Origin of the sequence: Roseovarius carneus, assembly GCF_020141465.1 — a bacterium.
In the GTDB taxonomy this organism is placed as follows: Bacteria; Pseudomonadota; Alphaproteobacteria; order Rhodobacterales; family Rhodobacteraceae; genus Roseovarius; species Roseovarius carneus.
Window position 1 is genome coordinate 278,603 of the sequence record NZ_JAHSPD010000001.1, and the last position, 55,415, is coordinate 334,017.

Sequence of the window (55,415 nt, forward strand, 5' to 3'; positions counted from 1 at the left end):
TGCTCTCGGCGGCGCCGACAAACCCCACCGGAAAGCCAAGGATCACGGCAGGTTTCGGCGCGCCTTGATCGATCAGTTCCAACAGATGAAAAAGCGCCGTGGGCGCGTTACCAATGGCCACCACAGCCCCCTCCAGATGATCCGCCCAAAGTTCCACCGCCGCCGCAGAGCGGGTGTTGTCGATGCCCGCCGCGATCCCCGGCGTGCGCGGGTCGTTGAGGGTCACGATCACCTCATTGCCTTTGAGATAGCGCCGGATGATGCCCGCGCCGACCATCTCGCAATCGCATAGGATCGTCGCCCCACCTGCGATGGCCGCATGCCCCGCCGCATAGGCCCCGTCGCTGAACGCGATCCGGTCCGCGATCTCGACCATACCGCAAGCGTGGATAAGGCGCACGGCCATCCTCTCCATCCCTGCATCGAACCGCTCCAGCCGCGCCTCGGCGCGCACGGTGGCGAAGCTCGCGGCATAGATCGCGGATGGATTTTTCTCATATGGGCGCACGGGCGGGCCTTCTTGGGTTAGGCGGTGTGGGTGGAGCGGATGTCGGCTTGGGGTATTTTTGCCAAGAAAAAGCCGGGGTCAGTCTTTGGCTTTTCCGGTGGCCTTTCGGGCGCTTTCGGGGCCGTGCGGGTGATTTGCGTGCGGGTAGACCGGATGGGCGTGGTCATGATCATGGTGGTGGTGATCATGGCTGTGGTCGTGCCCGTGACTGTGGCCGTGACTGTGCTCATGGCTGTGATCGTGATGATGATGGTGATGCGCTTGCTTGTCCTGCATCTCAAGCCGGCAAAGGCCTGTGCAGAACGTGTCGCAAAGCGTGCAATCCGCCACGTTGGAGCCGGGGGCGGACGCGCCCTGCCCTTCGACATGGTGGTGGTGGCTTTCCTGAATCGCGCCAACCTCATCCTCGAAGCCCAGAACCGCGCTGCGATATTTGCACATCACGCAAGTGGGTGGCGGGACCGCGCCGAAAGCCGGATGATCAGCCCCTTTGTCGCGGGCAATCGCCGCGCGCTCGGCGGGCGTGATTTTCTGCACCTCTTCGCCCTCGATGGCGAGGACTTGCGTGCGGTACTGGCACGTTCCGCAATTGGGCGGCGGGACGGCATAGGTCTGCTCGGTGATGCGCTCGGCGAACGTCTCGAGCACCTTTGGGTGATCTCCAAGATAGCCCGCCTTGACGAATTGCATCTCAGGGTGCTCGGCCGCGACACGGTCGGTGAAGCCATAAATTCGGTCGATCAGGATGCCGGAAAAGAGGAAATAGGGGAACACGATGACGCGCTTGTAGCCCAGCTTGGCCACATGTTGCAGGCATGGCTCCACCAATGGGAAAGTCACGCCGGAATAGCCCACCTCGCACCAACCAAAGCCGATACCCTCTTGCAGCATGCGCGCGATCTTGGCGACGTTACCATTGGCGTCCGGATCAGACGCGCCGCGCCCGATGACCACGAGGCATGTGTCGTGAATATCCACCTCGCCCAACTCGGCGTTGGCCGTCTCCAGCGCCGCGCGGATGCGGCCCCCGGCGGCGGCGATCATCTTGGGGTCCACGCCCAATTCGCGGCCATAGCTGACCTGCATACCGTGTTTCGCAGCATACGTATTGAGCACGGTGGGGATGTCGTTCTTGGAATGCATCGCGGCAAAGAGCATCCCCGGCACCGCCAGAATACGTTCGCATCCTGCCGCGCGCAGCTTGTCCAGACCATCGCGGATCACTGGGTTGGCAAACTCAAGGTAGCCATATTCCATCTCCCACCCATCGGGCAGAAGGGCCGGCAGCTTGTCCGCCAAGGTGGCGAACTCGTCCACCGCCGATTGGCTGCGCGAGCCATGTCCGCAGATCATCACACCTGTTTTGGTCATGGTGTCAGGCCTCTTGGCTGTCATCGGCGGGCGCATCGTCCGCCTCGGCCTCATCCTTGGCTTTGCGCCCCTTCAGCCCGGCCCAAAGCCCAATCGCAATCGCCGCACCGATCGCGGCCGCACCCAACCAATGGCCATGCCCCGCAACCTCGGCCAAATGGCCAGGATGGGCCTGCGCCATGGTGGCGGCGAAGAGCGCGGCGACGCCCAAAAAGGTGATTTTCATGGCAATCGGTTCCCTTGTATCTGGTATCATGTCTGGCAGCCTCACCGCGCGGTTGGAAAAAGAGCGCTGCATGAGAGGCCGGTGCCTGTCCATGTGATCAACGATGCGACAAGCGGGCCCCCGAGGGAGGTCGGCCCCATGTCGCGCCTCTTTTCGGCCCAAGCGGTGGGCATCGTCATCACGATCTATAGCTAAGGAGGGGGATGTGTGCAAACATGGAAACGGCGGCTTTAGTCCTCAGACAGGGCGTCCGTAATGCGCCACCATATTAGCCAGATCCTCGGGCGGGGTGTCTGATTGGACCATAGCGCGGGCGTTGGCGCTATGGGCAAAAATCGATCCGTCGGAGAAGAAAGAGGTGTTGGTGACAAAGATAATCGGCGAATCAGGGTGACGGTAGGAGATGAAATCCGCGACCACCAGCGCGCTGCCCTGAGCCAGAACGAGGTTCAGCACGATGATATCGAAAACTTGCGTCTGAAGCGCACCAATGGCCTTGGCCTGCCCGCCCACAAGACGCACATCCATATCCATACGCTCCATATGGCGTTGCCAGAGCGTCCCGAGCTCGGGATCGCTTTCGACGATCAGAACCTTCACTGCAATCTCCCGCACAAACGTATCACTCGGCGGTCTTTCAAAACGGACAACTCATCACAGACCCGTTTTCCGTCGGAGCCAAAGATAACACAAGCTGTGTCATAGGGGAAAAGAAGCAACATAATCCCCCATGATCGGCAAAGCCTCGCCGCCAAGGGCCTTGCAGCGCCGCGCGTTATCCGTTTGAACATGCACCAACCAAAAGGAGGCGGCCCAATGACCACATGGATCACGATCTGCGACACCTGCAAGCGCGACGATTGGAGCGAGGACACCCATGAGCGCCCGCACGGCGTTGATCTGGCCGAGCTGGTGGAGGCCGCCGCCGAAGGCCGCAATGTGCGCACCCGGCGCGTGTCTTGCCTCATGGGCTGCAAACAGGGGTGCAACATCGCCATTCAGGCCGAGGGCAAGCTGGCCTATACGCTAGGCCGGTTCGAGCCAATTGCAGAGGCCGCCGAGGGGATCGTCGCCTATGCCGAAATGCACAGCGCCAGTGCCTCCGGCCAAGTACCCTTCCGCGATTGGCCCCAAGCCATCAAGGGCCATTTCGTAACGCGCCACCCACCTTTGCCCGGCGCCGAAGACTGACCCGCGCACCGCGTGACCCCCTGAGTGCACCTGAGAGAGTCACATGAGCCTCGCCCTAATTCTCACCATTGCAATGATCCTTGACGCCGCCTTGGGCGAGCCACGCTGGCTTTGGTCTCGCGTGCCCCATCCTGCCGTGATCATGGGCAACCTGATCGGCGCGGCAGATGCGCGGTTCAACCACGGGCCGTTTCGCCAGATCAAGGGCGCCGCAACCCTCGCCGCACTGGTGCTGGGTGCGTGGAGCGCAGGTTGGCTCATTGCGCAACTGGGCGGGATCGTCACCGCCCTTGCCGCCGCAATCTTGTTGTCGCACCGGTCTTTGGTGGAGCATGTGGAGGCGGTTGCGCGCAGCCTGCGCCAATCGCTACCGGAAGGACGCCGCGCGGTAGCGCAAATCGTCGGGCGCGATACCGCAGGGATGGACACCGCAGATGTGAGCCGGGCCGCAATCGAATCAGCCGCCGAGAATGTGTCGGATGGGGTGATAGCACCGCTTTTCTGGTTCCTCATTGCAGGGCTGCCGGGGATGATGGTTTATAAGATGGTCAACACGGCCGACAGCATGATCGGCTACCGCACCCCGCGCCATGAGGCGTTTGGCTGGGCCGCCGCAAGGCTCGACGATCTGCTGAACCTCGCGCCAGCCCGGCTGACCGCGCTGATGATCTGGGCGCTTCATCCGCCACGCGCGGATTGGGCCGAGATTGCCACCGACGCGGCCAAGCACCGCTCGCCCAATGCAGGCTGGCCCGAAGCGGCCATGGCACGCGCCATCGACACCGCGCTCTCTGGCCCGCGCAGCTATCACGGCACGCGCGAGGACTTTCCATTCGTGCACCCACGCGGCACACAAGACGCAGGCCCCACCCAGATTTTCGCGGCGACATCCGTGCTCTGGCGCCTCTGGGCCGGGGTGCTGGCGGCGGTCCTCATCCTCGCCATGCTTTTCTAACAGCCTATTTCAGGACTGCACGCATTACGCAAATCGCGTTACCCTGTCCCAAAACATTGGGAGACTTGATATGCGCCGACTGACCTGCCTCACCGCCCTTTGCCTCACCCTCGCGGCCCCAATGACGGCCTCGGTGGCCCATGCGGCTTGCGGCGGCAGCTTCGACACTTTCGTCGCGGGCCTCAAATCCGAAGCGGTGCAGCGCGGCCATGCACAGGCCACTGTAGAGAGTTTCTTCGCCTCTGCGCGGCAGGACCCGTCGGTGATCAAAGCCGACCGCGCGCAAGGCGTGTTCCAAAAACCCTTCACCGAATTCGCAGACCGCCTGATCAGCTCGGGCCGCCTCAACACGGGCCGCGCCAAGGCCCGCGAGTTCGACGCGATCTTTGACCGGATCGAAGCGCAATACGGCCTCAACCGCGGCGTTCTCTTGGCCTTTTGGGCATTCGAGACGGATTACGGCGGGTTTCAGGGCAATTTCAACACGCTCAACGCGCTCGTCACGCTCAGCCATGATTGCCGCCGCCCCGACCTCTTCCGCCCGCAGGTTTTCGCGGCGCTGGAGCTGTTTGAGAAGGGCGATTTCGATCCGGTGCGCACCACAGGCGCTTGGGCGGGCGAGATCGGCATGGTCCAGATGCTGCCCCGCGACATCATTGAAAGCGGCGTGGACGGTGATGGCGACGGGCATGTCTACCTCAAAACCTCCGCCCCCGATGCGCTGATGTCCGCAGGCAAAATGCTCAGCGGGTTTGGCTGGCGTAAGGGCCAGCCATGGCTGCATGAGGTGGCCGTGCCTGCCGAGATGGACTGGTCCAAATCGGGCCTGCGCACGACGATGAAAGCGTCTGAGTGGGAGCGGCTTGGCGTGCGCGCGCGCCACGGGCAGCTTGCCGGTGGGTTGGAGGCAAGCCTTCTGCTGCCGCAAGGGCGCAAGGGCCCTGCCTTTCTCGCCTATCCCAATTTCCGGGTCTATTTCGATTGGAATCAGAGCTTTACCTACGTGCTAACCGCCGCCTATTTCGCAACACGTCTGGAAGGCGCACCCGTGATGACACGTGGCAACCCCGAGCCGGGGCTCAGCAGCAATCAGATGAAGCAGCTTCAGACCAAGCTCGCCGCACGCGGCTATGACGTGGGCAAAATCGACGGCATTTTGGGCGCAGGCACCCGTGCGGCGGTGCAGGGTGTGCAGCAAAAACTGGGACTGCCCGCCGATAAATGGCCGACCCCGGCCCTGCTGAATAAGCTCTGAGAGGTCTCAGGCCACCATCGCCTCGGCCTTCTTGAGGTCCACGGAGACAAGCTGCGACACCCCTTGCTCGGCCATGGTGACGCCGAAGAGACGGTCCATCCGGCTCATTGAGACGCCATTATGGGTGATGATCAGGAAACGTGTCTCGGTCCGGCGACACATCTCATCCAGAAGGTCACAGAAGCGCGCGACATTGGCATCATCCAAAGGCGCGTCTACCTCATCCAGCACGCAGATCGGCGCGGGGTTCGCGAGGAACACGGCAAAGATCAGCGCGAGCGCGGTCAGCGTCTGCTCACCCCCGCTCAGAAGGCTCAGCGTGGCCAGTTTCTTGCCCGGCGGTTGGCACATGATCTCCAGGCCTGCCTCCAGCGGATCATCGCTTTCCACCAGCACGAGATTGGCCTCGCCCCCGCCAAAGAGGTGCTTGAAGAGCATCGAGAAATTGCCGTTCACCTGCTCAAACGCAGTCAAAAGGCGCTCGCGCCCCTCGCGGTTGAGCGAGGCAATGCCGCTGCGCAGGGCCTTGATCGCTTCCTCCAGGTCGGTCTTTTCCGACAAGAGAACGTCATGCTCTTCCTGCACTTCTTTTGCGTCTTCCTCGGCGCGCAGATTGACCGCACCCAACGCGTCGCGCTGGCGTTTGAGGCGGTTCACATCGGCCTCGATCGCCTCCGCTCCGGGCATTTTATCGGGGTCCACCCCGAGGCTCTCCAGCAGGGCGGCGGGGGTGATTTGCTGATCGTCATGGATGCGCGCAGCGGCAGCACTGCGGGCCTCGGAAGCCGCGTCGGTGCGGGCCTCGGCACGGGCGCGAGCCTCGCGGGCATCCGACGCGGCCCGCTCGGCTTCGCGCTCGCCATCCGTGGCATGGCGCGCGGCCCCTTCCCCGGTGGATAGGGCATCGGCAGCGGTGGCGGCGCGGGCCTCGGCGGTGGTGATCTGGCCGCCCAATTCGGCGCGTGCCTCACTGATTTGCGCAGGCACGGCGGCGGCCTCGCCAAGCTCGGCTTCGGCGCTCACTTTGCGCTCGGCCAGCTCGGCACTGCGCGTCGTGGCCGTCTCCAGACGCAGGCGCCAACCGCTCAACTCCTTGGTCACTTCCTGGCTCCGGCGCGTGCGCGCCTCGCCTTCACGACGCAGCTCATCATGGGCCGAACGGCGTGACATCATCGTGATACGGGCAGCCTCCACCGTCAGCTTGGTATCCTCCGCGCGCGCCCGCTCGGCATCCAGATCACCAAGGCCTTGCAGCCCGGCCTCCGCCTCGCTCAACTGCCCGCGTGCGGACAGCGCCTCATCCTCGTGACGTGTCACGGCGAGGCTCAGCGATTCCAGTTTTGAGGCCGCAAGGTTGCGCTCCGCCTCTGCCCGGCTGAGCGCGCGGGCGGCGTCATTAACAGCGCGATCAGCGTCCCGGCGCGCCTCGCGGGCGGCTTTATCCGCCTCGCTCAGATCGCGCAGGGTTTGGGTCAACATCTCATGCGCACGGCGCGCACCATCGGCGCGGGCGCTGGCATGTTCGAGCAATTGTTTCAGCTCTTCCAGGCGATTAAGCTGTTGAAGCCGTAGCGCGGCTGCGGATGGCGCATCCTCGGCCCACGCGCGGTATCCGTCCCAACGCCAAAGATCCCCCTCAAGCGACACCAGCCGCTGACCGGGTTTAAGCGCCGCCTGAAGGCGCGGGCCGTCTTCGCTGTCCACCAGGCCGATCTGGCTCATCCGGCGGGTGAGCACATCCGGCACCGAGACGTTTTGCGTAAGCGGCACAGCCCCCTCGGGCAACGCCTCCACATGGCTGTAAGCGGGCAGAACGGCCCAGCCAGAGGGGCCGTCAGGGCCCACTTCGGGCGCGCGCAGATCGTCGGCGAGCGCGGCCCCAAGCGCCTTTTCATAGCCCTGCTGCACCTGAAGCCGGTCGAGGATCTGCCCGCCCTCGGCGGTGTCACGCTCCACCAAGCGCGCCAAGGCCGACACCTCGGCCGAGAGGGCGTTGACCTCGCCCTCGGCCTCGCTCCGCTCCCCGCGCGCTGTGGCCTCGCGGGCTTGCGCGTCGTTGCGCGCCTCATCCGCGGCGATGAGGGCGGCTTCCGCCGCCTCCGCCGCCGCGTGCGCGTCTTTCTCCGCAGACCCGGCGGTTGCGAAATCTTGAGCCGCCGTTTGCAATGCCGCGTTTGATGCCGCCACGGCAGAACGGGCCTTTTCGGCCTCCGCCTCGGAGCGCTGAAGCATGCTGCGGCTGTCGGAGACGAGCCGTTGTGCCGATTGGTGGCGCGCCGCGAGACGGGCCACATCCTCGGTCAGTGATGACAGATCCGCCTCGCGCTGGCTGAGGATATCCGACGCATCGCGCGCCTCGGCGGCGGCGGCCTCCAGCTTGCCCTCATGGCCGTCGGCGGCCTTGATCAGTTCGCGCTGCTCCCATTCCAGCCGGGCAATCGTCTCGCCCGCGTCGCGGTTCAACTCGCCCTCGCGCTCAATATCCTTGGCCAGTTGCCCGATGCGGGCCTCAAGCGTGGTGATACGGGCAAGGGCCGCCTCTTCTTGGGTGTTGAGCGTATCGCGCTGCACCGAAAGGCGTTGCAAAACCGCGCCAGCAATAGCGGCCTCTTCGCGCAGCTTAGGCAGGGCCTCATCGGCGGCGGCGCGGGCTTTGGCTGCCTCGCGCGCGGCGGCCTCGGCGCGGGCGGCGGCGGTGGTACGCTCTCGCAGGGCATCGCGGGCTTCGGCCAAGGCCGCATCCGCCTCTTTCCAGCGGCGATAGAGCAAAAGCCCCTCGGCTTGCCGCAACTCCTCCCCGATGGCGCGGTAGCGCGCGGCCTGCCGTGCCTGCCGAGCAAGCTGTCCCAGCTGTGCGGCCAATTGCTCAATCACATCATCCACGCGGGTGAGATTGCCTTCGGCTCCACGCAGCTTCAACTCCGCCTCATGGCGGCGTTGATAGAGGCCCGAGATACCCGCCGCCTCCTCCAAAATGCGCCGCCGCGCCTTGGGCTTGGCGTTGATCAACTCGGCGATCTGCCCCTGCCGGACCAAAGCGGGCGAATGCGCGCCCGTGGAGGCGTCGGCAAAGAGCATCTGCACATCGCGCGCCCGCACGTCCTTGCCGTTGACCTGATACGCGCTGCCCACATCGCGGGTGATGCGGCGGGTGATCTCAAGCGTATCGCTGTCATTGAACCCTGCGGGTGCGAGGCGGTCGGCATTGTCGATATGGATTGTCACCTCGGCAAAGTTGCGCGCGCCACGGCTTGCGGCACCGGCAAAGATCACATCCTCCATACCGCCGCCGCGCATGGCCGTCGGGCGATTCTCGCCCATCACCCAGCGTAGTGCCTCTAGAAGGTTAGATTTCCCGCAGCCATTGGGGCCAACCACGCCCGTTCGCCCGTCCCCGATGATGAGGTCGGTCGGATCCACAAAGCTTTTGAAGCCTGTGAGTCTGAGCTTGGAAAATCGCAAAAGGCCCGCCTCGCCATTGATTCTCGGAGTGGTGTGCAGTTTGCCGAGGGCGCGCGGCGCGAGTCAACGCCAAACCACTGGATATGGATGCATGGGGTGAGTTATCCACAAGATATCGGCCAGAGACGCGCGCAGACACGGCAGAGCGCCCGTATCTTGGCTGCACCGGCCCATTGCAATCAACCTTGACGCATTGCGAGGGGACGTTCATACCATACGGGCAAAGGTTCCCCCAAGGGCGTAGAAGAGCCCGGGGATCAATTGGGAATGGCGTGTCGGTGGACCCCTCTCGGGCATCAATTCGTCAGCCGCCCCCGCGACTGTAAGCGGAGAGCCCCTGCCACATGCCACTGGGATACGTCCTGGGAAGGCGGCAGTCAGGCCTCGACCCGTAAGCCAGGAGACCAGCCTTTGCAGGATCAACCCGCCTCGGGGTAGAGGCGCATAGGAGACGACACCATGACGACACTTGTTCAAAACACCGCGAAAACCACAGCAAAATCCGCCGTTCTGCCCGCAGTTATGGCGCTGGCGATCGGCCTTGGCATCATCTTCGTGGCGGGCCACGTGCAAGCCTCGGCCTTGCATGACGCCGCACATGATGTGCGCCACGCCACCGGCTTCCCCTGCCACTAAGGTATGTTTGCCAAAATATTGACCAGCGGGCTTTTCGCTGGGTTCTGTGCAGGGCTGATTGCCGCCCTGTTGCAGCTCATATTCGTGCAGCCTGTTCTGCTTCATGCGGAGCTTTATGAGGGCGGTGACCTTATCTACAACATGGCCGAGGGCGCACCCTCGCGGCCGGACATCCCAGGCTTTGACGCCATGCGTGACGGGCTTTCGGTGCTCTTTTCAGCGCTGATTTACGTGGGCTATGGCCTGATTTTGGTGGCGTTCATGAGCATCGCGAGCGCCCAAGGCGTCGCCATTTCCGCGCATCAGGGAATTGTCTGGGGCATCGCCGGCTTCGCCACGATCCACCTTGCGCCGGCGTTCTCATTGCCGCCCGAAGTGCCGGGCATGGCCTCGGCAGATCTTGCCGCGCGTCAAATCTGGTGGTGGAGCACGGCGACAGCCACGGGCGTGGGGCTTGCGCTTATCGCCTTTGGGCGCAGTGCGCTGCTCATGGCCGCCGGGGCGGCAGTGATCATAGCGCCGCATCTTATCGGTGCGCCCGAGCCTGCGGTCTTTACCGGGCCGCTGCCACCCGAGGTCGCATCGCTCTTTTCTGTGCGCGCACTTGGTGTCAGCATGGCAGCATGGGCCACGCTCGGCCTTTTTGCAGCCTATTTCTGGCAGCGCGAAACGCAAGACGCCTGACCCAATCCCCCGGCGCATGACATCACGCCCGCGCGCCGGGGCACCCTTAAGGAGATACCGGATCAATGCCCAAAACGCTCATTTTTCTCGTCATCGGCCTCTTTTTCGGCGCGGGCCTCGGGTTTCTCACCGCCGCCACCTCGGGCACGCAGCTTGAGGGGCACGACCATGGCAGCGCCGCCCATGATCACATGGCGCATGATCATGGCGACGGCGATCATTCGGGTCACGCAGGCCACGGCGCGATGATTGAGGCGGAGGCACCCGTGCCGACGCTTATGTTACACATCCTGCCCGATGGCGCGCAAAGCCGGAACCTGCACATCATGACGCAAAATTTCACCTTCTCGCCCACCGGTGTGAACGGCGACCATGTGCCGGGCGAGGGCCATGCGCATATCTATGTCAACGGTGTGAAACAGCCCCGCGCCTATAGTGAATATGTCCATCTCGATGCGCTGCCCAAAGGCACGCATGAAATCCGCGTCACGCTCAATGGCAACACCCATGGCGCGCTGGCGGTGAACGGCACACCCGTTGAGGCAACGACAACGGTGACGATAGAATGAGCCTTCAGGCAGGCACCCGCCCGATGAGACAATGGCGCAACCGCCCTATGGCGCGCGCATCGTCGATCCAGCCATCCGGGCTCGCGGCATATAGCTTGGCGAAGGCAACCACGTCGCCCGCATCCTCAAGCGTCACATCCCCAAAGAGATACGTGGCCTTCTGCGGCGCGCGAAAGGCAAGGCTCACGGGCCGCGCGCAGGCGTTCATGCACGGCCAGTCGCGGACCTGCACCCCCAGCCCCGCCTCAGCCAGAGCGGCGCGCAACGCGTCGGCAAACGCAGGCCCCTCGGCTCCCTCGCATGTCGAACAGACAGTCATCACATCCATCACGCCCGCCTCCCTTTACCCTTTGGGGCTAGCTCAGCGGCGCTTCCCACGCAACCCATCTCAGGAGGCCTGACCATGCCCATAAAAATCCCCGCCACCGTTGTCACAGGCTTTCTCGGTGCCGGTAAAACCACCCTGATCCGCCACATGCTGAAAAACGCGGACGGGCGGCGCATCGCGCTCATCATCAACGAATTCGGCGATCTGGGCGTGGATGGCGATATCCTCAAGGGCTGCGGCGACGCGACCTGCACCGAGGAGGATATCATGGAGCTGAGCAATGGCTGCATCTGCTGCACCGTGGCCGATGATTTCATCCCCACGCTCGAAAAGCTACTGAACCGCGAGAACGTGCCCGATCATATCGTGATCGAGACCTCCGGCCTCGCCCTGCCCCAACCGCTGGTCCGGGCCTTCAACTGGCCCGAGATTTCCACCCGCGTCACGGTTGATGGCGTGGTCACCGTGGTGGATGGCAAGGCCGTGACCGAGGGCCGTTTCGCCCACAACGTCGCCGCCGTGGACGCCCAGCGCAAGATGGACGAGAACCTCGACCATGAGACACCTCTATCGGAGCTTTTCGAGGATCAGGTCGCTTGCGCCGATATGATCGTGGTGAACAAATCCGATCTGCTGGAGGAGGGCGAGGCAGACGCGCTGGTCGCCCGCCTGCGCGGTGAAAGCCGGAAGGGCGTACAGGTTGTGAAATCCACGATGGGCGCGCTGCCCGTCGATGTTCTGTTGGGGCAAGGCATCGGGGCCGAGGCCGATCTGGAGGCGCGCGGCGAGGTGCATCACCATCACCACGATGACGACGATCATGATGATGACCACCATGACGATCATCACGCGCATGATGATGAGCACCACCACGACCATCACCATGCACACGAGCATGAGCACGGCCACGACGCGTTTGAAAGCTTCATCGTCCTACGCGACGAGATCAGCGACCCCGCCGCCTTTTCCGCCCAAGTGGCCGATGTGATCCGCAAACACGACATTTTGCGCCTCAAGGGCTTCGCCGCCGTCACGGGCAAGCCGATGCGCCTGACGCTTCAGGCGGTAGGCCCCCGTGTGGACACCTATTTCGATCAGCCCTTCGGCACGGCCCCGCGTCAGACCCGCCTTGTGGTCATCGGCCAAACCGGGCTTGACCGCGCGGCGATCACAGCCGCCCTCGCTGCCTGATGCTGATTGTTGAGCCTGGATACCCGCTCGATCCCGGCCCCAAGGCGCTGTTGGAGCAAAGCCATACATTGATGACCACCCTTTTTGAGCCCGAGGAAAACTACTTCCTCGGGTTCGAGGCGCTTTGCACACCGGACGTGCATTTCTTCATCGCGCGGGAGGGCGATACCGTGCTGGGCACTGGCGCGGTTGTCGACAAAGAAAGCTACGGCGAGGTGAAATCCATGTTCACCGCCAACGCCGCGCGCGGCAAGGGCGTGGGTGCGGCCCTTCTGCGTGCGCTGGAGGATCACGCCCGCACGCTGAAGCTGCCCGTGCTCAAGCTTGAGACGGCCCTGCGTCTGCCCGAGGCGGTCCGCCTCTACGCCCGCCACGGCTTTACCGAATGTGGCCGCTTCGGCGATTACCGCCCCAATGACACCAGCTATTTCATGGAAAAACCTCTCGTCTGACGACGCTGGCTTACGCCGCGCTCGACCGCACGCACAACCCACCCCATCCGAAAGGCCCCAAACCCCATGCACCTGCTCGCCGCCACCCCCGGCTCCATCGACGATGGAAAAGAGCCGGTCGATCTGGGCCAGACACCCGCCGATATCATCTTCATCTCCGCCGCCGATACCGAGCTGAGCGCGCTCAGCGCCGCCCGCGCCGAGATGGAGACGCCCCCCGGCTTGCGGCTGGCCAACCTTACCCATCTCGCGCATCCCATGTCGGTCGACCTGCATCTCGACAATTGCGCGGCCAAATCCCGCCTCGTGATCGCCCGCGTGCTGGGGGGCACCGGCTACTGGAAATATGGGGCCGAGCAATATGCGGCACGCCTGCATGAGGCCGGCGTGCCGCTGGCCCTTCTGCCCGGCGATGACAAACCCGACCCGGAATTGCGCAGCCTCTCAACCATCAGCGACGCCGATTACGACGCGCTCTGGTCCTATCTGGTGGAGGGCGGGCCGGAGAACGCGGCCAATTTCCTGACCTACGGACAGGCCATGCTGAGCGGGGCCGCGCGCCCCGACCCCGCCCGGCCCCTGTTGCGCGCCGGGGTCTATTGGCCTGGCAGCGGGCTGGCTGATCTGGGCGCGGCCAAGGCCGCATGGACAGATGGCGCGCCCATCGTGCCGATCATTTTCTACCGGGCATTGGTGCAGGGCGCAGGGCTTCACCCCATCAATCGCCTCACAAAATCCCTGCTGCGCCGGGGGCTGAACCCACTGCCCATCTTCGTGGCCTCGCTCAAGGACCCCGTATCCGTGGGCGCTCTGGAGCAGCTTTTCGCAGCAGCCCCTCCGTCGGTCATTCTCAACTGCACCAGCTTTGCCGTAGGATCGCCGCATGCGGGCGACACAAGCGTGCAGAATCCTTTGACGATGGAGGCCGCACAGACCGCGCCAATCTTTCAGGTCGTCCTCGCAGCCTCGTCCGAGGAGGCATGGGCGGAGGGCCTCACCGGGCTCAGCGCGCGCGACATCGCGATGAACGTGGCCCTACCGGAGGTTGATGGACGCATCCTCAGCCGCGCGATCAGCTTCAAGGGTGAGGCGTTTTTCGACGACGCGACTGAATGCCCAATCGCCACCTACCGCGCCAATGGGGGCCGGGTGGATTTCGTGGCCGATCTCGCCAAACACTGGGCCCGGCTGCGCACCAAGAAGGAGAACGCGCGCAAGGTCGCCCTCGTGCTGGCCAACTATCCTAACAAGGACGGGCGGCTGGCCAATGGTGTCGGTCTCGACACGCCTGCCGCCACCGTGCATGTGCTGCGCCTTTTGGCCGAGGCGGGGTATCACACCCGCGATCTGCCCGAAGATGGCGCAGCACTGATGCAGCAGATCATGGCCGGGCCGACCAACTGGCTCACCGACCGCGCCACGCGGGAAGGCGGTCAGGTCCTGCCGCTGGAGACCTATCTGGAGGGGTTCAAGGCCCTGCCGCTGGCCCTGCGCGACCAGATGACAGACCGCTGGGGGGCGCCCGAGAACGATCCGTTCTATGAGGCGGGCACGGGCTTCAAACTCTCCATTTTTCTCTTTGGCAACGCGCTTGTGGGCGTGCAGCCTGCACGCGGCTATAATATTGATCCGACCGACACCTACCATTCCCCCGATCTCGTCCCACCACATAATTATCTGGCCTTTTACATCTGGCTGCGCCGCGTGTTCAAAACCGACGCGGTGGTCCATATGGGCAAGCACGGCAATCTCGAATGGCTGCCCGGCAAGGCACTTGCGCTGAGCGAGACCTGCTGGCCCGAGGCGGTGCTTGGCCCCCTACCGCATCTCTATCCGTTCATCGTGAACGATCCCGGCGAGGGCACGCAGGCCAAGCGGCGCGCACAGGCGGTGATCATCGACCACCTGACCCCGCCCCTGACCCGCGCCGAAACATACGGGCCCCTGCGCGATCTGGAGGCGCTGGTGGATGAGTATTACGAGGCCGCAGGCGTGGACCCGCGCCGGATCGAACATCTCAGACGCGAGATCCTGAGCCTGTCGCAGGCCACCGGGCTGGACAAGGACGTGGGCATGTCCGGCACGGATGAGGATGGCGATCTGGCGCAACTGGATGCCTATCTGTGCGATCTGAAAGAAGCGCAGATCCGCGACGGGTTGCATATCTTCGGCCAATCCCCCGAGGGGGTGCAGGCGCGCGATCTGCTGGTGGCTTTGCTACGCGTGCCGCGCGGCGATGGGACTGGCGGGGATGCCTCTCTGATCCGGGCGTTGGCGGATGATCTGGGGCTGGCCTTTGACCCTCTCGATTGTGATATGGCCGCCCCTTGGGACGGCGCGCGGCCCGAAGTTCTGGCGGCGCTCAGCGGTGATGGCTGGCGCAGTGCGGGCGACACGGTGGAGCGGCTGGAGCTTCTGGCCTGCGCGCTGGTTGACGGCGATGCACGCGCCCAAGGGCCAAAGAGCCGCGTGGTTATGGAATTTCTGGAGAGCAGCTTGCGGCCCATTCTGGCCTCCTGCGGCGCGCTTGAAGGGCTGGGCCTTCTCACCGCCCTCAGGGGGCAGTTCGTCGCCCCGGCGCCCTCCGGCGCCCCCACCCGCGGGCGTCTCGATACGCTGCCCACGGGCCGCAACTTCTATTCCGTGGACAGCCGCGCCGTGCCCACCCCAACCGCTTGGGCGTTGGGGTGGAAATCGGCCAACCTGCTCATTGAGAAACACCTGCAAACCCATGGCGACTGGCCCCGCACCATGCTTTTGACAGCTTGGGGCACCGCCAATATGCGCACCGGCGGCGAGGATATTGCCCAAGCGCTTGCCCTGATGGGGTGCAAGCCGAAATGGGACAGCGCGAACAGGCGCGTCACCGGGTTCGAGGTGTTACCGCAAGGCATTCTGGGCCGCCCCCGCGTGGATGTCACCCTGCGCATCTCCGGCTTTTTCCGCGACGCCTTCCCGCAGCTTATCGCCCTTGTCGACAGTGCGGCGCGCGCGGTGCAAGCGCTGGACGAGCCCGAGGATCTCAACCCCGCCGCCGCCCGTGCGCGCGCGGGCGAGACGGGTGCGCGCGTCTATGGCTCCAAGCCCGGGGCGTACGGCGCGGGCCTTCAGGCAATGATCGACGAGCGGCTCTGGGCCAGCAAGGCCGATCTGGCCGAGGCTTACCTCACTTGGGGCAGCTATGCTTATGGCGCAGGCTCAGAAGGAGAAGTGGATCGCGCAGGGTTTGAGGCGCGGCTGAGCCAGACCGAGGCCATCGTGCAGAACCAAGACAACCGCGAGCATGATATTCTAGATTCGGACGATTATTACCAGTTCGAGGGCGGAGCCGCCGCCGCTGTGAGCACGCTTCAGGGGCAAGACCGGGTGATTTATCACAACGATCATTCGCGCCCCGAGCGGCCTGTCATTCGCACGCTGGAAGATGAGATCGGACGCGTCGTACGGTCGCGCGTGGTGAACCCCAAATGGATCGAAGGCATCAAGCGGCACGGCTATAAGGGCGCGTTCGAGATTGCGGCGACGGTGGATTATCTCTTTGCGTTTGCGGCCACCACGGGGGCTGTGCGCGGGCATCACTTTGATCTGGTTGAAGCGGCATTTCTTGAGGATGACGACACGCGCGATTTCATCGCAGATCACAACGCGCCCGCGCTGCGCGAGATTGCCGAGCGGCTTCACGAAGCAATCGACCGTGGCCTCTGGACCCCGCGATCCAACTCGGCCCGCGCGCGTATCGAGGCGGCACGCGGAGTTTAAAGCGGCTCACAGCTCAGCTCGGCCAGACCACCCGATACCGCGAACACATCGCAGGAATACTCCGTCCCGCGCGGCAAGGGCGCTTTGCGGCCGCCGCAATTGAGCCGCGCTGTCATCTGCGCCGGATCACCGTCAAGGTCCCGCACCTGGCACCCGCTCACCTCTTCAATCGCCATCACGCCGCGCGATGCCACAGCCTCAAGCCTCGGCGCCCATTCGGCGTTGAGCCGGATCGCCTCTGCCCGAAGGCCATCGACGCGCACATCAAAAACGCTTTGGCCCACGCTGATCCGCACAGGCTCCACCCCCCGGAAATCGGGACCGGGCGTGTCGCAGGCCGCAAGCAGGACGGCTAGGGGAAGCAAGAGCAATCGCATCCCTGAACCCTGCCAGCGAAGTGGTTAACAACCGGTTACCAAAGCCAAAGCAATTCGCATGGATCGCCTTGGGAAATAGCTTGCACACCGCGCCGCCCTCTCTCACTGTCGCGCCCAAAGCAACCCCGCCCAGAGGAGCGCCCCATGACCGAAGACACAGACCGCCACGCGATGAAAATGGCCAAGAAGAAGGCCGCCCGCGACAAGATCATGGCCACCAAGACCGACGAAAAAGGCCTGATCATCGTGCATACGGGCAAAGGCAAAGGCAAATCCTCAGCCGCGTTCGGGATGATCTTCCGCTGCATCGCGCATGATATGAAATGCGCTGTGGTGCAGTTCATCAAAGGCGGGATGAGCACGGGCGAGCGCGACATGATCCTCGCGAAATTCTCGGACACTTGCGCGTTTCACACCATGGGCGAGGGCTTCACCTGGGAGACCCAAGACCGCGACCGCGATATCGAAATGGCCCAAGCCGCATGGGAAAAGGCCAAGGAGCTGATCCGCGACGAGACCAACAAGATGGTCCTGCTGGATGAGATCAACATCGCGCTGCGCTATGATTATCTGGATATCGGTGAGGTGGTGCAATTTCTGGCCGAAGAGAAGCCGCATATGACCCATGTCGTGATGACCGGGCGCAACGCCAAGGAAGAGCTGATTGAAATCGCCGACCTCGTGACCGAGATGGAGCTGGTCAAGCACCCGTTCCGCGCAGGCATCAAGGCGCAGATTGGCGTAGAATTCTAGGAGGCGCTCAGGATGGCCAAGCACCGCGTTCTGACTGAGTTCGGCATGGGCACGTCCCTGCGCCGTCAGGACTATACCGAGGCCGCACGGCGCGCCTTGCAAGACGCGCTGTGGCACAATTCGATCAACATGGCCGAGCTTTTTGGCAAGCCTAAGGAGGCGATGCTGATCGATGTGGAGATCGCCGTGCAGGCACCGCAGGAGGTGGATTGCGAGGCGCTGAAATCCGTGTTCCCCTATGGCTGGATCAGCGTGAGCGCGACGCATGGAGGGCTCGACATCCCCCGCCCGGATGGCGCCCCCACGGTGATCGCCAACGCCGCCATATCCGTCAGCTTCGAGATGGAGCCCACATGAGCGACCAGCGTTTTATCATCGAGATGGGCATGGGCAATGACCTGCATGGGATGGATTATCAGAAGGCCGCCGAGCGCGCGATTGAGGATGCGATCCGCCACTCCACCCTGCCAATTTTCCAAAGCACTGCGATTCCCCTGGAGACCATGCGCGTGACCGTGACGGTCGGCGTGCAGGACCCCGCCGCACTGGATTGTGCCGCGCTGGCGAAAAGGCTCCCACGCGGGCGGGCCGAAGTGCATGCCGTTTTGGGTGGGCAGAACGTGACCAACCCCGAGACGGGCGAGACGATTGTGATCGCCACGGCGGCGGTCGAGGCGTTTTTGCCCTATCAGGGCGCGGCTTGGAAGTAAGCGCTGCTTGCTCCGCTTGGCGGGTGGTCATATAATTTGACCAATTCCATACAAAGGCCGCCCATGCCGTTTCAAAAGGTCACCCCAGAAAAGCTGTCCACAGCTGTCACCCGCCAGATTGAAAAGCTGATCCTGCGCGGGATCCTGCGTCCCAGAGAGCGTCTTCCAGCAGAGCGTGAGCTTGCCGAGCGCCTTGGCGTGTCGCGCCCCAGCCTGCGTGAGGCGGTGGCAGAGCTTCAGGCGAAGGGCCTTCTCAGCAGCCGTGCAGGGGCCGGAATCTATGTGGCCGACGTTTTAGGCTCGGCCTTTTCCGAGGCTTTGATCAGGCTTTTTGCCGAGCATGACGAGGCGGTGTTCGACTACATCGCCTTTCGCCGGGATATGGAAGCGTTGGCGGCTGAGCGGGCCGCCCGGCTCGGCTCGGACACCGATCTGATGCTGATCCAGACCCTGATGGACAAGATGGAACGCACCCATCTGCACCCGAACCCGTCAGAGGAGGCGCGTCTGGACGCGGAATTTCACCTCTCCATTCTGGAGGCGAGCCATAATGTCGTGATGCTGCATATGATGCGCTCGATGTTCGACCTTTTGCGCGAGGGGGTGTTTTACAACCGGCAGATAATGTTTCGCCAAAGCACCACGCGCACGGCCCTTCTGGAACAGCACCGCGCGATCAACACGGCGCTTCAGGCCCGTGATCCTATCGCGGCCCGCGCCGCCGTGGAGGCACATCTGGGGTTTGTGGAGGCCGCGCTGAACGATCAACGCCGGGCCGACGCGCATGAGGATATCGCGCGCCAGAGATTTGCCCATGAGCAGGAGCGTTAAGCGATCCTATCGCTTTTGACGCAGCAGACCCTGCCGATCTACATCCTTTCCCTCCGCACCCTGCCCAGACGCAATGACCTGCGCGTCATCGCCACCCGCATCCTCGGGTCCAAGGATTTCACCCGTCAGCCCCGGTTCAGGGCGGGTGACGCCGGAAATCCGGCTAGCCTCCTCAACCGCGCGCACCATCTGCGCGGTCCGCATTCTGGCAAGTGCGGCATCTGCTTTGTGGCGCGCATGATCCGCGTCCTCAGGCTGCGCGTGCATCCCAAAGCGCCACAATTCCGCTTCGGCCCGGTTTGGAGCAGACTCAAGCTCCGGTTTACGAAGCTGCTCGGCGATAAAATCCTCTCCGGGCGCATCATCCCCCGCGCCGTCCTTGGCGCGACGCGGAAGGTAAGGCGGATGCTGCCCGTCTTTATCGGCGGCTTTCGCACGCGAAAGCGCTAGACCCGGTCTGACCCGGCCAAACCCAGAAACAAAAGACATCGACACCTCCTGACAGGCCGATCCTAAGACCTGAGCAGCCCGCCACCCACACTCAAATTACTCCATGCCAAGCCCACCACGCCAGATCGAATTAAAGTTTGGATTAATGAAGAGTTAAAGCTCTCAGACCACAGCTTGACAGCCCCTCGCAGGCAGGCAATCGTTGACCAAATTCGCAACAAGAAAGCTCTCGCAAGGAGGGCAGCAAGGAGCCCCCCATGGCAGCGCCAGGACAGAATCTAACGGTCAATGGCGACCGCCTTTGGGACAGTCTGATGGAAATGGCGCAGATCGGCCCCGGTGTCGCGGGGGGCAACAACCGGCAGGCGCTAACCGATGAGGATGGCGAGGGGCGGCATCTTTTTCAGCGCTGGTGCGAGACGGCGGGCCTGTCGATGGGCCTTGATACGATGGGCAATATGTTCGCCCGGCGCGAGGGGACGGACCCGGACGCCCTGCCCGTCTATGTGGGCAGCCATCTCGACACGCAGCCCACGGGCGGCAAATATGACGGGGTGCTGGGCGTGCTGGCAGGGCTTGAGATCATCCGCACGCTGAATGATCTGGGGATCAAGACGCGCCATCCCATCGTCGTGACCAATTGGACCAATGAAGAAGGCACGCGGTTTGCCCCCGCCATGCTCGCCTCGGGCGTTTTTGCCGGGCTGCATGACGAGGGCTGGGCCCATGCGCGCACGGATGCGGATGGCAAAACCTTCGGCGCAGAGCTTGAGCGCATCGGCTGGAAGGGCACGGAGCCTACCGGCGCGCGGAAAATCCACGCGTTCTTTGAGCTGCACATCGAGCAGGGCCCGATCCTTGAGACCGAAGGGGTTGATATCGGCGTCGTGACCCACGGTCAGGGGCTGGTCTGGACCCAAGTGACGATCACCGGCACGGACGCGCATACCGGCTCCACCCCGATGCCGATGCGCCGCAATGCGGGCCTCGCCATGGCACGTGTGCTGGAATGTGTGGACGAGATCGCGCTGAGCCATGCGCCCGACGCGGTGGGCGCTGTGGGCCATATCGAGGTCTTTCCCAACTCGCGCAATGTGATCCCCGGCAAGGCGGTCTTCACCGTCGATTTCCGCTCGCCCAATTTGGCGGTGATCGAGGATATGGTGGCACGGATGAAGGCCACGACCGTTGAGATTTGCAGCGGCATGGGGCTGGAGGTCACGTTCGAGGAGGTTGGTGGGTTTGACCCGGTGACCTTCGACGAAGGCTGCGTGACCGCCATCCGTGACGCAGCCGTGCGGCTGGGCTACTCACACCGCGACGTGATTTCCGGTGCCGGGCATGACGCCTGCTGGATCAGCCGCGTGGCCCCCACGGCGATGGTGATGTGCCCCTGCGTGGGCGGTCTCAGCCATAATGAGGCCGAGGAAATATCCAAGGAATGGGCGACGGCGGGCACCGATGTTTTGATGCACGCAGTGGTGGACGCAGCGGGGGTGGAGGCCTAATCTTAGCCCTCACACCGCTTTAATCAAATGTACCCGCAACCCGGCCTAAAAGCATGAAGGCCCGCGCGGTGCGGGTGTCGGACAGGGCCGAGATATCCTGATCTGAGGCGGTCTCGGCAAAATCGCTGAACATGCGGTCAAAGCGGCGCAGGAAATGGTGACCTGCATCCCGGAAGATCGGGTCCTGCTTCATCCGCGCCGCCGTCAGCGCAAGAGACGAGCGGTCGCGAATACCGCCAAGCGCCGCAATCGCCCGGCCTCGCGCACCGCCCGCAAAGCTGCGCCAGACCTCGGGGCGGGCCATGTCAGGGCGCAGATCATCCATGTAAATCCCATCTTGGCTGAGTAGGGTCAGCACGTCCTGCGCGGCCTGCACCAAAAGGGCGGTAGGGCGGTCTTTCAGTGCCTTGCGCAGCGCATCGAACCCGGCCTTGTCATCGGCGGTCTCGGGGAAATTCAACGCACGAATGAAATCGGCACGCGACAATGGCGCGCTCAGCGCCTCGGCCGGGGTGCCAAGGGCCAGAACGACTTGACTGTCCTCATCCGGGGCGGGCGGCGGCGGGGCAAGGCGCACAGGCTCAGGCTGCCGCGAGGAGGAGAACGTGGCGAGCGTCGTTTCGGTCTTGCGTTGGGCGGCAGCGATCTCATCGAGTTTGCGTGCGACGGAAGGCTCATCCGCCGATGGGGCCACACGCTGGCTCTGTGCGACGTAGGCCTGCCGGATTGCATCAATCGCAGTCTGAAGGCGCTGGCTTTCCTCGCGCATCACCCGCGCCGACCGGGCGGCCATCGCGGCGACCCAGATCATCGCGACGGGCAAGAATATGACCAACATGGTGAGCAAGAAACCCAAAGCACCGCCGCCCGGCATGGGCGGCGCCAGAAAGAGAAAAAACGCCGACACCAGCACCAGCCAGAGACCCGAGAGGATCAACGCCGCCATCTCAACACCCGAGATCGGGCCCCGCGCGGATGTGTCGTAGATCCCAAGGGATGGGGCAGACGCCTGTTTTGGCCGCGCCTCGGGCGGTAGCTGCGGTCGTTTTGCGGTGGTGCCTTGGAGAAGGCGCATTGCCATCTCTCCCTCAGCTATAGGAGATCTTCAGCACTTCGTAGCCGCGATCACCCCCCGGCGTGCGCACCTCGACACTGTCACCCTCATCCTTGCCGATCAGGGCGCGCGCAATGGGCGATTTGATGTTCAAAAGACCCTTTTCGATATTGGCTTCATGCTCGCCCACGATCTGCCAGGTCTTTTCCTCATCCGTATCCTCATCGACAAGCGTCACCTTGGCACCAAACTTGATCGAGCCCGAAAGCTTGGACGGATCAATCACCTCGGCAAGGCCAAGGATGCCCTCAAGCTCCTTCACGCGCCCTTCAATGAAGCTGTGCTTTTCACGGGCGGAATGATACTCGGCATTCTCCGACAAATCGCCATGTTCACGCGCCTCTGCAATGGCCGCGATGATGGCCGGACGCTCCACGGATTTGAGCCGTTTCAGCTCAACCTCAAGGGCGTTGTGGCCCGCCCGTGTCATCGGGATCTTATCCATACTCATAGTCCCCTGTCATGGGCGCGCGCTGAGGCGACCGCCCTGCCCGTCTGTGACGAAACGTGGTATCAAAGCCGCGTCAGAGTGCCCTGAGCAGGCGGATGATTGCAAGACCGATTGCGCGGGCCGGGCACTTATCTGCGCAGTCCTCCGTGACAATTTGCCGTTTTCCCTTGGCAATGAGGTCGTGTTCTCATTGACGTCGCGACCCGCGCCGCGCTAGGCACAACAAGATCTGAATACCCGGCCCTCTGCGGCCCTGTTGCAAGGATATCCAAATGACCGAGACCGCGCGCGAAACGATGGAATATGATGTGGTGATCGTGGGGGCCGGCCCCGCAGGCCTGAGCGCTGCGATCCGCATGAAGCAGCTCAACCCCGAGGCGGAGGTTGTGGTGCTGGAAAAGGGCTCAGAAGTGGGCGCGCATATCTTGTCGGGCGCTGTTCTGGATCCTGTGGGCATCGACATGCTGATCCCCGATTGGAAGGCCAAGGGCGCGCCGATTACGGTGCCTGTGACCGATGACAAGTTCTACATGCTGGGCGAAGCGGGCGCGCTGCGCATCCCAAACTTCCCCATGCCGCCCTTGATGAGCAACCACGGCAATTACATCGTGTCGATGGGCAATGTCTGTCGCTGGATGGCCGAGCAGGCCGAGGAGCTGGGCGTGGAAATCTTCCCGGGCATGGCGTGCTCCGAGATGGTCTACGCCGAGGATGGCAGCGTCAAAGGCGTGGTGGCTGGTGAGTTTGGCCGCAACCCCGATGGCTCCGAGGGCCCCGGCTATGAGCCCGGCATGGAGCTGCACGGCAAATACGTTTTCCTGAGCGAGGGTGTGCGCGGGAGCCTGTCGAAAGAGGTGATCGCGAAATACGACCTCGCCAAGGGTAAGGAGCCTCAGAAATACGGCCTCGGGATGAAGGAAATCTGGGAGATCGACCCCGAAAAGCACAAAGAGGGCAGCGTCACTCACACGATGGGCTGGCCGCTGAACAAGAATGCGGGCGGCGGATCGTTCATCTATCACCTTGATAACAATCAGGTCTATGTGGGCTTCGTGGTCCATCTGAACTACAAGAACCCGCATCTCTTTCCCTATATGGAATTCCAGCGGTTCAAGCATCACCCGATGGTCGCGGACCTTCTCAAGGGCGGCAAGCGCGTGGCGTATGGCGCGCGGGCGATCACCGAGGGCGGCTATCAGTCGATGCCTAAGATGGTGGCACCCGGCGTGGCGCTTCTGGGCTGCTCGGTCGGCATGGTCAACGTGCCGCGCATCAAGGGCAATCACAATGCCATGCTGAGCGGGATCGCCGCTGCCGAAGCCGCCACCGCCGCGATCGCCGCCGGGCGCAGCGGCGATGAATTGAGCGATTACGAGACAGACGTGCGCACTGGCGCTATCGGCAATGACCTCAAGCGCGTGCGCAACGTGAAGCCACTCTGGTCCAAATACGGCCTTATGGCGTCGCTCACCATGGGCGGGTTCGATATGTGGACCAACACCCTGCTTGGTGCGTCGGTCTTTGGCACCATCGGTCATGGTAAATCGGATGCGGACGCGACCGAAGAGGCCTCAAAGCACAAAGAGATCGCCTATCCCAAGCCCGATGGCACGCTCAGCTTTGACCGGCTCACCAATGTCAGCTTCTCGATGACCAACCACGAGGAAAGCCAGCCTGCGCACCTGAAGCTCGCGGATGCCAGCCTCCCCGTGGCCGTCAATCTGGCGAAATATGCGGGTCCCTCGGCGCGCTATTGTCCAGCGGGTGTCTACGAATTTGTGCATGAGGACGGCAAAGATCCACGGTTTCAGATCAACTTCCAGAACTGCGTGCATTGCAAAACATGCGACATCAAAGACCCAAGCCAGAACATCACATGGACCACACCGCAAGGCGGGGACGGGCCAAACTACCCGAATATGTAAATTCGGCGTGACAATTGACTGGGGTGCGGGGTGGCGACGGCTGCCCCGCATTGCCTTGGGGGGCTCGGCAGACTACCTTGTCAGCCAACGAGCATCCCAAAAGCAGCAGGTTCCCCCGCGTGACACTCAGGTTTCTCAGCATACTCGCCCTCGCCACACCTCTCTATATCGTGCCCGCCCCCAGCGCGCAGGCGGAAGAGGCGGCAGGTGCCTATCTCGCCGCACGTCAGGCTCGCTATGAAAACGATTACGCCGAGGCGGTGAGCTATCTCACACGCGCGCTGGCGGCGGACCCGTCTAACCCCGATATTCTGGAAGCGACCGTCACATCAATGCTCGCCCTTGGACGACTTGAGACCGCCATTCCCGTGGCGCAACGGATGGAAGATGGCGGGTTGCGCAGCCAGATCCCGCAGATGGTCCTGCTGGCAGAGAAGGCCAAGCGCGAGGATTACGCGGGCGTTCTGGAGCGGATCGCGGACAGTCGCGGCATTGGCCCGCTCGCTGATGGGCTGATCGCCGCATGGGCCACCTTGGGCACTGGTGACATGGCGCAGGCGCTCACGCTTTTTGATGCGGTGGCGGAAGAGCCGGGCCTGCGCAGCTTTGCGATCTATCACAAGGCCCTAGCGCTCGCCTCCGTGGGTGATTTTGAATCCGCCGACCGGATCTACTCCGGCGAAGAGGATGGCCCGATGCAGGTGACGCGCCGGGGGATCATCTCCTGGGCCGAGGTCCTGAGCCAGCTTGAGCGCAATGGCGAGGCCATCGCGGTCATCGACGACACGTTCGGCACCGGGCTTGACCCGCAATTGATTGACCTGCGCACAAAGCTGGAGGCGGGCGAGATTGTGTCTTACACGCGCATCCCCTCGGCCCGGCACGGGATTGCAGAAGTCCTGCACTCTCTCGGGCGCGCGCTTATCCAGGAGACCGGGCCAGAATACGTGCTCTTCTACACCCGCACCGCCGAATACCTCGACGAGACGCATATCGACGCGCAGATCATGTCGGCACAGCTTCTGGACGAGCTTGAACGCTTTGACCTTGCGACCGAGGCATACCGGCGCGTGCCACGCGAGCATCCCGCCTTCCATTCCGCCGAGCTTGGCCGCGCCGAGGCGCTGCGCCGCTCAGGCAAGCTGGACACCGCCGCCGAAGTGCTGGAAAACCTGCGGGTGAGCCACCCTGATCTGGCGCTGGCCCATGCCACGGCGGGCGATCTCTACCGCCAGTTGGAGGAATGGGACAAAGCCATTGCCGCCTATGACCGCGCGCTTGAGCTTTATCAGGCGCAAGACAATGACCAGTGGTTCGTTCATTACGCCCGCGCCATAGCACATGAGCGCAAGGGCGATTGGCCCCCGGCAGAGGCCGATTTCCGCGCGGCACTGGAGCTGAACCCCGAGCAGCCGCAAGTGCTCAATTACTTGGGCTATTCTCTGGTTGAGAAGAAGATGAAGCTGGACGAGGCGCTCGACATGATCGAACGCGCCGTCGCCGCCGAACCCAATAGCGGCTATATCGTCGACAGCCTTGGCTGGGCCCTTTACCGCCTTGGCCGCTATGATGAGGCGATCATCCACATGGAGCGTGCCGCCGAGCTGATGCCCGTTGATCCGGTGGTCAACGATCACCTTGGCGATGTGCTCTGGTCCGTGGGCCGTTTTATCGAGGCAGAGTTCCAATGGAACCGCGCGCTTAGCTTTGTGGACGAGGAAAACCCGAGCCCCGATGTGGACCCCGAAAGGATGCGCCGCAAGCTGGAAGTGGGTCTTGATCAGGTCCTTGAAGAAGAAGGCGCGCCACCCCTTCGCACCGCCGAAGAAGAAGGCTGAGCCCCGATGGAAGACCCTGCGCCAGACCGCATGATCGAAGCCTTTGCGCCCGCTAAAATCAACCTGACCCTGCATGTGACGGGGCAGCGGGAAGATGGCTATCATCTCTTGGATTCGCTGGTGATGTTCGCCGATATCGGCGACCGGGTGCTGGTGCGACCCGCCGCTCAGACCTCGCTTGAGGTCACCGGCCCCACCGCCACAGGCGTGCCCACGGACGGGCGCAACTTCGCGCTTATGGCCGCCAAGTTGATGGGCGTGGACGCGGCCATCACCGTTGAGAAAAATCTGCCGCTGGCCGCCGGGATCGGAGGCGGCTCCTCGGATGCTGCGGCCACCTTGCGGGCCCTGTCGGAGCTGAGCGGGCGTGCCGTGCCCGCCGATCTGATGTGCCTTGGGGCCGATACACCCGTCTGCGCACATGGCCTTGGCGCCGCCCGGATGCGCGGCGTGGGCGAGGATGTAACCGGCGCGCCGGGCCTTCCCATACTGCATGCCGTGTTGGTGAACCCCAATATTCCCGTGCTGACCGCCACGGTGTTCGCGCATCTCAAACACCGTGAAAACCCCGCCATGCCCGAGAGCCTGCCGCAAGATGTGGATGCCGGTCAGCTTATCGACTGGCTCAAGGGGATGCGAAACGACCTGCAACCGGCGGCGATGGAAGCCGAGCCCGTGGTGGCGCAGGTTTTCTCGGCTCTGGAGGTTACACCGGGCTGCCGCCTGACACGGATGTCAGGCTCGGGCGGCACATGCTTTGGTCTCTACGATGATGCGGAGACCGCCGCCGCCGCCGCCGGACGGCTGCGGGAGACGCATCCGGGATGGTGGACCGTGGTCACCCAGCTGAACACTGGCGGCTAAGCCTCGTCAGGCCAGCCGTGCCACCACGTAATCCGACAAATCGCTCAGCATGTCGCGCACCGGATGCTCCGGGAATTGGGCAATCGCGGCCTTGGCCATATCGGCCCACGCCACAGCGTCCGCGCGCGTGGCCTCCAACGCCCCGTGGCGATGCAGAAGCGACACCGCATGCTCCAGGTCGCCCTCTTCCTGCCGGCCCTTCTCAATTGTGCGGGACCAAAATGCGCGCTCTTCCGCGTCTGCCGCCGCCACCGCCTTGATAATTGGCAGGGTCAGCTTGCGCTCACGGAAATCATCGCCGACATTCTTGCCGGTTGTGGCGCTATCACCCTGAAAATCAAGCAGATCATCGGCAATCTGGAAGGCAATCCCAAGCGCATCGCCATAGTCAAAAAGCGCCTTCACATGATCCTCAGGCGCGCCAGCGATGACCCCACCAACCTCAGTCGCCGCCGAGAAAAGCGCCGCCGTCTTGCCGCGCACCACTTGCAGATAAATCTCTTCCGTGGTGGCCAGATCCCGCGCCGCCGTCAGCTGCAAAACCTCACCCTCGGCAATCGTGGCCGACGCATTGGCGAGGATGTCGAGCACGCGCAGGCTGCCCGTTTCCACCATCAACTGAAACGAGCGTGAGAAAAGATAATCACCCACCAGCACGCTGGATTTATTGTCCCAAAGCAGGTTCGCCGTGGCCCGCCCGCGCCGCTGCGCGCTTTCGTCCACCACATCATCATGCAACAGCGTGGCCGTGTGGATGAACTCCACCGTCGCCGCCAGCTTTTCGTCATGGTCGCCCACATAACCGCACAGATCTGCCGCAGCTAAGGTCAGCATGGGCCGAAGCCGTTTGCCCCCCGCCTCAACCAGATGCGCCGTCACTTCGGGAATGCGCGGCGCATGTTTCGAGGCCATCCGCGCCCGGATCAGCGCGTTCACCGCGCCCAGTTTGCCCTCAAAGCGCTGGGCCAGCCGCTCATGCGGTTTCATGCTTGCGTGATCCAATCCCATAACACCTGCGCGCAACGGCTCGACAAGCCGGGCACGCACCCTTAAGTCATTCCTATGAAACAGCTTCTACGCACCACAGATATGTCGACAATCGCCTTTGCCCAAGCCTTGCTTCAGGGCGAGGGTATAGACTGCTTTGAAATGGACGTAAATATGAGCGTCCTCGAAGGTGGTATCGGGATTTTTCCCCGTCGTCTGATGGTGGCAGAGCGGGATTACACCGCCGCTGCACGTGCGCTCACCGACAATGGCATCGAGGTGCATGAAGGCCCCTGATCGAGCTTTATCGAGCTTGCAATCTTTCGGCTCTACGCGTGCGTGCCGTATTTTGAGGCACAGCGGGCGAGAGACTGGCAATTTTTCGCTTGGGGCATCGCCACATATTCTCGGCCACGAAAAACACACAAGCCCAGCCGCTTAGGCCCAAGCTTATGGCTGCAATGCCGCCATTCCTGACTGAAGTCTATAAAATTGCTAACTATTTCTGCACTTCTATGCTGCATGCGCAGCGTGACAGGTGGTGAAAAATATGCTGCAATAAAACTGTTACATACCACATCAGAGAGGAGATTGTTTATGAGCTTGGGTTCGCACATCGAGGAACTGAAGAGAAAACACGAAGCTCTCTCGGCCGAAGTAGATGCAGCGCAACGCGCACCGAGCATTGATCAGCTGCAAATCGCTGATCTTAAAAAGCAAAAGCTGCGTCTCAAGGAAGAGATCACACGCCTGTCCACTGCTGCCTGATTACGGCCTAGGCCGCAGGCACATCGCCCGGATCAATCAGGGTAAATCCCTCCGCCTGCTTCGGTATGGCGGAGGTCAGATCCTTGAGCCACTCTCGAAAGGCTTTAATCTGAGGTCGCTCCTCAGTGCCTGCAACGCATAGAATGCGGTAATGCGCGATGGTTTTGAGCCCGGTCTTGAAGGGCGCGACAAGTCGCCCCGCCTCAAGCAGAGGGGCCGCAAGACTGACGCGCCCCAAAAGTACCCCAGCCCCCGACAGCGCCGCATCCATCGCATGATCGGCTTGCGAAAACCGCGGTCCTGACCAATCGCGCAGTGGCAGGCCCACCGCACGGAACCATGCAGGCCAATCCGTGGGTGGGTCGAGAAAGCGCAGATCGTCCTGATGGATCAGGCTCGCACGCCCCATTGATGCAAGATCGGGAATTTGCGCCGCCACCTCGGGCGTCATCATCGGCACGACCCAATCCCCCAAAAACGGCTCTGCAAACAACGTCTCGGGATCAGGGCCGTATCCAAAGCGGACCGCCACATCCACCTCGGTGCGCGTCAGGTCCACGAGGCCCAGACCCGCGCTGAGGCGCAACTCAATCTCGGGGTGGGCCTGCGCGAAACTGTAAAGGCGCGGGGCGAGCCATATGGCGGTAAAGGCGGGGCCCGCCGTGACGGTGAGTGAGGCGTGATCATTGACCCGCCGCGCCGCGCGCCAGGCCGACCCAAGCGCCTCGAACCCATCCCGTGCGCCGGGTGCCAAGGCATGACCCGCCTCCGTCAACGACACCGCCCTGTTGCGGCGAATGAACAGCGGCGCGCCAAGATGCTCTTCCAAGGATTTGATCTGAAAACTGAGCGCGGCAGGGGTGACGTTTAATTCTACCGCTGCTCGCTGAAAAGACATGTGACGCGCGGCAGCATCGAAAGCGCGCAAGGCGGTGAGCGGGGGCAGGCGATCAGACATGTCAGTTAAGTATCGCTTAAGTGATGTGATAGAAAGTCTCGTTTGTGAGACTTAGTGTAAAGGCCCATATTAGGTGCAGACAAGAAATACTGAATCCCAAGGAGATCAGCAATGACACATCTTTCAAACGATGCCCGCACCCGCCACAGCTATGCCGCAGCCCATGAGGCCCGCAGCGAAGCAATCCGAGGTTTCTGGGCTTGGATGACGCGAAAATAACCCTACCCCTGAGGGGTCAAAAATGCAGAAGGGCCGGCCCCGTGGACCGGCCCTTTTTCGTGCGAAACGTCGGCTCAGACGAAGAATTGCGCCCCGTTGGCCGAAATGGTCGACCCGTTGATGAAGCCCGAATCGTCCGACGCAAGGAACGCCACGCAGCGCGCGATCTCTTCCGGCTCGCCCAGGCGACCCGCGGGGATCTGGCCAATAATGCTCTCGCGGACCTTTTCCGGCACGGCCATGACCATTTCGGTCGCAATATAGCCGGGGCAGATGGCATTCGCCGTGATGCCTGCGCGCGCGCCCTCTTGGGCGAGGGATTTCACGATACCCAGATCGCCCGCCTTGGTGGCCGCATAGTTTACTTGCGCGAACTGACCCTTCTGACCGTTGATCGAGGAGATGACGATCACGCGGCCAAACTTGCGCTCGCGCATGCCGGGCCAGATCGGGTGAACCGTGTTGAAAACGCCGGTGAGGTTGGTGTCGATCACCTCATGCCACTGCTCAGGCGTCATCTTGTGGAAGGGCGCATCGCGGGTGATACCCGCATTGGCAACGACCACGTCGATCGGGCCAAGCTCGGCCTCCACCTTTGCGATGCCGGCAGCGCTGTCTTCATAATTGGCCACGTTCCACTTGTATGTCTTGATGCCAATCTCGGCAGTGAACTTGGCCGCAGCCTCATCATTGCCAGCATAAGTTGCGGCCACGTTATAGCCCTCAGCTTTGAGCTTTTTGGAAATCGCTTCACCGATTCCACGGCTTCCGCCGGTGACGAGTGCTGTTCGTGCCATGATCTGTCTCTCCTTGGTATCAAATGTGATATGTCGCGCTGGTAACTCTGTTACCGATAAGCATAAGGATGCGCAATATTATTACGCTATGAATCTTCAGGCCGCGCCTTAAACGTAAAAAAAGGGCGCGACCGGCGCGCCCTTTGATCATTTTCTTTGCGACACGATCACCGTTCGACGCAGAGTGCGACACCCATGCCGCCACCGATGCAGAGCGTTGCAAGGCCCTTCTTCGCACCACGGCGCTTCATCTCGAAAAGCAGCGTGTTGAGAACGCGGCAGCCGGACGCACCGATGGGATGCCCGATCGCAATCGCGCCGCCGTTCACGTTGACGATGGCCGGGTCCCAACCCATCTCCTTGTTCACCGCGCAAGCCTGTGCGGCGAAGGCCTCATTGGCCTCCACGAGGTCGAGATCACCAACAGACCAGCCCGCCTTTTCAAGCGCCTTGCGGCTCGCATGGATCGGCCCCACACCCATGATCGACGGGTCGAGACCGGCTGTGGCAAAGCTCGCGATACGCGCCAAGGGCTCAATGCCACGTTTTGCCGCTTCTTCGACGCTCATCAACAGCGTGGCCGCAGCACCGTCATTAAGGCCAGAGGCGTTGGCGGCGGTCACACTGCCATCTTTGGTAAAGGCGGGCCGCATCTTCTGCATCGCCTCCATTGTCGCGCCATGGCGGATGTACTCATCCTTGTCGACAATGATATCGCCCTTGCGGGTTTTCACGGTAAAGGCCGCGATCTCATCGTCGAACTTGCCTGCCTTCTGTGCGGCTTCGGCCTTGTTCTGGCTGGCCAACGCAAACGCATCCTGCATCTCGCGGCTGATCTGCCATTTCTCGGCAACATTCTCGGCCGTCTGCCCCATGTGATAGTTGTTGAACGCATCCCACAGGCCATCGCGGATCATCGTGTCGATGAATTTCGCGTCGCCCATCTTGGTGCCCGCACGCATATGCGAGGCATGGGGGCTGAGCGTCATGTTTTCCTGACCACCCGCCGCAACGATGGAGGCATCTCCAAGCTGGATATGCTGCGCGCCCAGCGCCACAGCGCGCAGGCCGGACCCACAGACCTGATTGATGCTCCAAGCCGCGCTCTCCTGAGGCAGGCCCGCATTGATGTGCGCCTGACGCGCGGGGTTTTGGCCCTGAGCGGCTGTCAGGACCTGCCCCAGAATGGTCTCAGAGACCTCTGATTTATCCACGCCCGCGCGCTCGACAACCGCCTCCAGCACGGCAGCACCCAGATCATGCGCCGGTGTGTTTGCGAAAGAGCCCCCGAAAGAGCCGACAGCCGTGCGTGCGGCCGATGCGATAACGACGTTGGTCATGTGACAGTCTCCATCTCAATGTTCTCCAGGGGAGGCAACGACGCGGACCGTCCACGCAATCGGCTCCCGCCAATTCGCAATGTTCATAGCGCGTTGGGCATATCGCGGCAACTGTTCGCATGTCACATCAGACACTCAGGCCGACCTCAGGACAGCCTCAGGGCTGAGCCATGCAGGCTTTACCGATGGCGCACCAAAGTAATACCCCTGCAAGCAATCAATTCCGATGGCCGCGAGATAGGCCGCATCCTCGGCCCGCTCAACGTTTTCAGCCACGGTGAACATATCGAACTGCCGCGCGATACTGGCCAGCGCATTGGTCAGCACCTGATTGTCGGGATCGGTGGATATCCCGCGGATGAACTGCCCGTCGATCTTAATGATATCGAAGTAGAAATCCTTGAGATACCTGAACGAGGTATAGCCCGCACCAAAATCATCGAGTGCAAAGCTGATCCCCTTGCTCTGCATCTCTTCCATGAAGGTCACGACCAACTCCGGCACAAGCATGGCGGAGCTTTCCGTGATTTCAAGGATAAGCCGCTCGCCCAGTATCGGATCATTGGCCAGCGCCCGTTTGAGGATGCGCATCCAGCGCGGGTAACCGATGGAGCGGGCCGACATATTGATCGCGAGCCGCAAATCCGGATGCGCGCCCAGCGTGCGAATGCCCTTCTCCAACGCAAGGCAATCGACGATTCGCCCGGTCTCTGCCGTCTCGATTGAGGTGATGAAATCTTTGGCGGGAATAATCCGTCCAGTCGCATCCAGAACCCGGATCAACCCTTCGTAAAACGCAATCTGGCCACCAGACCCTGCCGTCACAACAGGCTGATAAGCAAGCATAACCTGCTTATGCCGCACGGCTGCATCCACCATTGCTATCACGGATTCATCCCGCGCGCTGATGGCATAGGATAACGGATCTTGGTGGCCTAAGGGGATATCGGCCCATTTGGCCTTACGCGCATCACTCATGGCAGTCTCCGATTTGATCAGTGACACAATGCGCCCCCGTCGCTAAAAAACCCTTAAGCGGATAATTTGAATAAACTGGGGGATGGCATCATGACCGATCGGTGTGGATGGGTCGGGCTTGAGGAGATTTACATCCAGTATCACGACACCGAATGGGGCGTGCCAGAATATGACAGCCGTGCCCTTTGGGAGAAACTGATCCTTGACGGGTTTCAGGCCGGGCTGAGTTGGATCACCATCCTTAAAAAGCGCGATAATTTCCGCGCGGCCTTTGCCGATTTTGATCCAAATGTGATCGCTACATGGGGCGAGCCTGAGGTCACGCGCCTTCTCGGTGATGCCGGGATCATCCGCCACAGGGGCAAGATTGAGGCCACGATCACGAACGCCCAAGCGTGGCAACGGATCGAAGCCGAGCAGGGTTTTGACCGCTACCTCTGGGGCTTTCTCGGTGGTGCGCCATTGCAAAACACCTATATCAATCAGGCCGATGTGCCCGCCTTCACGCCCCTATCCACCGCGATCTCCAAAGACCTCAAAAAACGCGGTTTCAAGTTCTGCGGGCCGACCATCGTCTATGCGTTCATGCAGGCCTGCGGGCTGGTGAACGACCATTTGACCAGCTGCCCCTGCCACGCTCGCGTGGCCGCTCTCGCCCGTTGATCCCTTTGCCACATTTTTGCCACATTAGCCAGTGTTGTGGCGGATGTAGAATCACCCCCAACATGTTCCGTTTTGCACGTTTCAAAAATCATAAAAACGCACAAATTGAAGGGTTTATTCGATGGAACTGATGTGTTATTTTTTGAATCAATGAAGCCAGTCGGATAACCGGCGGCGCGAGGCAGTAAAAAAGAGTAGTTCCATGAAGGCTCGGGGTAGGCAACCGATCCGGCTCGGCGTGTTCGCGTTGGCCGCAATCTGGATGTTCGTAATCGTTCCGCTTAGCGCGGCGGCTGCGCCCTATGCGGCGATGGTCATGGATGCGCGCTCGGGTGAGGTGCTGCATGCGCGCAACGCCGACACGCGCCTGCACCCCGCTTCCCTCACCAAGATGATGACGCTTTATGTGGCGTTTGAGGCGATTGAAAATGGCGAGATTGGCCTCGACGATATGGTGAAAATCTCCCGTCATGCCGCCAATGAGCCACCCTCCAAGCTGGGCCTCAAAGCAGGAAGCTCCATCAAGCTGCGGTTTCTCATTCGTGCGGCGGCGGTAAAATCGGCCAATGACGCCTCCACCGCCATTGCCGAGGCTATCTCCGGGTCGGAGGCTGCGTTTGCGCGCCGGATGAACCGCACGGCCAAGGCGCTGGGAATGTCGCGCACCACGTTCAAAAATGCTCACGGCTTGACCGAAGCAGGGCACCTCTCCACCGCCCGCGATATGACGGTCATGGGGCGGCATGTGTTCTACGACTACCCGCAATATTACAACCTCTTCTCCCGGATCGAGGCCAATGCCGGTGTGCGCACCGTGCTGCACACCAACCGCCGCCTGCTCAATTCCTATCGTGGTGCGGACGGGATCAAGACGGGCTATACACGTGCAGCGGGATTCAACCTTGTGGCCAGCGCCGAGCGCGGTCAGGAACGCATCATCGCCACCGTGTTCGGCGGACGCTCCACTAACACACGCAACGCCCGCGTGGCCGAGCTTTTGGACATGGGCTTCAAACGCGCGCCCACGCGCGTAGCCCTCAACCGGCCCGTCAAACCCGTCTACCAAGGCCCCGGCACGCGCGACGTAGCCGCCCCAGACACCCAAGTTGCCACATCTGGCGCTGCCGGGCGCACGGTGCGCCTTATTTCTGCCGCCGCCGTGAAGAAAAGCCTGCGTCCACAATCGCGGCCCGCGTCTGAGGTCCCCGTTCTGGTGGCCAATCAGACCGACATCGAAAGAGCACTACGAGAAGCCAAAGAGGCCGGTATCGACCTTGCCGTGCTGGAGCCCGCAACGTCAGCAGAAGCGATCGTAGAGGCCTACGAAACTCCCGCCGTAACGCCCGCTGAGCCAAGCACGCCACCTGAGGAGATTATCCTCGCCTCCGTAGCCCCCACCGTAGCTCTCAAGCCCCAGCGTAGACCGCAAGATCTGATCGACGCCAAGATCGTTACAGCAGATCCCGTGCAGGAGGTTGTCACCCGTATTTCAACCTCGGGTGGGCATGATTGGGGCATCAATGTAGGTCGCTATCCCAGCCAATACAAAGCACGCAAAGTCTTACTGACAACCGCGCTCAGTGAGATGGGCACCCTTGATGGATCTTTGCGCAAAGTGGTCAAGCGCGCGGGCGGCTTCGACGCCAATTTCATGGGCATGACCCGGGAGGGAGCAGACCGCGCATGCCGCCGCCTCGCTGCCAAGAAATTCACCTGCTTCATGATCGAACCGGGCTGACCACCTACACATCAGACGTTTGTCTCCGCCCATCAAACGCTTTTGACTGGCGTGTCACCATGCGCACGCTGTAGCGTGATCGCGCGGCTCAAAACCCCCTGCACAAAAGGTCTGATATGCCCGGAAGCTCAAGCGAGATCATCCTGCACAATTACCCCCAATCGCCCGTGGCCGAAAAGGCGCGGATTGCCTTTGGCATCAAGGGTCTTGCATGGCGCAACGTGCTGATCCCACGGATTACGCCAAAGCCGATGCTGACGGCTCTGACCGGCGGCTACAGGCGCACGCCCGTAATGCAAATCGGGGCCGATATCTATTGCGACAGCCAATGTATCCTGCGTGAGCTGGAAAGCCGCTTCCCCTCGCCCACCTTCTTTCCCGGCGCGGATGAGGGCCTTCTGTGGTGCCTGAGCCGCTGGACCGATGGCGCTCTTTTTGACATGGCGGTGAAGGTTATTCTGGGTGCCGCGGGCGACGATCTGCCTTCAGATTTTGCCGCTGATCGCGGGCGGCTCTATTTTGGGCAGGATTGGGCCGAGGGGCTGAAAGCTGCAAACGCCAACCTGCCCCATCTGGCCGCGCAGTTTCGCGCGCCGCTTCAGTGGCTCAATACGCAGCTTGCGGACAATCGCGCCTTTTTGCTGGGCGAGCAGCCTGCCGCGATTGACGCACAATTCTACAATCTGGTGTGGTTTCTGCGCGGTCGCTGGGCGCAGGGTCCGGAATTCCTGTCCGAGTTTGCACATCTTGAACGCTGGGAGGGCAATGTCCGCGCCATCGGCCATGGTACAATGCGCGACATGAGCCCTGAGGAGGCCATAACCATCGCCGCAGAGGCCACCCCGACCGCTGTCCAAGCGACGGACCCGCACGAGCCACAAGGCTTGCGCCCCGGTCTACGCGTGAGCGTCTCACCCGATGTTGACGGTGGCGAGCAACCCGTTGAGGGGGAGGTCGTGTCCGCCGACAGCCACCGCATCGTGCTGCACCGCGAAACACCTGAGATTGGTGCAGTCTGCGTGCATTTTCCAAGGACGGGCTACCGGGTGGAAATTCTTACCTGAATGGCCACCTCAGGGGCTGGCTTTCAGGGGCGCGGGTTGTCGTCCCATTCATCCGACAGGATGCGGCGCGCGTCTCCCTCGGGGTCGTCATACTGATTGCTGCGGATCGTGTAGATGAACGCAACCAAGCCCGCGCCGCCCAAGAGCAGCGATATCGGTATCAGATAGACCAGAATATTCATCCCCGCCCCCTCAGCCTGAGTGCATTGAGAGATACGGTAATCGAACTGGTCGACATGGCAAGCGCCGCGATGAGCGGCGTGGCGAGGCCCGCAACCGCCAGAGGCACGGCGACGATGTTATAGACAGTCGCGATCTGGAAATTCTCACGGATGCGGCGGATGGCGGAGCGGGCGATCACGCAAGCCTCTGCGATGGGGCTGAGATCCGCCCCCAAAAGTACGATGTCCGAGGCCACACGCGCCGCATCGAGCGCCGTGGCGGGCGAGATGGAAACATGCGCAGCACTCAGCGCCGCCGTGTCGTTGAGCCCGTCACCCACCATCAGCACGCGGCGGCCAGCGTCCGACATGGCACGAATGCGCGCGGCCTTGTCCTCGGGCAGGGCCTCGGCCACGCAATTGGGGATGTTGAGCCGGGCGGCCATGGCATGGGTCACCGGAGTGCTGTCGCCTGAGATAAGCCAAACCTCCTTGCCGCTGTCGATCAACGCCTGCACCGCCGCCGCCGCCCCCTGACGCAGGCTGTCGGTGAAGGTCAAAGGCCGCGCGGCACCGTCCCATTGCAGGTAGGTGGCGGTCTGCGCCAAAGGCTCGGCCCCGACCCACGCGGCGCGGCCAAGGCGCACCTCGCGCCCATCAAGGCGCCCGCGTGTGCCATACCCCGGCACTTCCTCGATATCGGTGACATTGGCAGGCGCCACACCCAGGTCCCCCGCCGCCGTCATGATCGCACGCGACAGAGGATGCGCAGAGCCTGCGGCCAAAGCAGCCGCCACCGCCATGGCGTCTTGCGGCACATCGCCGGGTGCGTCCATCAGGGCAAGGCCCGTGGTCAGCGTGCCAGTCTTGTCGAAAACAACTGTATCAACCTCGGCCAACCGCTCCAGCGCCGTGGCGTGTTTGATCAGCATCCCACGCTTGAAAAGCCGCCCCGAGGCCGCCGTGGTCACCGCAGGCACCGCAAGACCCAGCGCGCAGGGGCAAGTAATAATGAGCACCGCCGCCGCGATATTGATCGCCGTGCGCATGTCGCCCGTACCGATATACCAGCCCGCAAAGGCCAGCGCCGACAGGATATGCACGAAGGGCGCATAGAGCTTGGCAGCGCTATCGGCAAGCGAGGTGTAATTGGCGCGCCCGCTCTCGGCCACCGCCACAAGATCGGCCATCCGGTACAGTGACGTATCGGTGCCCACAGCCGTGGCGCGAAGCGTCAAAGGCCCAGTCAGGTTCATCTCACCGGCGGAGACCTCTGTGCCCTCGCCGGCATAAACGGGCAACGTCTCGCCCGTCAAAAGGGATCGGTCCAGCTCAGACGCGCCATGAGTGATCACGCCGTCCACAGGCATACGCCCGCCCGGATGCACCGCAATCTGGTCGCCCACGCGCAGCATGGCCACAGGAACCTCCACCTCACACCCCTCCTCCAAACGCCATGCGCGCGGGACCTCCAGCGCCGTCAACTCCTCGGCGGCAGAGCGCGCGATGGCCCGCGTGCGGTGATCGAGATAGCGCCCCGCAAGCAGGAAAAACGTGAGCGTCAGCGCCGCATCGAAATAGGCGTGGTGCCCGCTCAGCATCGTCTCCCAAAGGGAGGTGAAGATCGCCAAGGCAATAGCCAGCGTGATCGGCACATCCATGTTGAGCCGCCCCGCGCGCAACGCACCCCATGCACTGCGGTAAAAAGGCTGCCCCGCGAAAGCCACCGTGGGCAGGGTGATCGCGGCAGAGATCCAGTGGAACATGTCGCGCGTCGCGTCCTCGGCCCCAGACCAGACCGCGACCGACAAAAGCATCACGTTCATCGACGCAAAGCCCGACACCGCCAGCCGCATCAGAAGATCGCGCCCCGCGCGGTCCGTCGCCGTGGCGCTGAGTGCGCTTTGATCAAGCTCATGCGCCTCATAACCAAGCCCGGTCACCAACGTGATCATCTCGGACGCCGTGACACCGGGTGCGGCCGTAATGGAGGCGCGTTTGAGCGTGAGGTTCACGCGCGCAGCCTCAACCCGCGCATCGGCGCGCAACCCGCGCTCAATCGCCGTGATACAATTGGCACAATGAATAGTAGGCAACGACAACGTGATCTGCCCTGCCATAGGCGCGTCCGGCCCGGCGGCAGAAAGGGCCGCAGGTGCCGCGACACAGGCCGGACAGGCCGACGCAGGAGGGCGCAGCGCAACTGTCATCGCACGTGCAACACCACGCGCTGCTCAAAAGCGGTGCCATCCTCGGCGACAGCCGTCATGCGGATGTTCCAGTTGCCCGGTCGCAGCTCCATCGGCGCCACATAGGCCGTGCCGTCAAAGCGAAAGTCGGGGCGCACATCGTCCTGCACATGGGTGGCGCGGCCCAGAACGGCATCAAGCTCGGCCACCTCAACAGGCGCGCCATCCTCGCCCACAATGCTCAGGCGCAACGCGCCCCCCTCATGCCCCGCCCGGACGGTCCAGCCCAACGCCTCCTGCGCATCGCGGCGCTCATCGAATTGCTGGCTCGCCACATAGCTGTTCTTGACCTCAAGCCCCGGAAACGTGCGCACGGCATTGAAGGCCAGCGCCAGATTGACCGTGATGATTATCGAAAACGCACCGACAAAGATCATCAAAACATGCCGCCCCGTCAGCTTGCGCCCGCCTGTTGTGTCCGGTGTGTCTTCGGCCATCATTGTACTCTCCCGTTAAATACTGTGTCTTTGTAGGCGCGATCGCCGTTCGATATGTCCTCAATCCAGATGCGGAACTCGGTCCGGTCCTGTGTCGCAGGCTCTGATCCCGGAGGGGCCTGCACATAGACCCGCTGATTGAAGAGCTGGTTTGCGGGCACGGTGACCGACGCATAAGGCGTGCCCTCCAGCGTCACCCCCAGCGACGGATGCCCGGTGATCCCCACGCGGTAGGGCCGATCATCGCCATGCTTGTTCAGGAGCCGCACCTCATAGCTGTTGCGGATCGTGCCATCGGACATGGTGACGAAGGTCGGGTTGCGAATGGGCGAGACGGACACCTCGATATCGGGCTGGATGAAGAGCGCGAACACAAGCCCGAACCCAACGAGCGACCACAGTGTGGTGTAAAGGATCGTGCGCGGGCGCAGGATGTGTTTCATGATCGGCTTGGTGGGTTTGCCGGTCCTCTCGGCCTCCTCATCGGTCAGCGCCATATAGTCGATCAGGCCACGCGGCTTGCCGATCTTGTCCATCACATCGTCGCAGGCATCAATGCAAAGCGCGCAGGTGATACATTCCATTTGCTGTCCGTCACGAATGTCGATGCCCACAGGGCAGACGTTGACGCAGGCCATACAGTCGATGCAATCGCCTTGCGGCGCGCCCGCGTCTACGGCTTCGGAATGTTTGCGCGGCTCGCCGCGCCATTCCCGGTAACCAACGGTCAGCGTGTCCTCGTCCATCATGGCCGCCTGAATCCGCGGCCATGGGCAGGCGTAAATGCAAATCTGCTCGCGTGCGAAGCCGCCAAAGAAGAATGTCGTGGCGGTCAGGATCGCAACGGTCGTATAGGCCGCTGGATGCGCGTTGAGCGTGAAGAGATCGACCAAAAGCTGCGGCGCATCAGCAAAATAGAACACCCACGCGCCCCCGGTGGCCATGGCGATCAGCACCCATGTGCTCCACTTTACCAGTCGCAGACGCAGCTTGCGGAAATCCCATTTCTTCTGGCGGTGCAGGCGCAGACGCGCGTTGCGGTCACCCTCGATCCAGCGCTCCACCAGAATGAAGAGATCGGTCCAGACCGTCTGCGGGCAGGCATAACCGCACCACACCCGGCCCAAAGCGGAGGTAAACAGGAAAAGCCCCAAGCCCGCCATGACCAGAAGCCCGGCCACAAAATAAAACTCATGCGGCCAGATCTCGATCCAGAAGAAGTAAAACCGCCGCCCCGCCAGATCAATCAGAACCGCCTGATCAGGCAGCTGCGTGCCGCGATCCCAGCGGATCCACGGCGTGAGGTAATAAATACCCAAGGTGACCGCCATGATCACCCATTTCAGGTTGCGAAATTTACCGTACACCTTGCGCGGAAACACCGGCTCATGGGCGGCATAAAGGCTGGGCGGGGCTTCGGGCGTTGTATTGGCCACGTGGGGAATCACTCCGTCTGGCAGGCTGCGTTACAAGGGTTGTCGCAGGCCGCAGGGTCTGCGGCTTTGATATGGGTCAAATCGTGAGTCTGTAAGTGATCTATTGCCGCAGGCCGTGGGCGGGCAGATCCCCTGCCGCGACTTTCAGCGTCCTGAGCCACCGGATCAGCATCTTGGCCTGTGGGCGCTGCACGCCAGGGCGGGTCACGATGTAATACCCGGTATCGCCTTTGTCCTCGAACAGGACCCTCAGGCGCCCTGCCGCTACGTCATCCGCTATGGAGATACCCGACAGAACCGCGATGCCCTGCCCCGCCCTCAGGCCGTCCACCATCAGGTTGCCCGGAACCATCGTCACCGATTTGCACCGTTTTTGCGTCACCCCATGCGCGCGCAGCCAATCATCGGCCTGACTTGCCTCCAATTCGTCAAGCCACGGATAATCCAGCATATCTTCGGGCCGCTCAAAGCCCCGGTCCCCCACCAGCGATGGCGAGGCGGCGACCACGATATTGGTCGGCACCAGCAATTCCGCATCAAGCCCCGGCCATATGCCTGCACCAAACCGCAAGGCCACATCGACACCACCCGGACTGGGGTCTGCGCGCTGCGGTGAGGGGTGGATCATCAGATCCACCTCCGGATGGCGCGCCTGAAACGCGCCCAAGCGCGGCATCAGCCAATGGCTCGCGAATTGCGGCGTCGTGGAGACCTGCACCGGGCGCCCGGCTTCTGCCCCCGTCAGGCGCGCCACAGCCGCGGCCATGCCCCCAAACCCCTCTGCCAACGCCTCGGCAAGCTCCGCCCCCTCCACGCTCAGGCTAAGACCGCGCCCTGCGCGCGTCACAAGCGTAAGCCCCAGATGCGCTTCCAGCGCCTTCACCTGCTGGCTGATGGCCGCGTGGCTGACGTTGAGCCGTGTGCCCGCCGCACTGGCCGATCCCGTCTCGGCAAGGGCCGCAAAGGCGCGAAGGGCGGTGAGCGGGGGTAGGCTATGCCAATCCATATGTTAGGACACCTTACATGTTGGAAATCTTCCTGAGTCGCAAGATGGCAGGGTTTGCGCAATATTCAAGGTACAGCTTCACCCAGAGAGGAAACTCCAATGCTCAATATCTTCGCAAATTCTTTCATGACCGCCAGCCGCCAACAGCCCGCAAAACCCGACCATATCTATAACCACTGGGGTCGCCGCACCCGCTATGACGACCGGCGCAGTGCGGAGCTTGCATTTCAAAAAGAGGGGATGCGCCGCGATTGATGCGCTCCACAAGAACAACCCCACCAGGGCTGAAGGAGCGCGCATATGGCACACATAAAAACGCCGGCCTTCCGAAATGCGCGAACAGAAACAGAAGGGCCGGCGTTCTGCCCGCCGACCTTTAGGGTCGGCGGGTGTCTCAGATGGGCTTACTCGCCCCCGCCAAGCTGGTGGACATAGGCCGCAACCGCGCGCACCTCTGCCTCGCTCAGGCGTTCGTTCCAAGGTGGCATCACGCCAAAACGGCTATAGGTCACCGTCTCGATCAGCGTGGCATAATCCCCGCCATAGAGCCAGATCGCGTCCTTGAGGTTGGGCGCGCCCAGATCCACATTGCCGCTGTGATCTTCCATGTGACAGGCCGAGCAATTGTCGAGATAAAGCTCGGCGCCCGCGGCCACTTGGGTGGCATCTTGAGGCGCACCCGACAGCGACATCACGTAGTTCACAACCGCAGTGATTTCCGAGCGCTCAAAAATGTCGCCAAAGGCAGGCATCTCGGAGTAGCGCGCATCGGGATCGACTTCGTTGCGAATGCCGTGGGCAATCGTGTCGTGTATTTGTTCGATATCCCCCCCCCAAAGCCAGTCATTGTCCAAGAGGTTGGGATACCCGACAGCGCCCGCAGCACCCGAGCCGTGGCACTGTGCGCACCATGTCTTATAGACGGACGCACCCGCCTTGGTGGCGTAGGCATTAAGCTCAGGATTTTCCGTAAGTGAGGCCAGCTCGATCTCGGCAAGAGCTGCCCAGTTCTCGGCATTGGCCGCATCGGCCTGGGCAATCTCCACAGCCACGTCCCCGCGCGTGGACCAGCCCAGAACCCCTGCTGTGGCCCCGTTGACAAGCGGCCACGCCGGATACGCGATCACATAACCGATGCCCCAGATGATCGTGACATAGAAGGTCCAAAGCCACCAACGCGGCATGGGGTTGTCGAACTCCTCGATACCGTCCCACTCATGGCCGGTGGTGTTCGGGTCATCGTCGTATTTCTTGGGTGGTTTAGCCATTGTCACGCGCCTCCTTGGAGTCTTTTCCGCGGCTTGGGGCGGGTTTGTCTTCATGCCGGAAGGGAATGTTGCGTGGATTGTCATAATGCTTGGTCGCACCGGGCCGGAAGACCCAGAGCACCACGCCCACAAAGAACGTGAAGAGCGCCAAGAGCATCCAGCTATCTGCGAATTCCCGCAAAAGGGTATAGGTTTCCATCGTCTTTTCCCTCCGTTTAGCGGCTTGCGTCAGGCGTGAAGGTCGAAAAATCGACCAACGTGCCCAGCATTTGCAGATACGCGATCAGCGCGTCGGCCTCCGACACACCTTCGGCCCCATCAAAGCTGCGCACCTGCGCCCCCGGATAGCGCTCCAGCATGGCGTCGAAATCACCAAACGGATCAATCTGCACCTGAAAGTCGGCCTGTGCGTTCTCAATCATCTCATCTGTATAGGGCACGCCCACAAACCGATGCGTGCGCAGCAGATCTTCAACATACTCGCCGTCGATCATCCGATTTTCAAGAAACGCATATTTCGGCATGATCGATTCCGGTACCACCGATTGTGGATCGCGCAGGTGGGCAATATGCCAATCATCCGAGTAGCGCCCGCCGACACGCGCCAGATCCGGCCCCGTGCGTTTGGAGCCCCACTGGAACGGGTGGTCATATTTGCTTTCGGCGGCAAGGCTGTAGTGTCCATACCGCTCCACCTCGTCACGCATGGGGCGGATCATCTGGCTATGGCAGACATAGCAGCCCTCGCGCACATAAATGTCGCGCCCGGTCAGCTCAAGCGGGGAGTAGGGGCGCATGCCCTCTACATCCTCGATCGTGTTCTCCAGGTAGAAGAGCGGGGCGATCTGAACGATCCCCCCGATCGACACCACGAGAAAGGCGAAGACGGCCAAAAGCGTGACGTTGGTCTCTAGGATCTTGTGTTTGTCGAGAATACCCATCGGTCAGTCCCTCCTTCTCATTCGGCCGGGACAGCGGAGTTGGTGGCCGCAATGGCCGGGCTCCGTCGAACTGTCATGTAAAGATTGTAGCACATGATCAAGGCACCGCTGAGGAAGAGAACCCCACCCAGACCGCGCACCACATACATCGGAAACTTGGCACTGACCGTGTCGGCAAAGCTGTTCACGAGGAAGCCATCGGCATCCACTTCGCGCCACATCAGGCCCTCCATGATCCCCGTCACCCACATGGATGCGGCGTAGAGAATGATCCCGATCGTCGCCAACCAGAAGTGCCAGCTGACAAGGCCAAGGCTATAGAGCCGTTCCTTGTTCCAGAGCTTGGGCACAAGGAAGTAGAGTGCACCAAACGTGATCATGCCATTCCAGCCAAGCGCGCCGGAATGTACGTGCCCGATGGTCCAGTCAGTATAATGGGACAGCGAGTTCACCGCGCGGATCGACATCATCGGACCCTCGAATGTGGACATGCCGTAGAAGCCAAGCGAGATCACCAGCATCCGCAGGACAGGGTCCGTGCGCAGCTTGTCCCATGCGCCCGAGAGCGTCATCAGACCGTTGATCATGCCACCCCAGCTGGGCATCCACAAGACGATGGAGAAGACCATGCCGAGCGTCGATGCCCAATCCGGCAGCGCGGTATAATGCAAGTGGTGCGGACCGGCCCAGATATAGAGGAAAATGAGCGCCCAGAAGTGAATGATGCTGAGCTTGTAGGAGAAGACGGGCCGGTTGGCCTGCTTCGGGACAAAGTAATACATCATGCCAAGGAACCCAGCCGTCAGGAAGAAGCCCACGGCGTTATGGCCATACCACCACTGCACCATAGCGTCCTGCACACCCGAGAAGACCTGAACCGATTTGGAACCGAAGATGCTCACCGGAATGCTGAGGTTGTTGACCAGATGCAGCATCGCCACGGTGATGATGAAGGCCAGAAAGAACCAGTTGGCCACGTAGATATGTGGCTCCTTGCGCTTCATGATCGTGCCCATGAACACCGCGAGATAAGCCACCCAGACAAGTGTCAGCCAGATGTCGATATACCATTCAGGCTCGGCATATTCCTTGCTCTGCGACGCACCCAGAAGATAGCTGGTCGCGGCCAGAACGATGAAAAGCTGATAGCCCCAGAAGACGAACCAAGCGAGGTTCCCGCCCCAAAGCCGCGCGGCGGAGGTGCGCTGCACGATGTAGAGCGAGGTACAGATCAATGCGTTGCCACCAAAGGCGAAGATCACCGCCGAGGTGTGCAGGGGCCTCAGCCTGCCGAAGTTGGCATAGCCCTCGGCCCACTCAAAGTTAAGCTGCGGAAACGCCAGCTGAAACGCGATCCAGGTGCCTGCCAGAAACCCGACGATCCCCCAAGCCGCTGTTGCGATCACGCCGTAGCGGATCACACTGTCGAAATATTCTCCCGACACATCCGTCTGATAGACGGGTTCCTCCATGTTCCGCAGCACCCAGACAAATGTGACAGCCGCGGCCGCCGCAATCGTCAGTGCATTGATCGTATAGGCCAAATCGCGCCCGTAGTTGGCTGCGATCATCGCAAGAAGCGCGATCACTCCAAGCACGATCAGCTTGATATAGTTCGTCATGTATAAGTCCCTTCGTCCTTCTCTCCGCACGAATCATCTCAGACTCGTACGCGCGCATTTAGACACCCTATTAATGCCCGCCCCCCGCCGCTTAGACATTGATCCATGTCAAGAATTTGCCGCCCAATGCTTGATGCGCATCAAAGAAAGCGCGGCGGCGCAGCATTATAATGGGGTTAAACCGGACCGCCCGGCGGGCACGCACCGGATACATGTGAAAAGGAGGCAGAAATGGCCTATAAAACCCTCATCACCGTACTCACCGACGCCACCCTTGTGGCACCCACTCTGGCCGAGGCCGAGGCGCTTGCCGCGCGCTCGGACGCCCATCTGGAGGTGCTTTGCCTGGGCGTAGACCGTAGCCAAGCCGGCTTTTACTATGGCGGCGCGTCGGCAATGCTGATGGAGCAATCCATGGCCCGCGCACAAGGCGAGGCAAACGAGGTGGAAAGCGCCGTGCGCGCCTATCTCAAGACAAGCACCATCCGCTGGTCCTGCGAGGCGGATGTGGCACAGATCACCGACATCCCCCACCGCGTGGGGCTGCGCACGCGCTTTGCCGATGTGGCCGTGCTGCCGCGCCCCTATGGCAAGGATCGCGGATCCGAGCTTGAGGCCGTGGCCGAGGCGTGTCTCTTCAACGGCTCGGTGCCAACGCTGATCGTCCCCGCTGATGCAGACGCATCTCAAACCGTCGTACCCAAGCGCATCCTTGTGGGCTGGAATGAGAGCCCCGAAGCCATGAGCGCCATCCGCGCCGCCCTGCCGATGATGCTAGAGGCCGACAAGGTGCATGTGGTCGTGGTCGATCCACCCGCGCATGGGCCAAACCGCTCCGATCCCGGTGGCTCCGTATCGCAATTTCTGGCGCGGCACGGGGTAAAGGTGGAGATCGACGTGCTGTCGAAAACCCTACCGCGCGTGTCGGATGTGTTGATGCGCCACGCGGTGGATATGAAAGCCGATTTGATGGTGATGGGCGGCTATGGCCATTCGCGCTTCCGCGAAGCGGTGTTCGGTGGGGCCACGCGCAATCTGCTGGAGGCGGCCACCCTGCCGCTCTTTATGGCACATTGAGGGCGTGTCGCGCTTAACTGGATTCAAGTACTCATCGGACCGGGCGAGGCAGCGTTTGCGTAGCATAACGCGTTCGCCCAGGCCGGTGAATCCGATTGAACGCGACACGCTCTAAGATCGGCACAGTGAGGCCTGACACCCTCGACGGCGCCGCGCGCGCGTGCGGCCCACAGCAAAACGTCCTGCGCAGGAGCGCTTGCCGCAGGGCGCGCAAAGCAGAGCCGTATGGGCGCTATGGTTTTAGATCAGCAGACCGCCATCGCTGTCATCGCCTGCCTCATCCACAAGCCGGTCGAAATCGGGCACGGTGACATGCCGCTTGCCCTGAAGCAAAATGACCCCATCACGCTTTAGCGCCGAAATCTGGCGGCTCACCGTCTCCAGCGTCAGGCCAAGGTAATCGGCCATCGCCTCGCGGGTGAGGGGCAGATCAAACACCATCGGCCCGGTCACGCCCCCCATGTTCAACACCGCATCGCGGCGGCATATAATCACCAAAAGCGATGCAATTTTTTCGCGCGCCGTTTTGCGGCCCAGAACCAGCATCCATTCGCGCGCGGCGTCAAGCTCATCCAGCGTCATCTGCAAGAGGCGCTGGGAGATATGCGGCGTCTTCTCGATCATCTGCTCAAACGGCTTTTTGCGGAAACAGCACATCACCAGATCAGAGGTCGCCACCACATCATAGGCCGCGATACCCCGGCCCGGACGGCCCACAAAATCGCTGGGCAACAAAAGCCCCACCATCTGTGTGCGCCCATCTTCCATGGTCTGGCTCAGCGTCGCGATCCCAGAGACGACCGACCCGACAAAATCCATCTTGTCCCCCGACCAGATAACCGTCTGGCCCGCTTGGAAACTCCGGTAGTATTTTATCTGATCGAGCTGCTCCAGCTCCTCGTTTTCACACCGCGCACAGACTGCGCGATGCCGTATTGGACACTCGCCACATTCTTGTGGAATTGCGGTGATGTTCTCGGTTTGCATAGTTTCGCGTTTTCTCTTGATCTGCATCAAGGTTGTCAATTTAGTCTGACACTAGTTTTATCTTATGATGACAAAAACACAACTGGGCAAATTGGGCCTCTTCGACGCCAAAGCCCCGCGATACACGAGCTACCCAACGGCTCTACATTTCGCAGGCGATGTCGGCCCGTCCGATTTTTCTAGTTGGATCAGCAAGATAGAGCCGGACTCAAGGGTGTCTCTCTATATCCACATCCCGTTTTGCCGAAGGCTTTGCTGGTTTTGCGCCTGCCGAACCCAAGGCACGCAAAGTGACGCACCCGTCAACGCCTATCTCGAATCGTTGAAAGCTGAGTTGACACTTCTGGGGCAAAACCTGCCCGAAGGTGTCACCCTATCGCGGCTTCATTGGGGTGGCGGCACGCCAACCTTGCTGAGCGCGCCACAGATGACCGAACTTGCCGCCGCCGTGCGCGCCATGGCGCCCTTTAATGCAGACACGGAATTCTCGGTCGAGATTGACCCCAATGAGATCGACACCGCTCGGCTTGATGCGCTGCACACGGCGGGCATGACCCGCGCCTCCATCGGGGTGCAGGATTTTGACCCGCGCATTCAGAAATGTATTGGGCGCATTCAGGGCTATGACACCACAAAAGACGCAGCCCTCGCATTGCGCGCCCATGGTATTAAAGGCCTGAATGCAGATATTCTCTTCGGCCTGCCCTACCAATCCAAGGCGCGCATCACCGAAAGCGTGCAAAAACTTCTCTCACTCAATCCCGACCGCATCGCCCTTTATGGCTACGCCCATGTGCCGTGGGTTGCCAAACGCCAGCAGATGATCCCGTCAGGCGCGTTGCCCACACCCGAAGAGCGGCTTGAGCTTTTTGAGACAGCACAGCGCCTGTTTCTCTGGGATGGATACAAAGCGGTTGGGATCGACCATTTCGCACAGGCCGATGACGGCCTGAGCCGCGCGCAAGAGGCCGGAACCCTGCGCCGCACGTTCCAAGGCTATACCGACGACACCGCCGAGGTGCTGATCGGTGTGGGCGCGTCGTCCATCTCGCGCTTCCCGCAAGGCTATGCGCAAAACGCGCACGCCACCGGCGCCCATACCGCAGCAATCCGCGCCGGGAATTTCTCAACGGAGCGCGGGCATATGTTCACGGGCGAAGACAAGATGCGCGCACGGATCATCGAGGCTTTGATGTGCGATTTCCGCGTTGATACAGCCGCGATCTGCGATCAGTTCAAAGTGTCGCGCACCACGGTTCAGAAAATCCTGCGCCGGGCAAACGACACGTTTGCAGGGCTTCTGACACTGAATTCCTCAGGGCTGTTTATCCCCAAAGAGGTCCGCCCGCTCACCCGTATGATCGCACAATCCGTGGATGCGTATGAGATGAGCGTTGAGGGGCATAGCTCCGCGATCTGATCACAGGGGCGCAAAGGCGTGCCTATCCCGCCGGGTGCATTGAGGCATGAAGCAGCGTGCGCGCATATTCGGTCTGTGGCCGCTCGAAGAGATCCTCCGCAAGGCCTGCTTCCACGACATCGCCCTGCTTCATCACCATGATCTTATGGCTCATCGCGCGCACCACGCTCAGATCGTGGCTGATGAATAAGTAAGCCAGCCCGTATTTCTGTTGAAGCCTGCGCAGAAGATCGACAATCTGCACCTGCACTGTCATATCTAGTGCGCTTGTCGGCTCGTCCAGCACCACCAGCTTGGGCCGCAGGATCATCGCACGCGCAATCGCGATGCGTTGCCGCTGTCCGCCCGAAAACTCATGGGGGTAGCGGTCCATCGCGTCTTGTGGCAGCTCCACCTCCTCCAGCACCTCGGCCACGAGATCACGCACTGCGCGCCCGTCCGGAGCACCATGCACGCCCAGCCCCTCGGCAATGATCTGCTCACAGGTCATGCGCGGGCTGAGGCTGCCATACGGGTCCTGAAACACGATCTGCATCTGCGCGCGGCGGCGGCGCAGCTCTCGCGTACTCCAGGCATTCACATCCGCACCGTCAAACCGGATCGCGCCTTCAGACGTAATAAGGCGCATAATGGCCAGCGCCAGAGTGGTCTTGCCGGACCCGCTCTCGCCCACAATGCCCAGCGTTTCACCCGCGCGCACCTGCAAGCTCGCCGCATTCACCGCCTTCACATGGCCTACTGTGCGTTTCAAAAACCCCTGCTGGATCGGGAACCACACGCGCAGATCATCCGCCTCGACCACAACCGGCGCACCCTCAGGCACGGGCGCGGGCCGCCCCGCCGCCGCCGCACTTAGAAGGGCCTGCGTATAGGGATGCTTTGGTGCGTCAAAAACCTCCGCCGTGGGCCCCGCCTCGACCATCATCCCATCTTTCATCACACAGACCTTGTCGGCGATCCGCCGCACGATCCCCAGATCATGGGTGATGAACAAAAGCCCCATATTCTCCTCGCGCTTCAGCTCGGCCAGAAGCTCAAGGATCTGCGCCTGAATGGTCACATCCAGCGCCGTCGTCGGCTCATCGGCAATGAGGATGTCAGGCTTGTTGGCCAGCGCCATGGCGATCATCACCCGTTGCCGCTGCCCCCCGCTCAACTGATGCGGATAAGCCCCAAGCCGGGTCTCGGGATCACGGATGCCAACGCGCGTCAAAAGCTCGACGATCCGCGGCCGCGCCTCCTGCGCGCTCAACCCTTGGTGCAGCGCAAGGCTCTCGGCCAATTGTTTTTCGAGCGTATGCAGCGGGTTGAGCGAGGTCATTGGCTCCTGAAAGATGAAGCTGATGTCATTGCCACGCACCCGGCGCAGATCGCGCTCAGGGGCGCCCACCATCTCCTGACCGTCATATTTGACCGACCCGCCAATCTCCGCCGAGCTACCCAAAAGCGACACCGTGCTCAGCGCCGTGACCGACTTGCCCGAGCCGCTCTCGCCCACAAGTGCCACCGTCTCACCCCGGTCCACGGTGAAACTCACACCGTGCACGCATGGCTTGATCTCCCCGTCCTGGCGAAAGGCGATTGTCAGGTCCCGGACCTCAAGAAGGCTCATTCAAATGTCTTTCTGGGGTCAAACGCGTCCCGCACGCCCTCGAAGATGAAGACCAGAAGCGAGAGCATGATGGCAAAGGCGAAAAATGCTGTGAAGGCCAGCCACGGCGCCTGAAGGTTCTGCTTGGCCTGAAGTGTCAGCTCCCCCAAGGACGGCGATGACGACGGCAAACCGAAGCCCAGAAAATCCAGCCCCGCCAGAAGCGAAATCGTCCCGGTGATGACAAACGGCAGCATCGTCACCGTGGCCACCATCGCATTGGGCAACATATGGCGGAACATGATCTTGCCGTTGCTCACACCAAGCGCCTTGGCCGCCCGCACATATTCAAGGTTGCGCGCGCGCAGAAATTCCGCACGCACGACCCCCACAAGAGCCATCCAGCCGAAGACTACAGTGATCCCCACCAAGAGCCAAAAACTTCGCGGGAGAATGGCGAAAAGGATGATGATCACATAAATCTGCGGCGTCGATGCCCATATCTCGATGATCCGCTGAAAGATCAAATCGGTCAGCCCGCCGAAATACCCCTGCACGGCACCTGCTATAATTCCGATCACCGAGGCCAGCGTGGTCACGATCAGCGTGAACAAGACAGACACCCTAAACCCGTAAATCACCCGCGCCAGAACATCGCGCTTGGTGTCATCCGTGCCGAGCCAGTTTTGCTCATTAGGCGGCAGAGGGGCGGCACCGGGCCGGTCAACCGGCGTGTCATAACTATAAGGAATAAGCGGCCAAAGCGCCCAGCCCTTGGCAATCTCCTCGCCTGCGACCATCCCGTCAGCCGCGTCCAGAATGACCCCCTCAGGGTCGTCAAAGCACGCATCAAGCCCCCCCGACGCGATCAGGCATCGCACTTCCGGGTCGCGGTAAATCGCTTCAGTCTCAAAATCGCCACCAAAGGCTGTTTCAGGATAGAAGGTGAAAATCGGCATCCGTATCTCGCCGCGATAGCTCACCAAAATTGGCTTATCATTGGCCACAAATTCGGCAAAAAGCGTGATCGTAAAAATCACCGAAAAAACGGTCAGCGACCACACCGCCCGCCTGTTGCGTTTGAAATTCCGCCAGCGGCGTTGATTGAGGGCAGAAAGCGCCATCAGGCAGCCCCCCCAGCTTCTTCTTGCCCAAAATATCCCGGGGGGCGTTCAAAACGCGGCGCGTTTTGAACGGGGGGCAGAGCCCCCATAAGCGCCGGAGGCAAAGCCACAGGACCACAGGCCAAAATGCGCACCCGCTCAGCCCTCCCGCTTTTCAAAGTCGATCCGCGGATCAACCAGAACATACATCAAATCCGACAAGATCCCGACCACCAGCCCGATCAGCCCGAATAAAAAGAGCGTGCCAAACATCACCGGATAATCCCGCCCCACTGCGGCCTCGAACCCAAGCCGGCCCAACCCGTCCAGCGAGAAGATCGTCTCGATCAGAACCGATCCGCCAAAAAACACGCCGATGAACACCGCCGGGAAGCCCGCGATCACGATCAGCATCGCGTTGCGGAACACATGCCCGTAAAGCACCCGCCCCTCGCTCAGCCCCTTGGCCTTGGCGGTCATCACATATTGCTTCTTCACCTCATCGAGAAAACTGTTCTTGGTCAGAAGGGTCAGCGTGGCAAAAGCAGCAATCGTGCTGGCCAGAACCGGCAGCGCGATGTGCCAAAAATAATCCAGCACCTTGCCGATCAGGCTCAGCTGCTCCCAATTGTCCGAGGTCAAACCGCGCAGCGGGAATATCTTGAAATACGACCCCCCCGCGAACAAAACCAGCAGCATAATCGCAAAGAGAAACGCCGGGATCGCATAGGCCACGATGATCGCGGCAGAGGTCCATGTATCAAAGCTCGACCCATCCCGCACCGCCTTGCGGATACCCAAAGGGATGGAGATCAAATAGGCAATGAGCGTCGACCAAAGCCCCAGTGTGATGGACACCGGCATCTTCTCCAACACCAGATCCAGCACCTCGATCTTGCGGAAATAGCTCTCCCCGAAATCAAGCCGCATATAATTCCAGATCATGTTGACGAACCGCTCCAGCGGCGGCTTGTCGAGGCCGAACTGCTTTTCCAGCTCCGCAATCATCTCGGGTGGAAGGCCGCGCGCGCCTAGATACCTGTCGCCAGCCCCTTGGGTGGCCAATTCCTGCCCCGCATCATTGCCGCCGCCCGAGAAGCTCTCGAACACGTCCCCTTCGCCTTGCATATTGGCGATCGCCTGCTCCACAGGGCCGCCCGGCACGAATTGCACCAGCGCGAAGTTGATGACCATGATCCCGAAGAGCGTCGGGATGATCAGCAATAGTCGCCGCAGGATATAGGCTCCCATCTGTGGGCTACCTCAGCGCGCCAGCGGCTTTGAGCGCCTCGGCCTTCTCGGCGTTATACCACCAGAAATCGAGGCTCCCGAGCGCATAGGGGGGGATTTCTTCAGGATGCTCGAACATGTCCCAATACGCGACCCAATGCGCGCCATTATACCATGTGGGGATCATGAACCGCTCAAAGCGCAGCGCCCGGTCAAGCGCGCGCAGGGCCACGAGCTCATCTTCACGACTGGTCGTATTCAGCGAGGCCTCGATGATCGCATCGACCATGGGGCTCGCCAATCCGGCGGGATTAAAGAGGCTGAACGCCGCCTCACGCGAGCCGTAGCGCTGCATCAGGCCGGTGCCGCTGCCAAGGAAAGCCGCATAGCTGTCAAAGATCAGATCATAGTCACGATCCCTGTCGCGATTAGTATACGTGGAGGGGTCAAGCTTTTCGACCTTCGCCTCGATCCCCATCGCTTGCAGGTTCTTGGCAAAGTTCTCCACCACCGCGCTGAGCGTGGCAGAGCCTGAGGAGTTGATCGGCAGCTCAAGCGACAAAAGCATGCCTGCCGCGTTGCGCCGCATCCCGTCCTCGCCCACGGTCCAGCCCGCCTCGTCCAGCAGCTTCATCGCGCGGCGCAGGTTGCGCCGGTCGGTGAGCCGCGCGGGATCAGAGGTATGCGCCATCACCACAGGCGTGGTCAGCATCTCGGGCGGAACAACATCGCCCAGCGATTGCAAAAGCGCGAGTTCCGCGCCCTCGGGCACGCCTTTGGCCTCCGCAGGGGTGCCTTGGCTGAACGAGTGGCGCTGTTTGAACAACCCAAATTGCAGCGATTCGTTGGTCCATTCGGAGTTGTAGCCCAAAGTGATCGCCTCGCGCACGCGCACATCCTGAAGGGTTTCCTTGCCGAGGTTAAAGATAATGCCCGAGGGGCTGGGCGGTGTTCCATCGGGCAGGATGTTGGTCGTGACCCAGCCGTTATCGACAGCGGGAAAGTCATAGCCCGTCGCCCATTGCTTGGAGTTTGTCTCGGCCCGGAACGTATACTCGCCTGCCTTGAACGCCTCGAACGCCGCACCAGCATCGGCGAAATACTCAAGCCGGATACGGTCAAAATTATGCCGCCCCTTGTTGATGGGCAGATCCGCGCCCCAGTAATCAGGGTTGCGTTTGTAGATGATGCGACGGTTCACGTCATAGCTTTCGAGCATATAAGGCCCTGAGCCGGGGGCCGCATCGAGGCGCGGCTCGTCCAGCCGCGCGCCTGTCTCTTCATACCACGCGCGCGGGAAAACCGGCGTGCCACCCACCTGATCAATCAGGCTGCGCCGCGAGATGCCATCCGCGAAGGTGAACTTGACCCTGTGGTCAGACAGCGCCTCGGCGCCGGTGATGCGCCGCTTGACCGCATCGGCATAAGATTTCAGCCCCTGCTCCAGAAAGAGATTGTGGGAAAACACCACATCATGCGCCGTCACAGGCGTGCCATCGGAGAACCGCGCCTCGGGCCGCATGTTGAAAATAACAAAGGTCTTGCCCTCATCATACTCAAGGCTTTCGGCCAGAAGGCCATATGCCTCGCCATAGACATCCGCCGGAAGGCCACCGCTCGTGGCGGGCATATCGCCCAGAAGGCTTTCATACACCATCCACGATAGCGCACCCGCGCGCCCCTTGCGCGTGAACGGGTTCATGGAGTCAAAAGTACCGGACGCCGCAAGCGAGATTTCACCACCCTTGGGCGCGTCGGGGTTCACATAATTGAAATGGGTATAATCCGCAGGATAGCTTAATTCGCCAAAGAAAGAGTAGCCATGCGACTTGATCAGGCCCTCCTCAGCCAAGGCCGCCCCCGCAACAAGCGCACCGATGGCCAGCCCCATGAACGCCCCCGTGGCAGAACGCAGCCGAAAACAAATCTCGGCACGCATCATGCGTGCCAGCCCTGTTTGTTTGGGT

The 55,415-nt window shown here is 61.7% G+C and carries 54 protein-coding genes and 1 riboswitch (1 of these 55 cut by a window edge); of the genes, 25 read left to right on the forward strand and 29 right to left on the reverse strand.

The features are described 5' to 3' along the window. The 4 genes from KUD11_RS01460 to KUD11_RS01475 all read right to left on the reverse strand — a co-directional run. Nucleotides 1–508: the 5' portion of a precorrin-8X methylmutase gene (locus KUD11_RS01460; protein ID WP_109387232.1), read on the reverse strand. The gene continues 128 nt to the left of window position 1, outside the view; only the first 508 of its 636 coding nucleotides appear in the window; the start codon lies at nt 506–508; the stop codon falls past the left edge of the window. A gap of 78 nt (nt 509–586) precedes the next feature. Further along, nucleotides 587–1,879 carry a sirohydrochlorin chelatase gene (locus KUD11_RS01465; protein WP_109388389.1) on the reverse strand — a complete coding sequence of 431 codons (1,293 nt, stop codon included), beginning with the start codon at nt 1,877–1,879 and terminating at the stop codon, nt 587–589. Nucleotides 1,880–1,883: 4 nt separating this feature from the next. Beyond that, on the reverse strand, nt 1,884–2,105 hold the full coding sequence (locus KUD11_RS01470) for a DUF6732 family protein (protein WP_109387230.1): 222 nt from the start codon (nt 2,103–2,105) through the stop codon (nt 1,884–1,886). 237 nt (nt 2,106–2,342) lie between these two features. After that, a complete protein-coding gene (locus tag KUD11_RS01475; RefSeq protein ID WP_109388387.1) occupies nt 2,343–2,705 on the reverse strand; it encodes a response regulator transcription factor in 363 nt (120 codons plus the stop codon). 216 nt (nt 2,706–2,921) lie between these two features. Here KUD11_RS01475 and KUD11_RS01480 point away from each other — a divergent pair, with 216 nt between their 5' ends. The 3 genes from KUD11_RS01480 to KUD11_RS01490 all read left to right on the forward strand — a co-directional run bounded on the left by KUD11_RS01480 (nt 2,922) and on the right by KUD11_RS01490 (nt 5,506). Then, nucleotides 2,922–3,296 carry a DUF1636 family protein gene (locus tag KUD11_RS01480; protein ID WP_109387228.1) on the forward strand — a complete coding sequence of 125 codons (375 nt, stop codon included), beginning with the start codon at nt 2,922–2,924 and terminating at the stop codon, nt 3,294–3,296. Between the two features lie 43 nt (nt 3,297–3,339). Continuing rightward, nucleotides 3,340–4,251: an adenosylcobinamide-phosphate synthase CbiB gene (gene cbiB, locus KUD11_RS01485; RefSeq protein WP_109387226.1), complete on the forward strand. Its 912-nt coding sequence runs from the start codon at nt 3,340–3,342 to the stop codon at nt 4,249–4,251. Between the two features lie 70 nt (nt 4,252–4,321). Continuing rightward, entirely contained in the window at nt 4,322–5,506 is a 1,185-nt protein-coding gene (locus KUD11_RS01490) for a lytic murein transglycosylase (RefSeq protein ID WP_109387224.1), read from the forward strand. 6 nt (nt 5,507–5,512) lie between these two features. Here KUD11_RS01490 and KUD11_RS01495 read toward each other — a convergent pair whose 3' ends face one another. Then, nucleotides 5,513–8,968, reverse strand: a complete 3,456-nt coding sequence (locus KUD11_RS01495) for a chromosome segregation SMC family protein (RefSeq protein ID WP_109387222.1) — start codon at nt 8,966–8,968, stop codon at nt 5,513–5,515. Nucleotides 8,969–9,175: 207 nt separating this feature from the next. Then, a riboswitch (cobalamin riboswitch) is annotated at nt 9,176–9,395 on the forward strand. Nucleotides 9,396–9,427: 32 nt separating this feature from the next. Here KUD11_RS01495 and KUD11_RS01500 point away from each other — a divergent pair. The 3 genes from KUD11_RS01500 to KUD11_RS01510 all read left to right on the forward strand — a co-directional run bounded on the left by KUD11_RS01500 (nt 9,428) and on the right by KUD11_RS01510 (nt 10,857). After that, a complete protein-coding gene (locus KUD11_RS01500) occupies nt 9,428–9,604 on the forward strand; it encodes a CbtB domain-containing protein (protein WP_109387220.1) in 177 nt (58 codons plus the stop codon). A gap of 3 nt (nt 9,605–9,607) precedes the next feature. After that, on the forward strand, nt 9,608–10,288 hold the full coding sequence (locus tag KUD11_RS01505; protein ID WP_109387218.1) for a CbtA family protein: 681 nt from the start codon (nt 9,608–9,610) through the stop codon (nt 10,286–10,288). A 65-nt stretch (nt 10,289–10,353) separates the two neighbouring features. Continuing rightward, nucleotides 10,354–10,857, forward strand: a complete 504-nt coding sequence (locus tag KUD11_RS01510; protein ID WP_109387216.1) for a hypothetical protein — start codon at nt 10,354–10,356, stop codon at nt 10,855–10,857. 4 nt (nt 10,858–10,861) lie between these two features. On the opposite strand, the gene KUD11_RS01515 is transcribed toward KUD11_RS01510, so the two are convergent. Continuing rightward, nucleotides 10,862–11,185 carry a DUF1636 family protein gene (locus KUD11_RS01515; protein ID WP_224380127.1) on the reverse strand — a complete coding sequence of 108 codons (324 nt, stop codon included), beginning with the start codon at nt 11,183–11,185 and terminating at the stop codon, nt 10,862–10,864. Between the two features lie 75 nt (nt 11,186–11,260). On the opposite strand from KUD11_RS01515, the gene cobW reads away from it, so the two are divergent. From cobW to cobN, 3 genes are all read left to right on the forward strand, one after another. Next, nucleotides 11,261–12,376, forward strand: a complete 1,116-nt coding sequence (gene cobW / locus KUD11_RS01520; protein ID WP_109387213.1) for a cobalamin biosynthesis protein CobW — start codon at nt 11,261–11,263, stop codon at nt 12,374–12,376. Next, entirely contained in the window at nt 12,376–12,828 is a 453-nt protein-coding gene (locus KUD11_RS01525; RefSeq protein ID WP_109387211.1) for a GNAT family N-acetyltransferase, read from the forward strand. The genes cobW and KUD11_RS01525 overlap by 1 nt, the downstream gene beginning before the upstream one ends. Before the next feature lie 66 nt (nt 12,829–12,894). Then, nucleotides 12,895–16,587 carry a cobaltochelatase subunit CobN gene (gene cobN / locus KUD11_RS01530; RefSeq protein WP_109387209.1) on the forward strand — a complete coding sequence of 1,231 codons (3,693 nt, stop codon included), beginning with the start codon at nt 12,895–12,897 and terminating at the stop codon, nt 16,585–16,587. On the opposite strand, the gene KUD11_RS01535 is transcribed toward cobN, so the two are convergent. Continuing rightward, complete coding sequence (locus KUD11_RS01535; RefSeq protein ID WP_109387207.1) at nt 16,584–16,964, reverse strand: hypothetical protein; 381 nt, start codon at nt 16,962–16,964, stop codon at nt 16,584–16,586. The two genes, cobN and KUD11_RS01535, sit on opposite strands and share 4 nt — an antisense overlap. A 144-nt stretch (nt 16,965–17,108) precedes the next feature. Between KUD11_RS01535 and cobO the strand changes: the two genes are divergently transcribed. The 4 genes from cobO (at nt 17,109) to KUD11_RS01555 (ending at nt 19,258) form a co-directional block, all read left to right on the forward strand. Continuing rightward, nucleotides 17,109–17,717 (forward strand): cob(I)yrinic acid a,c-diamide adenosyltransferase, encoded by a 609-nt coding sequence (gene cobO / locus KUD11_RS01540; RefSeq protein ID WP_109387205.1) that lies wholly within the window; start codon nt 17,109–17,111, stop codon nt 17,715–17,717. Nucleotides 17,718–17,729: 12 nt separating this feature from the next. Further along, entirely contained in the window at nt 17,730–18,074 is a 345-nt protein-coding gene (locus tag KUD11_RS01545) for a Lin0512 family protein (protein ID WP_109387203.1), read from the forward strand. After that, nucleotides 18,071–18,427, forward strand: a complete 357-nt coding sequence (locus tag KUD11_RS01550; protein WP_109387201.1) for a Lin0512 family protein — start codon at nt 18,071–18,073, stop codon at nt 18,425–18,427. Before KUD11_RS01545 ends, KUD11_RS01550 begins: the two co-directional genes overlap by 4 nt. A 63-nt stretch (nt 18,428–18,490) precedes the next feature. Next, nucleotides 18,491–19,258: an FCD domain-containing protein gene (locus KUD11_RS01555; RefSeq protein ID WP_109387199.1), complete on the forward strand. Its 768-nt coding sequence runs from the start codon at nt 18,491–18,493 to the stop codon at nt 19,256–19,258. A gap of 6 nt (nt 19,259–19,264) precedes the next feature. On the opposite strand, the gene KUD11_RS01560 is transcribed toward KUD11_RS01555, so the two are convergent. Next, on the reverse strand, nt 19,265–19,747 hold the full coding sequence (locus KUD11_RS01560) for a hypothetical protein (RefSeq protein WP_109387197.1): 483 nt from the start codon (nt 19,745–19,747) through the stop codon (nt 19,265–19,267). Nucleotides 19,748–19,965: 218 nt separating this feature from the next. Here KUD11_RS01560 and KUD11_RS01565 point away from each other — a divergent pair, with 218 nt between their 5' ends. After that, nucleotides 19,966–21,216: a Zn-dependent hydrolase gene (locus tag KUD11_RS01565; RefSeq protein ID WP_109387195.1), complete on the forward strand. Its 1,251-nt coding sequence runs from the start codon at nt 19,966–19,968 to the stop codon at nt 21,214–21,216. A gap of 19 nt (nt 21,217–21,235) precedes the next feature. Here the strand turns inward: KUD11_RS01565 and KUD11_RS01570 are convergent, their stop codons facing one another. Continuing rightward, nucleotides 21,236–22,291 (reverse strand): hypothetical protein, encoded by a 1,056-nt coding sequence (locus KUD11_RS01570; protein ID WP_109388385.1) that lies wholly within the window; start codon nt 22,289–22,291, stop codon nt 21,236–21,238. Nucleotides 22,292–22,304: 13 nt separating this feature from the next. Next, on the reverse strand, nt 22,305–22,775 hold the full coding sequence (gene greA / locus KUD11_RS01575; protein ID WP_109387193.1) for a transcription elongation factor GreA: 471 nt from the start codon (nt 22,773–22,775) through the stop codon (nt 22,305–22,307). Nucleotides 22,776–23,053: 278 nt separating this feature from the next. Here greA and KUD11_RS01580 point away from each other — a divergent pair, with 278 nt between their 5' ends. The 3 genes from KUD11_RS01580 (at nt 23,054) to KUD11_RS01590 (ending at nt 27,408) form a co-directional block, all read left to right on the forward strand. Beyond that, nucleotides 23,054–24,706 carry an electron transfer flavoprotein-ubiquinone oxidoreductase gene (locus tag KUD11_RS01580; RefSeq protein ID WP_109387191.1) on the forward strand — a complete coding sequence of 551 codons (1,653 nt, stop codon included), beginning with the start codon at nt 23,054–23,056 and terminating at the stop codon, nt 24,704–24,706. A gap of 119 nt (nt 24,707–24,825) precedes the next feature. Next, on the forward strand, nt 24,826–26,544 hold the full coding sequence (locus KUD11_RS01585; protein WP_109388383.1) for a tetratricopeptide repeat protein: 1,719 nt from the start codon (nt 24,826–24,828) through the stop codon (nt 26,542–26,544). Nucleotides 26,545–26,550: 6 nt separating this feature from the next. Beyond that, the gene (locus KUD11_RS01590) at nt 26,551–27,408 is read left to right on the forward strand and encodes a 4-(cytidine 5'-diphospho)-2-C-methyl-D-erythritol kinase (RefSeq protein WP_224380128.1); all 858 of its coding nucleotides are present in this window, start codon (nt 26,551–26,553) and stop codon (nt 27,406–27,408) included. 6 nt (nt 27,409–27,414) lie between these two features. On the opposite strand, the gene KUD11_RS01595 is transcribed toward KUD11_RS01590, so the two are convergent. Continuing rightward, nucleotides 27,415–28,416 carry a polyprenyl synthetase family protein gene (locus KUD11_RS01595; protein ID WP_109388378.1) on the reverse strand — a complete coding sequence of 334 codons (1,002 nt, stop codon included), beginning with the start codon at nt 28,414–28,416 and terminating at the stop codon, nt 27,415–27,417. Between the two features lie 54 nt (nt 28,417–28,470). On the opposite strand from KUD11_RS01595, the gene KUD11_RS01600 reads away from it, so the two are divergent. Together KUD11_RS01600 and KUD11_RS01605 are read left to right on the forward strand one after the other, a co-directional pair. Further along, complete coding sequence (locus KUD11_RS01600; protein WP_109387189.1) at nt 28,471–28,692, forward strand: putative signal transducing protein; 222 nt, start codon at nt 28,471–28,473, stop codon at nt 28,690–28,692. A gap of 300 nt (nt 28,693–28,992) precedes the next feature. Next, nucleotides 28,993–29,163 (forward strand): YdcH family protein, encoded by a 171-nt coding sequence (locus KUD11_RS01605; RefSeq protein ID WP_109388377.1) that lies wholly within the window; start codon nt 28,993–28,995, stop codon nt 29,161–29,163. Between the two features lie 7 nt (nt 29,164–29,170). On the opposite strand, the gene gcvA is transcribed toward KUD11_RS01605, so the two are convergent. From gcvA to KUD11_RS01625, 4 genes are all read right to left on the reverse strand, one after another. Further along, nucleotides 29,171–30,121 (reverse strand): transcriptional regulator GcvA, encoded by a 951-nt coding sequence (gene gcvA, locus KUD11_RS01610; RefSeq protein ID WP_109387187.1) that lies wholly within the window; start codon nt 30,119–30,121, stop codon nt 29,171–29,173. 293 nt (nt 30,122–30,414) lie between these two features. Further along, the gene (gene phbB, locus KUD11_RS01615) at nt 30,415–31,137 is read right to left on the reverse strand and encodes an acetoacetyl-CoA reductase (RefSeq protein ID WP_109387185.1); all 723 of its coding nucleotides are present in this window, start codon (nt 31,135–31,137) and stop codon (nt 30,415–30,417) included. A gap of 167 nt (nt 31,138–31,304) precedes the next feature. Further along, nucleotides 31,305–32,477 carry an acetyl-CoA C-acetyltransferase gene (locus KUD11_RS01620; RefSeq protein WP_109387183.1) on the reverse strand — a complete coding sequence of 391 codons (1,173 nt, stop codon included), beginning with the start codon at nt 32,475–32,477 and terminating at the stop codon, nt 31,305–31,307. Between the two features lie 135 nt (nt 32,478–32,612). Beyond that, on the reverse strand, nt 32,613–33,455 hold the full coding sequence (locus KUD11_RS01625; RefSeq protein WP_109388375.1) for an EAL domain-containing protein: 843 nt from the start codon (nt 33,453–33,455) through the stop codon (nt 32,613–32,615). 90 nt (nt 33,456–33,545) lie between these two features. Between KUD11_RS01625 and KUD11_RS01630 the strand changes: the two genes are divergently transcribed. The 3 genes from KUD11_RS01630 to KUD11_RS01640 all read left to right on the forward strand — a co-directional run bounded on the left by KUD11_RS01630 (nt 33,546) and on the right by KUD11_RS01640 (nt 36,920). Further along, nucleotides 33,546–34,118, forward strand: coding sequence for a DNA-3-methyladenine glycosylase I (locus KUD11_RS01630; RefSeq protein ID WP_109387181.1), 573 nt, complete (start codon nt 33,546–33,548; stop codon nt 34,116–34,118). 202 nt (nt 34,119–34,320) lie between these two features. Next, on the forward strand, nt 34,321–35,856 hold the full coding sequence (locus KUD11_RS01635) for a D-alanyl-D-alanine carboxypeptidase family protein (RefSeq protein WP_109387179.1): 1,536 nt from the start codon (nt 34,321–34,323) through the stop codon (nt 35,854–35,856). Nucleotides 35,857–35,972: 116 nt separating this feature from the next. Continuing rightward, entirely contained in the window at nt 35,973–36,920 is a 948-nt protein-coding gene (locus KUD11_RS01640) for a glutathione S-transferase family protein (RefSeq protein WP_109387177.1), read from the forward strand. A 23-nt stretch (nt 36,921–36,943) separates the two neighbouring features. On the opposite strand, the gene ccoS is transcribed toward KUD11_RS01640, so the two are convergent. The 5 genes from ccoS to KUD11_RS01665 all read right to left on the reverse strand — a co-directional run bounded on the left by ccoS (nt 36,944) and on the right by KUD11_RS01665 (nt 42,209). Continuing rightward, nucleotides 36,944–37,102: a cbb3-type cytochrome oxidase assembly protein CcoS gene (gene ccoS, locus KUD11_RS01645; RefSeq protein WP_109387175.1), complete on the reverse strand. Its 159-nt coding sequence runs from the start codon at nt 37,100–37,102 to the stop codon at nt 36,944–36,946. Next, entirely contained in the window at nt 37,099–39,291 is a 2,193-nt protein-coding gene (locus tag KUD11_RS01650; RefSeq protein ID WP_109387173.1) for a heavy metal translocating P-type ATPase, read from the reverse strand. The genes ccoS and KUD11_RS01650 overlap by 4 nt, the downstream gene beginning before the upstream one ends. Next, a complete protein-coding gene (locus KUD11_RS01655) occupies nt 39,288–39,767 on the reverse strand; it encodes a FixH family protein (protein WP_109388373.1) in 480 nt (159 codons plus the stop codon). Before KUD11_RS01655 ends, KUD11_RS01650 begins: the two co-directional genes overlap by 4 nt. Next, nucleotides 39,767–41,203, reverse strand: a complete 1,437-nt coding sequence (ccoG, locus tag KUD11_RS01660; protein ID WP_109387171.1) for a cytochrome c oxidase accessory protein CcoG — start codon at nt 41,201–41,203, stop codon at nt 39,767–39,769. The genes KUD11_RS01655 and ccoG overlap by 1 nt, the downstream gene beginning before the upstream one ends. A gap of 100 nt (nt 41,204–41,303) precedes the next feature. Continuing rightward, entirely contained in the window at nt 41,304–42,209 is a 906-nt protein-coding gene (locus tag KUD11_RS01665; RefSeq protein WP_109387169.1) for a LysR family transcriptional regulator, read from the reverse strand. Between the two features lie 99 nt (nt 42,210–42,308). On the opposite strand from KUD11_RS01665, the gene KUD11_RS01670 reads away from it, so the two are divergent. Further along, on the forward strand, nt 42,309–42,464 hold the full coding sequence (locus tag KUD11_RS01670) for a hypothetical protein (RefSeq protein ID WP_181375327.1): 156 nt from the start codon (nt 42,309–42,311) through the stop codon (nt 42,462–42,464). Nucleotides 42,465–42,613: 149 nt separating this feature from the next. Here the strand turns inward: KUD11_RS01670 and ccoP are convergent, their stop codons facing one another. From ccoP to ccoN, 4 genes are read right to left on the reverse strand one after another with little or no spacing between them, the layout of a single operon-like run. Then, a complete protein-coding gene (ccoP, locus tag KUD11_RS01675; RefSeq protein WP_109387167.1) occupies nt 42,614–43,477 on the reverse strand; it encodes a cytochrome-c oxidase, cbb3-type subunit III in 864 nt (287 codons plus the stop codon). Then, nucleotides 43,470–43,676, reverse strand: a complete 207-nt coding sequence (locus tag KUD11_RS01680; RefSeq protein ID WP_109387165.1) for a cbb3-type cytochrome c oxidase subunit 3 — start codon at nt 43,674–43,676, stop codon at nt 43,470–43,472. Before KUD11_RS01680 ends, ccoP begins: the two co-directional genes overlap by 8 nt. 16 nt (nt 43,677–43,692) lie before the next feature. Further along, nucleotides 43,693–44,418, reverse strand: coding sequence for a cytochrome-c oxidase, cbb3-type subunit II (ccoO, locus tag KUD11_RS01685; protein ID WP_109387163.1), 726 nt, complete (start codon nt 44,416–44,418; stop codon nt 43,693–43,695). A gap of 17 nt (nt 44,419–44,435) precedes the next feature. After that, complete coding sequence (gene ccoN, locus KUD11_RS01690; RefSeq protein WP_109387161.1) at nt 44,436–46,040, reverse strand: cytochrome-c oxidase, cbb3-type subunit I; 1,605 nt, start codon at nt 46,038–46,040, stop codon at nt 44,436–44,438. Nucleotides 46,041–46,271: 231 nt separating this feature from the next. Between ccoN and KUD11_RS01695 the strand changes: the two genes are divergently transcribed. After that, complete coding sequence (locus KUD11_RS01695) at nt 46,272–47,117, forward strand: universal stress protein (RefSeq protein WP_109387159.1); 846 nt, start codon at nt 46,272–46,274, stop codon at nt 47,115–47,117. 240 nt (nt 47,118–47,357) lie between these two features. On the opposite strand, the gene fnrL is transcribed toward KUD11_RS01695, so the two are convergent. After that, nucleotides 47,358–48,104: a transcriptional regulator FnrL gene (fnrL, locus tag KUD11_RS01700; protein WP_109388371.1), complete on the reverse strand. Its 747-nt coding sequence runs from the start codon at nt 48,102–48,104 to the stop codon at nt 47,358–47,360. 64 nt (nt 48,105–48,168) lie between these two features. Between fnrL and hemN the strand changes: the two genes are divergently transcribed. After that, a complete protein-coding gene (gene hemN / locus KUD11_RS01705) occupies nt 48,169–49,524 on the forward strand; it encodes an oxygen-independent coproporphyrinogen III oxidase (RefSeq protein ID WP_109387157.1) in 1,356 nt (451 codons plus the stop codon). Nucleotides 49,525–49,546: 22 nt separating this feature from the next. Here the strand turns inward: hemN and KUD11_RS01710 are convergent, their stop codons facing one another. The 4 genes from KUD11_RS01710 to KUD11_RS01725 form a co-directional block, all read right to left on the reverse strand. After that, nucleotides 49,547–51,136 (reverse strand): ABC transporter ATP-binding protein, encoded by a 1,590-nt coding sequence (locus KUD11_RS01710; protein WP_109387155.1) that lies wholly within the window; start codon nt 51,134–51,136, stop codon nt 49,547–49,549. After that, complete coding sequence (locus KUD11_RS01715; RefSeq protein ID WP_109387153.1) at nt 51,133–52,239, reverse strand: ABC transporter permease; 1,107 nt, start codon at nt 52,237–52,239, stop codon at nt 51,133–51,135. The genes KUD11_RS01710 and KUD11_RS01715 overlap by 4 nt, the downstream gene beginning before the upstream one ends. A gap of 138 nt (nt 52,240–52,377) precedes the next feature. Beyond that, complete coding sequence (locus tag KUD11_RS01720) at nt 52,378–53,469, reverse strand: microcin C ABC transporter permease YejB (protein ID WP_109387151.1); 1,092 nt, start codon at nt 53,467–53,469, stop codon at nt 52,378–52,380. Nucleotides 53,470–53,476: 7 nt separating this feature from the next. Next, nucleotides 53,477–55,339 (reverse strand): extracellular solute-binding protein, encoded by a 1,863-nt coding sequence (locus KUD11_RS01725; RefSeq protein WP_224380274.1) that lies wholly within the window; start codon nt 55,337–55,339, stop codon nt 53,477–53,479. Nucleotides 55,340–55,415 lie beyond the last annotated feature (76 nt).

What these genes read in the sequence shown, in the direction of transcription:
- phbB (WP_109387185.1), bottom strand. Translation starts at nt 31,137, where the DNA reads ATGGCACGAACAGCACTCGTCACCGGCGGAAGCCGTGGAATCGGTGAA.
- cbiB (WP_109387226.1), top strand. Translation starts at nt 3,340, where the DNA reads ATGAGCCTCGCCCTAATTCTCACCATTGCAATGATCCTTGACGCCGCC.
- KUD11_RS01570 (WP_109388385.1), bottom strand. Translation starts at nt 22,291, where the DNA reads ATGCGCCTTCTCCAAGGCACCACCGCAAAACGACCGCAGCTACCGCCC.
- KUD11_RS01715 (WP_109387153.1), bottom strand. Translation starts at nt 52,239, where the DNA reads ATGGCGCTTTCTGCCCTCAATCAACGCCGCTGGCGGAATTTCAAACGC.
- cobO (WP_109387205.1), top strand. Translation starts at nt 17,109, where the DNA reads ATGACCGAAGACACAGACCGCCACGCGATGAAAATGGCCAAGAAGAAG.
- KUD11_RS01480 (WP_109387228.1), top strand. Translation starts at nt 2,922, where the DNA reads ATGACCACATGGATCACGATCTGCGACACCTGCAAGCGCGACGATTGG.
- KUD11_RS01630 (WP_109387181.1), top strand. Translation starts at nt 33,546, where the DNA reads ATGACCGATCGGTGTGGATGGGTCGGGCTTGAGGAGATTTACATCCAG.
- KUD11_RS01550 (WP_109387201.1), top strand. Translation starts at nt 18,071, where the DNA reads ATGAGCGACCAGCGTTTTATCATCGAGATGGGCATGGGCAATGACCTG.
- KUD11_RS01505 (WP_109387218.1), top strand. Translation starts at nt 9,608, where the DNA reads ATGTTTGCCAAAATATTGACCAGCGGGCTTTTCGCTGGGTTCTGTGCA.
- KUD11_RS01665 (WP_109387169.1), bottom strand. Translation starts at nt 42,209, where the DNA reads ATGGATTGGCATAGCCTACCCCCGCTCACCGCCCTTCGCGCCTTTGCG.
- KUD11_RS01545 (WP_109387203.1), top strand. Translation starts at nt 17,730, where the DNA reads ATGGCCAAGCACCGCGTTCTGACTGAGTTCGGCATGGGCACGTCCCTG.
- KUD11_RS01590 (WP_224380128.1), top strand. Translation starts at nt 26,551, where the DNA reads ATGGAAGACCCTGCGCCAGACCGCATGATCGAAGCCTTTGCGCCCGCT.
- KUD11_RS01510 (WP_109387216.1), top strand. Translation starts at nt 10,354, where the DNA reads ATGCCCAAAACGCTCATTTTTCTCGTCATCGGCCTCTTTTTCGGCGCG.
- KUD11_RS01535 (WP_109387207.1), bottom strand. Translation starts at nt 16,964, where the DNA reads ATGCGATTGCTCTTGCTTCCCCTAGCCGTCCTGCTTGCGGCCTGCGAC.
- KUD11_RS01465 (WP_109388389.1), bottom strand. Translation starts at nt 1,879, where the DNA reads ATGACCAAAACAGGTGTGATGATCTGCGGACATGGCTCGCGCAGCCAA.
- KUD11_RS01670 (WP_181375327.1), top strand. Translation starts at nt 42,309, where the DNA reads ATGCTCAATATCTTCGCAAATTCTTTCATGACCGCCAGCCGCCAACAG.
- KUD11_RS01655 (WP_109388373.1), bottom strand. Translation starts at nt 39,767, where the DNA reads ATGGCCGAAGACACACCGGACACAACAGGCGGGCGCAAGCTGACGGGG.
- KUD11_RS01725 (WP_224380274.1), bottom strand. Translation starts at nt 55,339, where the DNA reads ATGGGGCTGGCCATCGGTGCGCTTGTTGCGGGGGCGGCCTTGGCTGAG.
- KUD11_RS01555 (WP_109387199.1), top strand. Translation starts at nt 18,491, where the DNA reads ATGCCGTTTCAAAAGGTCACCCCAGAAAAGCTGTCCACAGCTGTCACC.
- KUD11_RS01605 (WP_109388377.1), top strand. Translation starts at nt 28,993, where the DNA reads ATGAGCTTGGGTTCGCACATCGAGGAACTGAAGAGAAAACACGAAGCT.
- ccoN (WP_109387161.1), bottom strand. Translation starts at nt 46,040, where the DNA reads ATGACGAACTATATCAAGCTGATCGTGCTTGGAGTGATCGCGCTTCTT.
- KUD11_RS01680 (WP_109387165.1), bottom strand. Translation starts at nt 43,676, where the DNA reads ATGGAAACCTATACCCTTTTGCGGGAATTCGCAGATAGCTGGATGCTC.
- fnrL (WP_109388371.1), bottom strand. Translation starts at nt 48,104, where the DNA reads ATGCAAACCGAGAACATCACCGCAATTCCACAAGAATGTGGCGAGTGT.
- KUD11_RS01490 (WP_109387224.1), top strand. Translation starts at nt 4,322, where the DNA reads ATGCGCCGACTGACCTGCCTCACCGCCCTTTGCCTCACCCTCGCGGCC.
- ccoP (WP_109387167.1), bottom strand. Translation starts at nt 43,477, where the DNA reads ATGGCTAAACCACCCAAGAAATACGACGATGACCCGAACACCACCGGC.
- ccoO (WP_109387163.1), bottom strand. Translation starts at nt 44,418, where the DNA reads ATGGGTATTCTCGACAAACACAAGATCCTAGAGACCAACGTCACGCTT.
- KUD11_RS01560 (WP_109387197.1), bottom strand. Translation starts at nt 19,747, where the DNA reads ATGTCTTTTGTTTCTGGGTTTGGCCGGGTCAGACCGGGTCTAGCGCTT.
- KUD11_RS01500 (WP_109387220.1), top strand. Translation starts at nt 9,428, where the DNA reads ATGACGACACTTGTTCAAAACACCGCGAAAACCACAGCAAAATCCGCC.
- KUD11_RS01625 (WP_109388375.1), bottom strand. Translation starts at nt 33,455, where the DNA reads ATGAGTGATGCGCGTAAGGCCAAATGGGCCGATATCCCCTTAGGCCAC.
- KUD11_RS01515 (WP_224380127.1), bottom strand. Translation starts at nt 11,185, where the DNA reads ATGGATGTGATGACTGTCTGTTCGACATGCGAGGGAGCCGAGGGGCCT.
- KUD11_RS01620 (WP_109387183.1), bottom strand. Translation starts at nt 32,477, where the DNA reads ATGACCAACGTCGTTATCGCATCGGCCGCACGCACGGCTGTCGGCTCT.
- KUD11_RS01710 (WP_109387155.1), bottom strand. Translation starts at nt 51,136, where the DNA reads ATGAGCCTTCTTGAGGTCCGGGACCTGACAATCGCCTTTCGCCAGGAC.
- KUD11_RS01650 (WP_109387173.1), bottom strand. Translation starts at nt 39,291, where the DNA reads ATGACAGTTGCGCTGCGCCCTCCTGCGTCGGCCTGTCCGGCCTGTGTC.
- KUD11_RS01695 (WP_109387159.1), top strand. Translation starts at nt 46,272, where the DNA reads ATGGCCTATAAAACCCTCATCACCGTACTCACCGACGCCACCCTTGTG.
- KUD11_RS01640 (WP_109387177.1), top strand. Translation starts at nt 35,973, where the DNA reads ATGCCCGGAAGCTCAAGCGAGATCATCCTGCACAATTACCCCCAATCG.
- KUD11_RS01580 (WP_109387191.1), top strand. Translation starts at nt 23,054, where the DNA reads ATGACCGAGACCGCGCGCGAAACGATGGAATATGATGTGGTGATCGTG.
- KUD11_RS01595 (WP_109388378.1), bottom strand. Translation starts at nt 28,416, where the DNA reads ATGGGATTGGATCACGCAAGCATGAAACCGCATGAGCGGCTGGCCCAG.
- KUD11_RS01470 (WP_109387230.1), bottom strand. Translation starts at nt 2,105, where the DNA reads ATGAAAATCACCTTTTTGGGCGTCGCCGCGCTCTTCGCCGCCACCATG.
- gcvA (WP_109387187.1), bottom strand. Translation starts at nt 30,121, where the DNA reads ATGTCTGATCGCCTGCCCCCGCTCACCGCCTTGCGCGCTTTCGATGCT.
- KUD11_RS01720 (WP_109387151.1), bottom strand. Translation starts at nt 53,469, where the DNA reads ATGGGAGCCTATATCCTGCGGCGACTATTGCTGATCATCCCGACGCTC.
- cobW (WP_109387213.1), top strand. Translation starts at nt 11,261, where the DNA reads ATGCCCATAAAAATCCCCGCCACCGTTGTCACAGGCTTTCTCGGTGCC.
- ccoS (WP_109387175.1), bottom strand. Translation starts at nt 37,102, where the DNA reads ATGAATATTCTGGTCTATCTGATACCGATATCGCTGCTCTTGGGCGGC.
- hemN (WP_109387157.1), top strand. Translation starts at nt 48,169, where the DNA reads ATGATGACAAAAACACAACTGGGCAAATTGGGCCTCTTCGACGCCAAA.
- KUD11_RS01635 (WP_109387179.1), top strand. Translation starts at nt 34,321, where the DNA reads ATGAAGGCTCGGGGTAGGCAACCGATCCGGCTCGGCGTGTTCGCGTTG.
- KUD11_RS01525 (WP_109387211.1), top strand. Translation starts at nt 12,376, where the DNA reads ATGCTGATTGTTGAGCCTGGATACCCGCTCGATCCCGGCCCCAAGGCG.
- cobN (WP_109387209.1), top strand. Translation starts at nt 12,895, where the DNA reads ATGCACCTGCTCGCCGCCACCCCCGGCTCCATCGACGATGGAAAAGAG.
- KUD11_RS01565 (WP_109387195.1), top strand. Translation starts at nt 19,966, where the DNA reads ATGGCAGCGCCAGGACAGAATCTAACGGTCAATGGCGACCGCCTTTGG.
- greA (WP_109387193.1), bottom strand. Translation starts at nt 22,775, where the DNA reads ATGGATAAGATCCCGATGACACGGGCGGGCCACAACGCCCTTGAGGTT.
- KUD11_RS01600 (WP_109387189.1), top strand. Translation starts at nt 28,471, where the DNA reads ATGAAACAGCTTCTACGCACCACAGATATGTCGACAATCGCCTTTGCC.